Here is a 57,419-nt window from a genome sequence, read left to right as displayed (position 1 = left end):
AGACCTGGCCGGGCGTGCCGGTCGGACATGGCTTCATGTCTTCATCAAGAATGTGGAGGTCGCCGAGCAGCACCTTGCCGACGGTGCCGCGGTGGGCCAGCCATTCCTCGCTGTTGCAGGCGGTGAAGCCGAGGCCTTCGGTCGCGCCGTAATATTCATGGATGATCGGCCCCCACCATTTGATGATGTCGTCCTTGACCAGCGCCGGGCAGGGCGCGGCGGCATGGATCGCGATCTCCAGCGAGGACAAATCGTAGCGCTTTCGCGCGTCTTCCGGCAGCTTCAGCATCCGCGAGAACATCGTCGGCACCAGCTGGGTGTGGGTGATGCCCCATTGCTCGACGAGCTGGAGATAGCGCTCGGGATCGAACGTTTCCATGATGATCACGGTGCCGCCCATGCGGATCGTGAGATTGACGGCCGCTTGCGGTGCGGAGTGGTAGAGCGGCGCCGGCGACAGATAAACCATGCCCTCGCGGTACTGCCAGAGCTTGGTGAGGAAATCGAACAGCGGCAGATTGTGTTTCGGCGGCTCCTCCGGCAGCGGCCTCAAAATGCCCTTCGGCCGTCCCGTCGTGCCCGACGAATACAACATGGGCGTGCCGAGCCATTCATCCGCGATGGGCGTCTTCGGCAGATCGGCGGTCGCTTCGGCAAGACCGACGATGCGATCGCTCTCGCCGGGGCCGTCGGCGACGATGCAGAGCTTGATGTCCGGGCAGGCCTCGATCGCTTCGCGCGCGATCTCGAGCTTTGCAGTGGACGTGATCAGGATCTTGGACTGGCTGTTGGTCAGGAGATAGGCGAGCTCGCCAGCGGTGAGGAAGGAGTTGATGCAGGTATAGTACAGCCCCGACCGTTCGCCCGCGCCGCAGGCTTCGAGATAGCGCGAATTGTTCTCCATGAAGATCGAGTAGTGGTCGAGCCGCTTCAGGCCGAGCTTGCGGAATAGATGCGCCAGGCGGTTGCTGCGCGCATCGAGCTCGCGATAGGTGACGGTCTCGCCGGTCGCGGCCATGATGAAGGCGGGCTGCAGCGGACGCAGGCGGGCATGCTGACCTGGATACATCAGTCCTCCGGCTCAAAATTATGCGGCGAGAAGCAGGATTTCGCGCAACTGCGCGGGATCGTCGATCCTGCGCGGGTTGCGCGGGATCCAGTTCGTCCGCATCGCCTGTTCGGCGATGGCATCGAAATGCTCCGGCGAGACGCGGACGTCGGCAAGGCTGCGCGGCATGCCGAGCGAGCGGATGAAGGCGTCGAGCACATCGGCGGCGTTGTGGCCGGGGTAACCCATTGCGGCCGCGACGACCATCTGCTGCTCGGCATTGGCGCTCGCATTCCAGCGCATCACCGCCGGCAGCATGACGCAGGAGGTGTAGCCATGCGGCACGTCGAAGGCTGCACCCAGCACGTAGCCGATGCCATGGCTCGCCCCCATCGGCACTCCGGCTGCGAGCGCGCCCATCGACAGCCAGGTGCCGATCTGCGCATCCATCCGCGCGTCGAGATCCGCAGGGTCGGCCTTCACCCGCGGCAGCGCGTCGGCAAGCATGGCAAGGCCCTTGACCGATTGCGCGTCGGCATAGGGATGCGTCTCGCGCGAGCAGATCGCCTCGACACAATGGTCGACGGCGCGGATGCCGGTCGAGAGGAACAGCCATTCCGGTGTGTGCACGGTGATGGCGGGGTCTAGGATGGTCGCGCGAGGCACCGCCAGCGGATGCCGCAGCATTTGCTTCACATGTGTGTTGCGGTCGGTTACGCCTGCGATCGCGCTGAACTCGCCGCCGGCGATCGTGGTCGGCACGCTGACCTGGCGGACAATAGGCGCAGTCATCTCCGGGGCGACGCCCTTGTGGACGCGGATGCGCTCGATGCCGTCGACATCGTCGATGCCGTTGGCAAGGCAGAGCTGCACCGCCTTGGCGCCGTCGGTGATCGAGCCGCCGCCGACGGTGACGATCAAATCGGCGCCGGCCTCGCGCGCTGCATTGGTCGCCGCGATCACCGCCTCGCGCGGCGTGTGCGCCGGCATCGCGTCGAACAGGCCGGCGCACCGCGCACCGAGCGCTTGCTTGATCTTCTCGATTTCGTCGGTTTGCCGGTTCAGCGTCCCCGATACCATCAGGAAGGCGCGGCGCGTTCCCAGTCGGTCCATTTGCGCGACGATGGCTTCAGCCGCCGGATGGCCGAACACGACCTCCTCGATCGCGCCGTAAACGACACGTCCCTGGTGCACGCCTGTCCTCCCCGGACAATCCGTCTTGTTCTTGTGGGGGTAATCTAGCCGAGCCGGCGGCGCCCGTCATGTGCGAAGACGCCGGTCTTTCTTCCCCCTCTCCCCGCTTGCGGGGAGAGGGTTGGGGTGAGGGGGGCTCTCCGCGAGGGAGGTGATAGCTGGATTCGCGGAGAGTCCCCCTCACCCGGATCGCGTCCTGCGATGCGCTCCGGCCTCTCCCCGCACGCGGGGAGAGGCGAAGAACGGTCGGCGTCCAAACCTAACTCTCTCCCTGTCAATCCGTCATCCGGTTAGGGCATCCCGCCGAGCATTGCGCGTGCTTTGGTCTTGAAGAGTTCATCATCTCAACCCATCTTGTGGCGCCCGCGGGTAAACGCGTACCCTGCGTTTTCTGCGGCTTTGATGCGAGGACCTGGGATGAGTGGACCGGACGGAAGCGAGCAATTTGTCAGAACGCACGATTTCGGTCAGCCGAGCCACTATGGCATCGTCGGCCTTCTCGCCGCGGCATTCGCGCTCACCGGTTGCGGACAGCCGACCTCGCAAGCGGGCGCTCCCCCGCCGGCGCCAGTGACGGTCGCCCAGCCGGTCAAGCGCACCGTCACCGATTGGGACGAGTTCACCGGCCGCTTCGAGGCGGTCGAGGAGGTGCAGGTGCGCCCGCGCGTCGGCGGCTTCGTCAACTCCGTCGAGTTCCAGGACGGCGCGATCGTGCATCAGGGCGATCTGCTTTACGTCATCGACCCGCGTCCGTTCGAGGCGGTGGCCGAGCAGGCCGACGGCCAGCTTTCCGATGCGCGCGCCAAGGTGGAGCTTGCCAAGCGCGAACTCGACCGCGGCCTCAACCTGGTGCAGACCAGCGCCGTCTCCGAGCAGGTGGTCGACCAGCGCCGCCAGGCCTTGCAGGCCGCCCACGCCGCCGAAGTGCAGGCCGAGGGCGCGCTCAAGGCCGCAAGACTGAATATCGAATTCACCCACGTGACCGCGCCGCTTACCGGCCGCGTCAGCCGCCATCTCGTCAGCCCCGGCAATCTCGTGCAAGGCAGTGACACCGGCACCTCGACGCTGCTGACCTCGATCGTCGCGCTCGATCCGATCTACGTCTATTTCGACATGGATGAGACGACCTTCATCAAATACAGCAAGCTGTGGTTCGAGGGTAAGCGCCCCAGCTCGCGCGACACCGCGAACCCGGTGCAGGTGACGCTCGCCGGCGAAACCAAGCCGTCGCACGAGGGCGCCATCAACTTCCTCGACAACAGGCTCGACGTCTCCACCGGCACGCTGCGCAGCCGCGCCGTGGTCAAGAACACCGACCTCTCGATCCTGCCCGGCCAGTTCGGCCGCGTGCGCCTGATCGGCAGCGCGCCCTATGAGGCGCTGCTGATCCCCGATGTCGCAGTCGCGACCGACCAGTCCCGCAAGATCGTGTTCGTGGTGAAGCCTGACGACACTGTCGAGGCCCGTCCCGTCGTGCTCGGGCCGCTTGATGAGGGCCTCCGCGTGATCCGCGAAGGGCTGAAGCCGGAGGATCGCGTCATCGTCAACGGCATTCAGCGCGCCCGCGTCGGCGCCAAGGTCGCCCCGCAGACGGCACCCGCGCCGGCCGGTGGCAAGTCATGAATCTTGGCCGTCTCTCCATCAACCAGCCCATCCTGGCGATGGTGCTGTCCATCGTGCTGCTGATCGTCGGCGCGCTCGCCTACACCACGCTGCCGGTGTCCGAATATCCGCAAGTGGTGCCGCCGACCGTCGTCGTCACCACGCAATATCCCGGCGCCTCGGCGCAAACCGTGTCCGACACGGTCGCCGCTCCCATCGAGCAGCAGATCAACGGCGTCGAGGACATGCTGTATCTCTACAGCCAGGCGACCTCGAACGGCCAATTGACGATCACGGTCACCTTCAAGCTCGGCACCGACCTCGACAAGGCCCAGGTGCTGGTGCAGAACCGCGTCGCGATCGCGCAGCCGCAATTGCCGGATGAAGTCCAGCGCAACGGCGTCGTCACCCGCAAGAACTCGCCCGACATCCTGATGGTCGTGTTCATGCTGTCGCCCGACGACACCTTCGACCAGCTCTACATCTCCAACTACGCGCTGCTCCAGGTCCGCGACCAGCTGCTGCGCATCGACGGCGTCGGCGACATCCAGATCTTCGGCGCCCGCGATTATTCGATGCGGCTCTGGCTCGATCCTGACCGCATCGCCAATCTCGGCCTGACCTCGACCGAGGTACTGGCCGCGATCCGTGCCCAGAACGTGCAGATCGCGGGCGGCCAGATCGCCGAGCCGCCGATCGCCGATCGTGCCTTCCAGCCGAACCTGGTTTTCACCGGGCGCCTGAAGGATCAGAGGCAGTTCGAGGACATCCTGATCAAGGCTGGCTCCGACGGCCGCACGGTGCGGCTGCGCGACGTCGCCCGGATCGAGCTCGGTGCCCTCGCGTACTCGACCAACAGCTTCCTGCTGCGAAAATCGGCGGTCGCGATGCTGGTGACCCAGCGGCCCGGCTCGAATGCGCTGGCGACGGCAAAGAACATCTCCGACACCATGACGAAGCTGAAGGAGAGCTTTCCGAAGGGGCTGGACTACAACATCGGCTACAACCCGACCGAGTTCATCGCGCAGTCGGTCCACGAGCTGATCAAGACCATCTACGAGGCCATGCTGCTCGTGGTCATCGTGGTGTTGGTGTTTTTGCAGGGCTGGCGGCCCGCGATCATTCCGATCATCGCAATCCCGGTCTCGCTGGTCGGCACCTTTGCGGTGATGGCGGCGCTCGGCTTCTCCATCAACAATCTCACGCTGTTCGGCCTCGTGCTCGCGGTCGGCATCGTGGTCGACGATGCCATCGTCGTGGTCGAGAATGTCGAACGGCATCTCGAGCACGGCCTGAGCCGGCGCGATGCCGCGCTCAAGACCATGGAAGAGGTCGGCGGCGCGCTGGTCTCGATCGCGCTGGTGCTGTGCGCGGTGTTCGTGCCGACGGCATTCATCGGAGGTATTTCCGGGCAGTTCTTCCAGCAATTCGCCGTCACCATTGCGGTCGCGACCGCGATCTCCTGCTTCTGCTCGCTGACGCTGTCACCGGCGCTGGCCTCGTTGATTCTCACGCCGCACGAGGAGAAGAGGCCGCCGGCCGCCTGGAACATCATTGCGCGCGGCTGGAACGCCTTCACCGGCGCCTTCAACCGCGTGTTCGACCGGCTGGCGCATGGCTATGCCGGCGTGGCCAATTTCGTCATCCGGCATTCGGTGGTGATGATCCTGATCTACGTCGTGCTGATCGGCAGCGCCGGCTGGCTGATCGCGACCACGCCGCAGGGCTTCATCCCGGCGCAAGATCGCGGCTACGTCATCATATCAGTGCAATTGCCCGGCGCGGCCTCGCTCGCGCGGACCACGGAAGTCGTGCGCGAGATCGAGCGGATCTCGCTGGATACACCGGGCATCATCCGCGTCGCCGCTTTCGCCGGCTTCTCCGGCGCCACGCGCACGCAGGCCGGCAACGCGGCGGCGCTGTTTCCGGTGTTCGACGAGCCCGAGGCGCGGATGAAGAAGGGATTGTCCGCGAACGCCATCACGGTCGAGCTGCGCAAGCGCCTGGCCGCGATCCAGGGCGCCTTTATCATCGTGATTCCGCCGCCGGCCGTGCCCGGCATCGGCACCGGCGGCGGTTTCACCATCCGCATCCAGGACCGCCAGGGTCGCGGGCCTGAGCTGCTCGCCGCGGCCACCGACGAGCTCGTCGCCGCGGCGCGCAAATCGCCCTTGCTGCTCGCTCCGACGGTGTTCTCGCCGTTCTCGGCCAACACGCCGCAGCTGTTCGTCGACATCGACCGCACCAAGGCGCAGAAGCTCGGGGTGCCGATCGCCAACATCAACGACACGATCCAGACCTATTTCGGATCGACCTATGTCAACGACTTCAACCTGTTCGGCCGTACCTATCACGTCACCGCGCAGGCCGATTTTCCGTTCCGCAAGGAGCCGAGCGATCTGTCGCGGCTGCGCACGCGCAACGCCTCCGGCGACATGGTCATGCTCGGCAGCGTGGTCGACTTCAAGGATGTTTCCGGCCCTGACCGCGTCGCGCGCTACAATCTCTATGCAGCATCCGAGCTCCAGGGCGAGCCGGCGCCGGGCGTAAGCTCGACCACGGCGCTCAACACCGTCAAGAAGCTCGCGGACGATACCTTGCCGAGCGGCTTCAGCTTCGAATGGACCGACCTCTCCTACCAGCAAATCACCGGCGGCAATGCGGGCCTGCTGGTGTTCCCGATCTGCGTGCTGTTCGTCTATCTCGTGCTCGCCGCGCAATATGGCAGCTGGACCTTGCCGTTCGCGGTGATCCTGATCGTGCCGATGTGCCTGCTCGCCGCCACCATCGGCGTGCGCATCATGGGCCAGGACGTCAACATCCTCACCCAGATCGGCTTTGTCGTGCTGGTGGGGCTGGCAGCGAAGAACGCGATCCTGATCGTCGAGTTCGCGCGCGACATCGAGAAGGAAGGCAAGCCACGGCTGGAGGCCGTGATCGACGCCTGCCGGTTGCGCCTGCGGCCGATCCTGATGACGTCCTTCGCCTTCATCCTCGGCGTGCTGCCGCTGGTGATCTCGTCCGGCTCCGGCTCGGAGATGCGACAGGCCGTCGGCGTCGCCGTGTTCTTCGGCATGATCGGCGTCACCCTGTTCGGCCTTCTATTCACACCGATCTTCTACGTGGTGGTGCGGAACCTGGCCGAAGGGCGGAACGAGGGGAAGAAGCCGGAGATGGCGGCTTGATGCGTCCACAGCATGGTCCTGGCGAAAGCCAGGACCATGCATCACCAAAAGGCCGCGCCCATACTAACGGCCTACGCCGAAATGGATGGGCATGCGCGGGGTTCTTCACTACTATCCGCGCGATTTCAAAACAGAAAGCTGCTGGGAGCCAACACATGAAATCAGCCCTTTTGGCCGCTGTCGCAACCTCGGCCCTGCTGCTGGCAGCGCCGGCTTTCGCGCAAGGAACGGGACAAGGCGTCAAGATCGGCATCCTCAACGACCAGTCTGGCGTCTATGCCGATTACGGCGGCAAATGGTCGGTCGAAGCCGCCAAGATGGCGATCGAGGATTTTGGCGGTGAGGTGCTGGGCCAGAAGGTCGAACTCGTTACCGCCGACCACCAGAACAAGCCGGATCTCGCCACTTCGATCGCGCGGCGCTGGTACGACGTCGAGAACGTCGACATGATCACGGAGCTGACGACCTCCTCGGTGGCGCTCGCGATCCATGAGCTGTCCAAGGAAAAGAAGAAGATCGACATCGTCGTCGGCGCCGCGACCTCGCGGCTGACAGGCGATGCCTGCCAGCCCTATGGCTTCCACTGGGCCTATGACACCCGCGCGCTCGGCGTCGGCACCGGCGGTGCGCTGACCAAGGCCGGCGGCGATACCTGGTTCTTCCTCACCGCCGACTACGCCTTCGGCTACGCGCTGGAGAAGGACACCAGCGAGATCGTCACCGCCAATGGCGGCAAGGTGGTCGGCTCGGTGCGCGTACCGCTCAACTCATCGGACTTCTCCTCCTTCCTGCTGCAGGCGCAGAGCTCGAAGGCGAAGATCGTCGGGCTCGCCAATGCCGGCCTCGACACCACCAACTCGATCAAGCAGGCCTCGGAGTTCGGCATCGTCTCCGGCGGCCAGAAGCTCGCAGGGCTCCTGATGACGCTCGCCGAGGTGAACGGCCTCGGCTTGCAGGCGGCGCAAGGCCTGGTGCTGACCGAGGGCTATTATTGGGACGTCAATGACCGCTCGCGCAATCTCGGCGAACGTTTTCTCAAGCGCACCGGGCGGATGCCGAACATGATTCAGGCCGGCACCTATTCGGCGACGCTGAGCTATCTCAAGGCGGTCAAGGCCGCCGGCACCAAGGATCCGGATGCGGTCGCCAAGAAGCTGAAGGAGCTGCCGGTCGACGATGATTTCGCACAGGGCGGCAAGGTGCTCGAGAACGGCCGCATGGTCCACGACATGTATCTGTTCGAGGTCAAGAAGCCGTCGGAATCGAAGAAGCCCTGGGACTATTACAAGCTGCTCGCCACCGTCCCCGGCGACAAGGCGTTCTTCGCGGCCAAGGACAGCGGTTGCCCGCTGACGAAATAGGCCTCTCCTGTCCCGGACGCGCTGCAGCGTGAAACGCTGCTGCGCAGAGCCGGGACCCACTCTTCTTCACAGGTCGCGGCCGGACTGGGTCCCGGTTCAGCGGCGCAGCGTTACACGCTGCACCGCGCCCGGGACGCGAGTATGCGTGATGCCGCGTCTCTCTACACCAGCCGTAACACCACCGCGCCCAACGCCCCCGCCCACAGCGCAATCGCCGCGATGCCCTGGATTGCAAAGCCCGGGCCGCGCTTTGCCGCCGCCTTCGAATAGCCGATGAAATAGACGATGCGGCCGATGATCCACACCGCGCCGATTCCGGCGGCGATGGCGTCACCGATATAGATCGCGAACAGCCACAGCGCCGGCAAGAAGATCGGCATCCATTCCAGCGTGTTCGCCTGGATACGGAAGGCGCGCTCGAAATCAGGATGGCCCGACGTCGCCGGCACCTTGACGCCAGTTGCGGCCCGCGACCGCGAGACGTTCAGGATGGTGAAGAAGTAAAATGCGATCGCCAGCAGCGTGATGAGTGCGGTGAGACGATACATCGCTGATTCCTTCAAATAGGTCGGGCTTCAATAGCCGGTCAGCTCGAGATAGCCAACGCCGTCATGCGTGCCGGCAAAGCTGACCGGCCCCTCCCAATAGGAGAAACCGGTTCCCATCCAGGCCCCGGGATTGAGCGGCTTGCAGGAAATCGAGAACGAATGCGAGGGGATCGCGATCTGCCACTCCACCGGCAGCTTGCGGCCTGCCACGTCCGCCGTCGCCTTCGGCGTCATCTGGATATCGTTGCCTGTAATCATCTGCGTGTCGCCGCTAGCGCTGATCCAGTTGCCGAACGGATAGTCCTTGCCGTCTTTCTGGCGCAGACGGTACAGCATCAGCTTGTCGCCGGAGGCGAGATGCAGCGACAGCCAGTCCCAGCCGGTCTGGTCGGCATCGAGTGGCTGGCTGCTCCATTCCCGGTCCATCCAGGCTTGCCCCGAGACCTCGACCGGCTTGTCGTCAATGGTGAGCGTGCCACGTGCGCGGTAGAACGGCTGGCTGTAATAGTAGGACGCTTGTCCGCGTTCTGACTTGCGGCTGAAGCCGCGATCACCTTGCAGCACCACCGGGCGATCCGCCTCCAGCGTGAGTGCGTAGCTGAAGTCGGTCGCCGAGGCCTTCAGCGCCAGCGGCGCCAAAGTGCGATCGTCGGTGCGCTCAAACCCCTTCATCTCCCAATCGTCGATCCACGCCGCGAACGGCTTTGCCGTGACGCCGGCCTGTCCAATGCCGCCGCGCGAAAACACCTCGTTGAAGCGGTGGGTGTCGGCGCGCGTCACCGCGGCATGCGCCATCCAGATCTGCTGGTTGGCCCAGCCTTCGCCTTGCGGCCCGGGCTGCGCCGCCTGGCGGAACAGCGTCCATTGCAGGCCGCAAGCCGCGCCGCTGGCATCGACGAGATTCGCCGTGAGATACCACCACTCGATGCGAAATTCCGGATGCGGTCCGTGATCTCCAGGGAAGTCGAACGTCTTCCCCGGCGTGACCTTCGCAAAGCCATCTGCGGTCTCGCCAAGCCCGGCATAGCCTTGCGCGCTCGCGCGGCGCGCGAGAGCGAGTGCAGCGATGCCGCCGGCGAAGGCGCGCCGCGAGATCTTGTCAGCGCTCATTGGCAAATACCTTGACGAGGTTTGCCGGCTGCATTCGCGCCAGCCGCACCATCGGCAGCAACGCCGCAAGCAGTGAGGCAACCAGCGCGACCGCGACCAGCTCAACCAGCTGCAGCGGAAATACATGGAACGGCAGCCGCCAGCCGAACGCCTTCACATTGACGATCGCGATCAGGCACCACGCCACCAGCAGCCCGAGCGGCACCGCCAGCAGCGACGTGAACAGCGCAACCGACAGCGTCTTGGTCAGCTCGATCGCCGCAAGGCGCGGCCGCGTGATGCCGATCGCCCAGAGCGGTGCCAGTTGCGGCAGGCGGGAATTCGCCAGGGTCAGGAGGCTGGTCAAAAGCGCAATGCCGGCGACGCCGAGCGTGAACGCGTTCAGCGCCGAGGTCACCGCAAAGGTGCGGTTGAAGATGCGGATCGATTCCGCCTTTACGGTCGCCTGGTCGGCGACGCTGCGGTCGTCGAGCGCAAATTGCTTCTGCAACGCTGCGATCAAGCCCGGAATCTTGTCGCGCGCGACGATCAGCCCGATCCGCGTCTGCGGCGTCTGCGGAAAGTGCCGGATCAGCGCCGCGACATTCACGGCGAGCTGTCCCTTGGGGTTGCCGTAATCGGCATAGATGCCGACGATGTCGAGCTCCCAGGCCCCGCCCGGTGCCGGCACTTCGATGACGTCACCGACGCGAACGTTGAGGCGGCGGCTCAGCTGCTCGCTGATGAAGGCGGCATTGCCCGGCACAAGCTGGGTCCAGGCGTGCGGCGCTGTCTCCAGCAGCGGCCATCGCTCGCGATAGAGCGCGTGATCGGGCAGGCCGAGCAACTCCACCGGCTGCCCTTGAACTTGCGTTTCGGCGCGTCCGCCCGACAGGATGGCTTGCACCTCGCTGCGCTCCTTCAGCCAGTTCCGGATCGCGACGCCTTGTGCATTGTCGGAGGCGCTGATGTAGACGTCGGCCGCCAGCCGTCCGTTGAGCCAGCCGACAAAAGTGCGGCTGAAGGTTTCCACCATGGTCGAAACGCCGACATTGACGGCAAGCGCAAGCAGCAGCGCCATCAGCGCCAGTGACAACCCCGAGAGCTGCTGCCGGCTGTCCGCCCAGAACCACAGCGCGAGCGGCCCGCGCGCGGTGCGCTGGCCGACGAGCAGGATGATCTCGAGGAACGCCGGCAGGATCAATGCTGCGCCCAGCATCAGTGCCGCCAGCACGCCAAAGCCCGCGATCAGCGATTGCCCGTATTGGAGCAGCAGCAGCGCGACCGCGAACACGGCACAGGCCGCGAGGCTTTGCAGGATCAGCCAGCGGCGCTGCCGCTGCTGCCAGGCATATGGCTGCGCGGTTGCCAGCACCGGCATTCGGATCGCCTTGATCAGGCTGGTGGCCGCCGCAACAAGTGCACCCGCAATGCTGATGCCGATGCCGGCAAGCCACCATTCAGGCTGGAGCGTGAGCTGTCCCGGGATCTGCGCGCCATAGAGCCCGCGCAGCGACGCCGCCACATCCGGCAGCAACGCCGCCGCGATGAAATAGCCGCAGACGAGCCCGATCAATCCTGCGACCAGCGCCAACGCCACCAGCTCGATCACCAGCACCGTATTGACCAGTCGCGCGGACGCACCGCAGGCCCGCAACGTCCGCAGCATCGGCAGCCGCTGCTCGAAGGCAAGGCCCACGGCCGAATTGACGATGAAGAGGCCGACGAAGAACGACAGCAGGCCGAATGCGGTGAGGTTGAGATGAAAACTGTCGGTGAGACGCTCCAGCTCCGTCTCCGCGTTCGGCTCGATCCGCTGCAACTGCTCGCCAACGATACTGGCCAGCGGCGCCGGCTTGCCCTTCGGCTTGCCGATCAAAAGGCGCGACACCTGATCCGGCTTGTTCAGCAGAAGCTGCGCCACGCCGATGTCGACGACGAGCACCTCAGGCACGAGCTGCGGCAGCACCCGCAGCGGCGGCAGCTTTGCGCCGCTGCTGATCGGCGGCGCCGCGCCTTCGCTCTCCTGCAAATCGGTCAGCGTCTCACGCGCCACCAATGTCTGGCCGGGAGGCGCAACAAAGCTGCTTAGATCCGAGGCACCGAGGCGCGGCGCGTTGCCGACATCGGCCGGCATCGTCACCGGCTCGATGCCCAGCAGCCGTACCGAGCGTCCGTTGACCTGGACGCGTCCCTCCAGCACCGGCGACACCGGCCAGCCGGCGCGCCTCAGCTTGACGAACAGCTCTTGCGGGAAGGTTGCCGCGTTCGGCGCCACCAGCATCGCCGTGCGCACACCACCAAACGTTGCCGCCGCACGGTCATAGGCGTTGCGGGCCTGCTGGTTGATCGCCTGCACGCCGCTCCACAGCGCGGTCGCCGCGATCAGCCCGATCAGCAGCGTCGCGAACTGCATCCTGTGTCGCCGCCAATGGCTCAGGAGCACCGCGAGCACCCACAGCGCGCGCCTCATGCGATCCGCCCCGCATGCAGAGTAAGATGCCGGTCGAGCGTGCCGGCCAGATACAGGCTGTGCGTCACCATCAGGAAGCCACAGCCGGTGCGCGCGACGAGGTCACGCGTCAGCGCCAGCACGTCCTCGGCGGTCGCCTCGTCGAGATTGCCGGTCGGCTCGTCCGCGAGCAGCAGTGATGGCTTTGTTGCCAGCGCCCGGCCGATCGCGACCCGTTGCTGCTGGCCGCCTGATAATTGCTCGGGATAACGCTTGAGCAGGTCGCCGAGCCCGAGCCGCTCAGTCAGCTCCTGGGACCAGGCCGCATCATGCCGGCCGGCAATCCGCGCCTGGAAGACCAGATTGTCCGCGACGGACAGGCTCGGGATCAGGTTGAACTGCTGGAACACCAGGCCGATCCGGTCGCGCCGAAGTTCCGCGCGCCCCGCGTCCGACAGCTTGGTGACCTCGGTCTCCCCCAGCCGGATCGATCCGCCGTCGGCGGCATCTAACCCCGCGATCAGGTGCAGCAGCGTGCTCTTGCCGCTGCCGGATTCACCGGTCAGCGCGACCCTTTCGCCGGCCCTGAGGTCGAGGTCGACGCCGCGCAGCACATGGACCGGCTCGCCGGCCGAGGAAAAGGTTTTCGAGAGGGTTCGGATATTTAGCAAGACTCAATCGCGCCACACGGAATTGACGGAAATGCTGCGTAGCACACTTACTGCGGAAAAGCCGGGGTTGCGTTGCCGTTCAAGCCGTTGTTAGCTCCCAGGACGGCCAAATCAAAACGTGCCGACAAAAAGACATACGGGGAGAATGATGAGCGCTCAGGGAACGCTGTCCGCAGCGGCTACGACGGCAGGGATATCCAAGGCAACGCCGAAGGGCGCATGGACCGTCACTTTTCTCCTCTTTCTCTTCATGGTGGTGAACTTCGCGGACAAGATCGTCGTCGGTCTCGCCGGCGTGCCGATCATGACCGACCTGAAGCTCGACGCCGAGCAATTCGGCCTGCTCGGGTCCTCGTTCTTCTTCCTGTTCTCGATCTCGGCCATCGTGGTCGGCTTCATCGTCAACAAGGTGCCGACGCGCTGGGTGCTGCTGACCTTGGCGGTGATCTGGGCGCTGGCGCAGTTCCCGATGGTCGGCACGGTCTCTTTCACCACGCTGCTGATCTGCCGCATCGTGCTCGGTGCGGGCGAAGGCCCGGCTTTCTCGGTCGCCGCGCACGCCATCTACAAATGGTTCCCGGACGAGAAGCGCACGCTGCCGACCGCGATCCTGTCGCAGGGCTCGGCCTTCGGTGTCATTCTCGCGGTGCCCGCGCTGAACTGGGTCATCGTCAATCACTCCTGGCACTACGCCTTCGGCGCGCTCGGCATCGTCGGCCTGATCTGGGTTTGTGCCTGGCTGACGTTCGGCAAGGAAGGCCCGCTCGAGGACACGCAGGTCCTCGCCGCCACTGAGCCCAAGATCCCCTATTTTCAGCTCCTGACCTCGCGCACCTTTGTCGGCTGCGTGGTCGCGACCTTCGGTGCCTATTGGGCGCTGTCGCTCGGCCTCACCTGGTTCACGCCCTTCATCGTCAAGGGGCTCGGCTTCTCGCAGAGCCAGGCCGGCTTCGTCTCGATCCTGCCCTGGGTGTTCGGCGCGACAATCGTCATCCTCACGGGCTGGATCTCGCAGGTGATGATGGCGCGCGGCTACACCACGCGCATTTCGCGCGGCGTGCTCGGCTCGGTGCCGCTGATCATCGGCGGCCTGATCCTGGCCACGATGCCGCATGTCGCGGGCGCAGGTCTCCAGATCGCGCTGCTCGTCGTCGGCTCCGGCCTGTGCGGCGCGATCTACGTGGTCTGCCCGCCGATGCTCGGCGAGTTCACCCCGGCCTCGCAGCGCGGCGCGGTCATCGCGATCTACGGCGCGCTCTACACGCTTTCGGGCATCATCGCGCCGAACGTGATGGGCACCGTGATCCAGCGCGCCGGCAACATGGTCGACGGCTACATGACCGGCTTCACCATCAATGCGGTGGTGATGGTAGGCTCCGGTGTCATCGGCCTGCTGCTGCTGTGGCCGAACACGGAAAAGGCCAGGCTGAGCCGCGGTGCGGCGCCGCAGGCCGCGCCGCTGAAGGGCGCGGTGTCGCCGACGTAAGGGCGGCGCGCGATTGCTCTCTTACCCTCCCTCTCCAGGGGAGGGTAAGCAAGAAGCTGTCGTGGCCTAATTCACCCCCTGCGCGCCTCGCACCAGCTTTCCCGGCCGGCGTCCCGTTGCCTCGCCGTGCCGCCGCGTCACCACGCCCGACACGATCGTCGCCTCATAGCCGTCGACATCCTGCAACAGCCGCCGCCCGCCCACGGGCAGATCGTAATGCACCTTCGGCGGATGCAGATGCAGCTTGTCGTAGTCGATCACGTTCACGTCGGCCTTGTAGCCGGGCGCGATCAGCCCGCGATCGGTGAGACCGACCGAGAGTGCGGTCTTGCGCGACTGCGCCGCGACCACGAACGGGATCGTCAGCTTCTCGCCGCGCGTGCGGTCACGGGTCCAGTGCGTCAGGAGATAGGTCGGGAAGCTCGCATCGCAGATGATGCCGCAATGGGCGCCGCCGTCGGACAGGCCCGGCACCGATTGCGGATCGATCAGCATCTCGCGGGTCGCATCGAGGTTGCCGTCGGCATAGTTGAGGAACGGCACGTAGAGCATGCCGCGGCCGTGGTCCGACAGCATCGCGTCGTAGGCGAGCTCCTCCGGCTGTCGGCCCTGCCTGCGTGCCTGCGGGCCCAGCGCGTTCTCCGGCGGCTGCTCGTAGTCGGGGGGATCGCCGAGCAGGAACATCTTGTCGTAGTTGGGACGGAAGAACAGCGGATCGTCGGTCGCGGTCGCGGTCTCGCTCAAAATCGCCTTGCGCACGTCGCTCTGATGCAGCCGCGCCAGGCGCTCTTTCAACGGCAGATGCGCGATCGCCTTGTAGCTCGGATGGGTCTGGAACGGATTGCGCGATAGCTCCAGCCCGAGCAGCAGGCCGACGGGACGTGCGGCGATCTGTGCTGTGATGGAAAGGCCGCGTTTCGTCGCCGCGTTGATTTCGTCCAGCGTCTGGCGCCAGCGGTCTGGCGCCTTGTCGTTCTGCGTGATCGAGAACGAGATCGGGCATTTTGTGCTGTCCGCCACCCGCAGCATCATCGGCAGATCTTCGTGGAGCGTGGAGAGATCCAGCACGAATTGCAGCACGCTGCGGCCTTCGCGATGCATCGCACCTGCTATCGCGGTGAGCTCGTCCTCGCCGGCCTTCAGTGTGGGCGTGAAATCGCCGGTCGAGGTGCGGTGGTTGAGCGTGCGCGAGGTCGAGAAGCCGAGCGCGCCTGATCGTACCGCCTCGCCCGCGAGCTTCGCCATCGCCGCATTGTCATCGGCCGTCGAGGGATCGCGGCGGGCGCCGCGCTCGCCCATGACATAGACCCGCAGCGCCGCATGCGGCAGCTGCGCGCCGACGTCGATGTCGAAATCGCGCCTGGAGAGCCAGTTCATGTAATCCGGAAAGCTCTCCCAGGCCCAGGGAATGCCGGCGCTCAGGACAGGCTCGGGAATGTCCTCGACGCCTTCCATCAGCTGGATCAGGCGGGTGTGGTCGGCGGGCTTGCACGGCGCAAAGCCGACGCCGCAATTGCCCATGATCGCGGTGGTAACGCCGTTCTGCGAGGACGGCGTGATGTCCTGGCTCCAGGTGACCTGGCCGTCATAATGGGTGTGAACGTCGACAAAGCCCGGCGTCACGAGTTTTCCGCGCGCGTCGATCTCTTCGTTGCCTTTCGCTGAGACCTTGCCAACCTCGCTGATCCTGCCGCCGGTGATGGCGACATCAGCCTCGAACAGCTCGCCGCCGCTTCCGTCCGCGACAGTGCCGCCGCGGATCACGAGATCAGGGGTGCCCATGGTGCTTCTTCCCGGTTTGTTGTTTTGCTTGGGCGCATTTTCAGATGCGCCGGCGCAGTGTCAACCGCGGCGAAGTGCGTTCAGGGTTGCATCGCGGCCCTAGCTTGCTGGCTTCCGCTCCGTGAACGGCGACAGCACCACGGTGGCCAGCATGAAGATCACGGAGGCGCCGAACACCCAGTGCGGCGCGCTCTGGTCCATGATCCAGCCGAACAGCAGCGGTGAGACGATGCCGCCGAGATTGAATCCGGTGGAGACGATGCCGAAGGCGCGCCCCGCAGCGCCGGCAGGTGCGGCGTTGCGAACCAGCATGTCGCGCGAGGGCGCGATCACGCCGGAGAGGAAGCCTGCGGTCGCCATCGTGGCGGTGAGCGCCCAGCCCGGCAATGTCACCAGCGCGATCAGCAGCACGATCATCGCGTTCGCGGCGAAGCAGGCCGCGGCGACATAGCCGTGGCGCTCGGTGTGGTCGGCGAGGAAGCCGCCCGCGAGCACGCCGGCGGCGCTACAGCCGAGGAAGGCGGTGAGTGCGACGTTGGCGACCGAATAGGACGTTCCGTAGCCGCTCATCAGCGCCACCACGCCGAAATTGTTGATGCCGGCGACCGACAGGCTGAGCAGCATGAACAGCGCGGTCAGCGTGATCAGCGCCGGCGTGATGACGGCCTGTTTTGGCGCATTCTCGTTGCCCGGCTTTTTCTTGTGTGCGCCGGCCTCGGGGATGCCCATGACCACCAGCAGCAGCGCCACCAGAATTGCGATCGTGCCCGAGGCGATCAGCGCACCGGTGCCGCCGGACACCGTGACCAGCGCGGCAACGATCGCCGGCGTCACCGCGCCGCCGAGATAGCCGGCAAAGGTGTGGATCGAGAAGGCGCGGCCCATCCGCGCCTCGTCCATGTGCTCGGCCAGGATGGCATAATCGGCGGGGTGATAGACGCTGTTGGCGAGCCCGAGCAGCACGGCGCAGGCGATCAGCGAGGCGTAGCTCAGATGCAGGCCGAGCAGGATCAGCGCGCAGCCGCCGAGCGTGAGCCCGACCAGCAGGATCTTCCGCGCGCCAAAATGGTCGACGAGATAGCCGGTCGGCGCCTGGGTCAGGCCCGATGTGACGGCAAGAGTGGTCAACGCGAAGCCGAGCTCGACATAGCCGACGCCGAGCTGGCTCTTCAGGAACGGGAACAGCATCGGCAGGACCAGCAGATGAAAATGGCTGACCCAATGCGCGATCGAGATTCCCGTCAGCGTGCGCAGCGCGCTGTCCGCCTTGCCTTGTTGCGGTGCGGCGAGAACGTCGACCATTGCGGTAGTTTCACTCCCTGAGGGCGGGCAAACTATCGGGGAGAGCGGTTATTTGTCCATGAACGCAGGCGCATGGCAGCTAGTGCGGGTGGGCCTCCATCCCCGCTGTCGTCCTCACAACGGCTCGTCATCCGCGCCGTAGCGGTCGCGCTTCGGCGTCGCCATGTCGCCGTCCTCGTAATCATCGTCGTCGGGATCGTGCGGCGGCGGAGGCTTTTTTGCCTTGTCGTCCACCTTTTGGGGCGGCGCGCTCGGCTTGGCGGTCTTGGCCATGGTTGTTCCCGGATGGTGATGCGTCACCCGACCCTATCCGGAAAATATGTGGGCAGCCTGACTTATCTCAAGGGCTGCAACGATGAACGTCAGCCGTGCACCACCGGCCCACCCGCCTTCTTCCAGGCATCGATGCCGCCGGCAATGTGCGCCGCGTTGGACAGGCCGGCCTCTTTCGCAGCCGCAACCGCCATCGCCGAGCGTTCGCCGAAGGCGCAGAAGAACACGATGCGGCGACCGGTGGCGGCGGCGACCTCGCGCAGCATGCCGCCGGGCTTGAGGCTCTCCTCGACCGACGGGTAGGGCGTGTGCAGCGCGCCCTCGAGCATGCCGTGCTTCATCCGTTCATTGCCCTCGCGCAGATCGACCAGCAGCATGTCGGGACGGCCGAGGATGCGGATCGCCTCGACCGCGCTGAGCGCGCGGCCCTCTTTCTCCAGCGCTTCCTGATGCAGGCCGACATGCATGTTGGCGGGCACCGCCACATCCATCATCTTCGGATTGGGCAGCTTCAGGTTCGCCATCAGCTCGATATATTCGTCGACCGAGTGCACCTGAAGCCGCGGATTGTAGCGCTTCTCCTCACCGATGGTGGAGACGGTGTCGCCCTTGTAATCATGCGCCGGGAACACCATCGTCTCGTCCGGCAGCTTCAGGAGGCGATTGAAGATCGAATCATACTGCGCGCGCGACGAGCCGTTCTGGAAATCGGTGCGGCCGGTGCCGCGGATCAGGAGCGTGTCGCCGGTGAAGACGCGGTCGCCCATCAGATAGGAATAGGAATCGTCGGTGTGGCCGGGCGTGTACATCACATCGAGCGACAGGCCCTCGATCGTCACCTTGTCGCCGTCGGCAACCCGCATAGCCACCACGTCGGCTTTGGTCTGGTCGCCCATCACGGTCATGCAATGGGTGCGGTCGCGCAACTCGCCGAGTCCGGTGACGTGGTCGGCGTGCAGGTGGGTGTCGACCGCTTTCACCAGCTTGAGGTCGAGCTCGCGCAGCAATTGGCAGTAGCGGTCGACCTTCTCCAATACAGGGTCGAGGATCAGCGCCTCGCCGCCGGGGCGGCTGGCGAGGACATAGCTATAGGTGCCCGAAACGCTGTCGAAGAGCTGGCGGAAGATCATGGCAAGACCCGGCGTGGAACTGATTTCGAGGATTCTACTACGGTCGGGACTATAAAGAGAAGCAATCCACTGCATGAACAAGAAAATTTAGAAGATTTTTATTGTGCGTGAGGGGCACGGCGTTCGACCACCCACTGCTGTCATCGCCCGCGAAGGCGGGCGATCCAGTATTCCAGAGGCGTCGAGGGGTACGGAGGGGCTGCGGCGTACTGGATTCCCCGCTTTCGCGGGGAATGACACCGAGTATGTCGGGGCGCCGTGCTGCGAAAAGGCTTCCAGCCGCCCCTATCCCGCAATGCCCGGATTGTCCTCGACGCCCTTCAGCGTGACGCCGGTCCCCAGCCGCTCCTGAAACATCCGGCCCGAGCGCAGATATTTGGCGACCACATCCCACACCGGTGCACCTTGCTGGCCGTTGACCGAGGCCCAGCCCGCGACCCTGTAGCGATGGCTGGCGCTGATCGCCTTGCCGCCGTTGAGCTTCAGCTCGGAGATGCGGCCGCCGATCGCACCCGTCGGCGTGCAGGTGTAGCTGAGCCCGCCGGCGCGTACCATGTCGCCGCCCTGCTGGTAATAGGGATCGGCGTTGAAGAGATTGTCGCAGATGTCCTCGAGCACGTCCTTGATCTGCTCGCCCGTCATTTCCTGCACATAGGTCTCGGGATAGCTGATCGCGGTTTCCGCGAGCACATCCTCCATGGTCAGCGCCTGGCCGGACAGCGCGGTGACACCCCAGCGGAAGCCCGGCGACAGCGCGATCTCGGCGTCGAGCTCGGAGCGGAGCGCGGTGCAGATCAGCTCGTCCACAGGTCCGGAGAAATTGCCACGGCGATAGAGCAGGCGGTCCGGTGTCGCGATCTTCTCCGACCAGTCGGTCACGTAGGGCGCGCGCAGCCGGCCGATCAGCTCGGCCATCGCAGGATCCGGCTTCAGCAGCTCCGAATAGACCGGCAGCAGATGATATTTGACGTCGCTCACCTTGCCCTTGTCGAGGGCGAGGTCGAGCACGCCCAGAAATTTTCCGTTGGAGCCGGCATTGGTGACAAGCGTCGTGCCGCCCGCGTTCTTCACGGCAATCGGCTGCGGCACGGCATCATGGGTGTGGCCGCCGAGGATGACGTCGATGCCGGTGACACGGCTGGCGAGCTTGAGGTCGACGTCCATGCCGTTGTGCGACAGCAGGACCACGGCATCGACCTTGTCGGTGCCGCGCAAGGAATCGACATGCTTCTGGAGCTCTTCCTCGCGGATGCCAAAGGTCCAGTCCGGCGTGAAGCGCTTGGGATGCGCAATCGGCACGTAGGGGAAGGCCTGGCCGACGATGGCAACGCGATGGCCGCCGAGCTCCTTGATGACGGAGGGCTTGAAGACGCGCCCGCTCGCTCTGTCGAAGGCGCGGGCGTCGTTGAACGCGGCTTCCTCGGTCAGGAAGACGTTCTGCGCCAGAAACTCGCCCTTGAAGCGCTCCAGATTGTCGCGCAGCGCCTGCTCGCCATAGGTGAATTCCCAATGCCCGGTCATCGCCTCGATGCCGAGCAGATTGGCGACCTCGACCATGTCGCGGCCCTGCATGACGTTGGCAAGCCCGGTGCCCTGCCAGAGATCGCCACCATCGACCAGCAGAGAATCTCTTTCGCCGACATCGCCGCGCAGGCGGTCGACCAGCGTCTTCAGATGAGCAAAGCCGCCGAGCTTGCCGAAGCGGCCTGCGGACTTCTCGAACTCGAAGCAGGTGAAGGCATAGGCATCGGCGCTGTCGGGCCGGATTCCGAATCGCTCCAGGAAGGCACGCCCGACCAGATGCGGCGGTCGCCCCATCATCTCGCCGATGCCGATATTGACGCCGGGCTCGCGGAAATAGACCGGGTTGAGCTGCGCATGCGTGTCGGTGATGTGCAGGATCCGCGCATTGCCGAACCGCTCGAGGTCGTAAATGCTCGCAGTCTCGGCGCCGCGCGCAAGCCGGGGCAGGCCGAGCGATGCGGCGACAACGCCTGCACTCTTCAGGAAATCACGGCGGCGGATCGCCATCCCAAAAATCTCCGCGCCTACGCTGGGCAGTTCGACAGTTCCACTGCGCGGCAGTCTAGCGGATTTCCATCGCCTTCCAGGCCTCTTTTTCAGACGTGGCCTGCACAATCGACGCCTTTGCCAGCGCCTCGGCCTCCTTCGAAGCCGCAACCGCGCGCTCGAAATCGCCGCCGTCGGCCGCCTTCTTGGCAGCCGCCAGCGCAGATATTGTCACGGTCCATTGGTTGCGCATGCCGGCGGCCTCCTTGGAGGCGGCTTCGGCGGCGGCATAGGCCGCCTTGTAATCCGCCTCATTGGCCGCGCGCGCAGCTGGCGCGAGGCTCAGGGCAAGCAGCATGGCGAGGGGAAGTGACCACTTCATGGCCGCGCTCATGGTCGCGCTCCTGGGCCCGAGATCGGCAGGCCGTTGGCGACATAAGAGAGGAAATATTCGACGTCGCGATATTCGTCCGCCTGCGGCTCCAGCGGGACCGCGCGGGTCTGGCTGTTGCAGGTGACGAAGCGGCGGCTGGTGGTGCCCATGCCGCTCCATTCCGAGCGGTAGATCGGCATCGCGTTCAGGATACCGAGCGCCGGCGCCAGGATCTCGGCGCGGATGCGCTCGCCCGGGCTCTGCACATGGCAGCTGGCGCAGGAGAAATTCATCTGGCCGCGCCGCGTGTAGAAATAGCGCTTGCCGTTCTCGAACGCGGCGAGTGCGCGCGGATCGTCAGGAATCCTGATGTCCATCAGCTTGCCGCGCGAGGTGAAGGCCATATAGGCGGTCAGCGAAGCCATCTCGTCCCTGACGTAGGAATAGGGCGCCTCGCCATTGGCCTCGCGGCAGCGGTTGAGCGCAAGCTCGAGCGTGACGACCTTGCCTTCCTTCTCGTCGAAATAGGGATAGTTCTGGCGAACGCCGATGCCGCCATTCGGGAAGCAGTCGGCGTAGGTCTTGCCGTTCTTGAACGGGGTGGCGAACATCTCCTTGCCGGCATCGAGCGCGAACTCGTAAGGCGGGAATTCCTCCTTCTCCTGCCACTGCCGCTTCATGTCCTCGTTCATGGAATAAGGGCCGTTGACGAAATCCTCGTGCTTCACGCCAGGGAATTTCTGAAAGAAGAAATTCTGGAACGCTTTTGCGTCGGCGACCGGGTCAACCTTGTCGGCTGCGACCACGCCCGGCGAGGTGAGCGCGAACGCGACCAGCGCGGCACTCAACGAGCCAAGCAGGAGGGCGGAGCGGGCCTTCATCACGCGATCTTCGCGGTGATCGTATCCGACCCGCCCTTGTTGTCGGTCCAGGAGATCTTGAGGTCGTCGCCCTTCTTGGCGCCCTTGAAGCTGAACTTGACATAGGGGTCCTTGGAGACCGCGGTGCCCCAATCGGCGACGAACACGTCCTTGCCGTTACATTCGAATTTCAGCTGCTGGATGAAATGTGCCGGGATCACCTCGCCCTTGGAATCCTTGACCAGGCCGGTGTCCATGGGGTGCTGGATCAGCGTCTGCACCTCGGTGATGTCGCCGTTGGCGGTAGCGCGTACGCGAATGCTGGATGCCATGTCGATTCTCCTAGCCGCCGCAGCCGCCGACGGTGACTTTCACTTCCTTGGTCGCGCTGTAGAGCTTGCCGTCGGCTTCCACGATCGCGGTCACGTTGGTGGTCTTGGCCATCTTCAGCCGGTTGGCGATAGCAGGCAGCGTGCCGTCAGGAATCCTGTAGCTTGCTGCGAGCGCGTTCGGATTCTCGGCCACGAAGAACGAGATCGAGGTCACCTTGTCGAGCGTCGTCGTCACCGAGATCGGCACCACGCCGCCGTTCTCGGCGATCTCCGGCGCATCCAGCTTGATCTTGTCGGATGGCTCGGCGGTCCTGCCGTAGAGCGCCTTGATCGCGTCCGCTTCGTTCTTCAGCTTGAACGCCTCTTCCGGATATTTGTCGTTCGCAGCCGCGAGCGCGGACGTGGGGCCGAACGGCAGATCGCCGAGGCCGAGCAGCGCGACACTGGCTGCGCCCTGAAGGATCAGGCGCCGCGTCGGATGAGGGTCGGTGGTCGTGGTCATCAGAGGTCTCCTGGACAATCTCTTGGACAGTCTCTCGGCGTGCCTGAAGTCACAGGGTTTGCAGGAAATCAACGATCGCGCTGATCTCCTGGTCGGTCAAAATGCGGTTGCGGCCGAACGGCGGCATCATGGTCTGCGGATTACGCCTGGTCTCGTCGAACAGGATCGCGACCAGCTCGTTGCGATCAGGGTATTTTGATTTGATGTCCTTCAGCTCCGGACCGATCGTACCCGGCAGGTCGCCGCCCTTGATGACGTGGCAGGTCAGGCAATTGCCCTTGCCGCGGTCGAAGGCGAGCTTCTGGCCCTCGGTCACGGCGGATTGTGCCCGTGCCGGGCTCATGGCCATGCCGGTGAGGGCGGCCAGCGCGAGGAGCAGGGCGGGTTTGCGGAGAAGAGCGGTCAAGGCAACGTTCCGAGGCGTTATATCGATGGTCGTGTTCGCGGAAATATAGTGTTCCAAAGCACAAAGGGCATGCCCTGACAATCGACACTATGCAGGGCGCAAAATGGCGTTAATATCTTCCGCATTGCAACTGAAGAGATAGATCGTTCATCGGCCGGGATTAACCGGCATGTGTTCGGGGCGTTTGGTCCTTGCTTGCGTTTTGGTCTGCTCTCTCATTTCCCGGGGACGTCAATTGGCTGACTATGTCGTTGAATTTGGCAGGGACGGCGGGCGCGTCGAGCCCGATGGCCGTCTCGATGCGCCGGCCTTTCATCGCAACCACGAGCCGCTCTGGGCGGCCCTGGAGAAGCATCTTGCCGGCGTGACCGGTAACGTGGTCGAGGTCGGCAGCGGAACCGGCCAGCACGTGGTCCATTTCGCGCGGCATACGCCCGGCCTGATCTGGTGGCCGAGCGACCTCAACCAGCGGCACGTCAAGAGCATCGAGGCCTGGCGCGTCCATTCGGGCCTGCAAAACATCCGCTCGCCGTTGCGGATCGATCTCACCGATCCCGACTGGTGCCCGGAGATGAAAAGCGGTCAGGCGCCGACCAGTCTTGCGGCCGTGTTCTGCGCCAACGTCATCCATATCGCGCCGTGGACCGTGGCCGAAGGCCTGTTCGCCGGCGCCGGCCGTTATTTGCGCGCCGACGGCAAGCTGTTCCTCTATGGCCCGTTCAAGCGCGACGGCAAGCACACCGCGCTCAGCAACGCCGTGTTCGACACCTCGCTGCGCGAAGGCAATCCCGACTGGGGCGTGCGTGATATCGGGGATGTCGAAACACTCGCGCGCGCCGTGGGCCTGGGCCTCGTCGATACGATCGAGATGCCCGCGAACAATCTGACGCTGGTGTTTTCGCGCTAAGCCACAACGGCGGTGCGCTCCCTCCCCCGCCTGCGGGGGAGGGTTGGGGAGAGGGTGTCGCCGCATCGGGACAACCTCCCAGAGGAGAGAACCCTCACCCGCCGCACTCTTCGAGTGCGTCGGCTTCTCCCGCAAGCGGGAGAGGCAAGCCTCGCTCTTGGCTCGCACTGAGCCAATCACACGACAGCGCGGCTCAAGCGCCCGTCAGGCCTCGCTGTCCCGCCAGCCGATCCTGTCCTTCAGGAAACGAAACCCGAGCACCTCGAAGCCGGCGCGCTCCTTGTTGTCCTTGCCGTAGCCGTGACCGCCGGCTTCCGGCTCGTAGAACCAGGCCTCATAGCCCATCGCCTGAAGCTTCGCCGCCATCTTGCGCGCGTGGCCGGGATGGACACGGTCGTCGCGCCGGGTGGTGGCGATCAGGATCGGCGGATAAGCCTGTCCGGCTTTCACGTTGTGATAGGCGGAGTAGGTCTTCAGCCACTCCCACTCTTCCGGCTTGTCAGGGTCGCCATATTCCGCGATCCAGCTCGCGCCCGCGAGCAGTTTTGTGTAGCGGCGCATGTCGATCAGCGGGATGGTGCAGAACAGCGCGCCGAAGCGCTCGGGATAGCGCACCAGCATGTTGGTGATCAGGATGCCGCCGTTCGAGCCGCCCTGCGCAGCGATGCGTTTCGGCTGCGTGACGCCGCGGCGGACGAGATCGGCGGCCACGGCCGCGAAATCGTCGTGCGACAGCTTCTTGCCGGCAAGCCGGCCGGCATCGTGCCAGCGCGTGCCGAACTCGCCGCCGCCGCGCAGATTCGCTTGCACCGTCGTGCCGCCGCGCTCCAGCCACAGCTTGCCGAGTGATGGATTGTAGTACGGCTTCACCGCGACGGCGAAGCCGCCATAGGCGCTCATATAAACCGGCGCATCGCCGGTCTCTTTGGCCGGGCCCGTCTGGACATAGGGAATGCGCTCGCCGTCAACAGAGATCGCCTCGTGCTGCGTCACCACGAGACCGTCGGCGGTGAACGTCTTCGGCGCCTGCTTCAGCACGGTCGGGCTTGCGACGCCGCGTTCGATCAGCAGCAGCGACGCCGGCGTGAGCGGGTCCTGCACATTGGCGAGCAGATCACCGTTGCTCTCCGACGGATGGCGATCGAGCGGCCAGACGTCGACGACACCGATGTCGGGAAGACCGGGAAGCGTCTCGCGGCTCCAGCCAGTGGCAGATGGCGTGCGGATCTCGAATTGCGGTTTGAGCTCGTCGAGGATCGACAGCACCAGCTTGCCCGCAACCCAGAACAGGCCTTGCAGCGCGCGCCGCGGCGCCGGCTCGAACAGCACGGCAAAATCGCGGCGGCCGGCGAGGAACGCCGAGAGCGACATGCCGAGCACGGTGTCGGTAGCATAGGTCCGGCCTTCGACCTGCCAGTCCCTGCGCAGCTTGATCGCGAACCAGTCGCCATGCGCCTCCATCCAGATGCCGGTCGGCAGATCGAGCTTCGTCGTCGTGCCGGCGGCGTCGCGCAGCCAGGTCGCATGATTGAAGAAGTCGATTTGATCGACGATCCAGACCCGCGGTGCAGGCCCGGTGTCGTCGGCCATGCCTGACATCGCCATGTGATCGGCGGTGGTCTCGATGATCACCTGCGCATGCTCGACAGGCTCGCCTCGCCGCCACAGGCGAACTGTCCGCGAATATCCCGAACTCGTCGCCATGCCTTCGCCGTGCGCGCTCGACAGCAGCAGCGTATCGGCATCGAGCCAGTCCGCGCCGCCCTTGGCCTCCGGCAGCGTAAATCCGTCCGCCACGAAACTCTTCGTGGCGAGGTCGAATTCCCGCAAGGTGACGGCATCGCTGCCGCCGCGCGACAGGCTCAGAATCGCCCGCGAGCTGCCGGGCATCGTGGCGATCCCGCTGAGCAGCCAGTCCTCGCCTTCGCTTGCTGCGAGCTGATCGATATCCAACATGGTCTCCCAGCCCGGATCTGGTTTGCGAAATTCCGCCAGCGTGGTCCGCCGCCACAGGCCGCGCGGATGGGTGGCATCCTTCCAGAGATTGTGCAGGTCGGTGCCGCGCCGGCTGACATAGGGGATGTTGTCGGGACGATCGTAGATCGTGGCGAGGATGTCGCGGTCGCGCTCGAAAGCTTTTCCACCAAACGCGCTCAGCGTCAGTTGATTCTGCCGCGCGACGAAATCGAGCGCCTGCTTGCCTTCGATCTCCTCCAGCCAGAGCCAGGGATCGTCGTCGGGAGCGCTGAGCGTGGGCCTGTTATCGACGGACATGAACGAAACTCCCAGGGATCGCGGCGGATAGGATTTGATCGAGCGCAAGCCGTCAAGGGCGCACGCCGCTATCATCCGTCCGATTGCGTCAGAGGCATGGCCCGCGCCCGTTTGCGCCGGTTGCCGGCCCTCCCGTGCCCCTCCATAGTGCCGGGAATCACAAGGCCCTCGAAAGTCCCTTGGGGCGGAAATGCCGATGCTAGACGTGACTTCAGCCGATCAAATTGACGCCGATGCCCGCGTGCGTGCCAATGTGGTGCGCCTTGCCGCGGCGCAGGCGCTGACCGGCGCCAATTCGGCGGTGATCTTTGCGACCGGCGCGATCGTCGGCGCCACGCTCGCGCCGGACATGTCGTTCGCGACGGTGCCGATCTCGATGTATGTGGTGGGCCTTGCCGCCGGCACGCTGCCGACGGGCGCGATCTCGCGCCGCTTCGGCCGCCGCGCCGCCTTCGTCATCGGCACCGGTCTGGGTGCGCTGACCGGTCTGCTCGGCTCATTCGCCATTTTGCACGCATCGTTCGCGCTGTTCTGCGTCGCGACCTTTCTCGGCGGCCTCTACGGCGCGGTGGCGCAATCCTATCGCTTCGCCGCGGCTGATGGTGCCAGCGCGGCCTACCGGCCCAAGGCGGTGTCCTGGGTGATGGCGGGCGGCGTGTTCGCCGGCGTGCTCGGTCCGCAGCTCGTGCAATGGACCATGGATGTCTGGTCGCCTTATCTGTTCGCCTTCAGCTTCCTGGTGCAGGCCGCGGTCGCGCTGGTCGCGATGGGCATCGTCGCCGGCGTCGATATGCCCAGGCCCGCCCCGGCTGATCTGCATGGCGGACGGCCGCTGCTCACCATCGTCAGCCAGCCGCGCTTCATTGCGGCGGCGCTGTGCGGCGTCATCGCCTATCCCATGATGAATCTGGTGATGACCTCGGCGCCGCTCGCCATGAAGCTCTGCGGCCTCAGCCTGTCCGATTCCAATTTCGGCATTCAATGGCACATCGTCGCCATGTACGGCCCGAGCTTCTTCACCGGCGCGCTGATTGCGCGCTTCGGTGCGCCGAAGATCGTCGCCGCCGGCCTGCTGCTGGAAGCCGGCGCCGCCACGATTGGCCTCTCCGGCATCACCGCGATGCACTTCTGGGCGACGCTGATCGTGCTCGGTATCGGCTGGAATTTCTCCTTCATCGGCGCCTCCGCGCTGGTGCTGGAGACGCACCGCCCGCAGGAGCGCAACAAGGTGCAGGCCTTCAACGATTTCCTCGTGTTCGGCATGATGGCGATCGGCTCGTTCTCGTCAGGGCAATTGCTCGCCAATTACGGCTGGTCCGCGGTGAACATGGTGGTGTTCCCGCCGGTGGTGCTGGGTCTTGCCGTGCTCTCGCTGGTCTCCTGGGCCCGCCGCCGCAGGGCACGGCTGGAAACGGCGATGGGCGAGTTCCCGGATGCCGTGTAGTTTGGCAGGAGACTGTCAGCAGCATTGATACTTCGATCGCCGTCGAAGTGCTTTTCTGAGGTGAGATCATAGATGCTGCGTCATGGCCGGGCTCGTCCCGGCCATCCACGTCTTGGACGCGAATCGAAGAACGTGGATGCCCGGGACAAGCCCGGGCATGACGGAGTAAGCGGCATGCTTGATAATCCTCAACAACTTCGCATCGACGAATCCTCCCTGCGTTACGAGGGCTGGCGCATCGTCGCGGTCTGCTTCCTGCTCGCGACCTTCGGCTGGGGGCTCGGCTTCTACGGCCAGAGCGTCTATGTCGCCGAGCTCCAGCGCGCGCGGGGCTGGCCGACCTCGCTGATCTCCTCGGGAACGACGTTCTTCTATCTGTTCGGTGCGCTGCTGGTCGTGTTCGTCGGCGAAGCCGTCAGAAAATACGGCCCGCGCATCTGCCTGATCGCGGGCACGCTGGCGATGGCGGGTGCTGCGGTTGCGATCGGCGCGGTGCGCGAGCCCTGGCAGCTTTATCTTGCGGATGCCGTGCTCGCCTTCGGCTGGGCCGGCACCAGCCTCGCCATGATCACCAACACGATCAGCCTGTGGTTCGACCACAAGCGCGGCATGGCAATCAGCCTCGCGCTGAACGGCGCCAGTTTTGGCGGCATCGTCGGCGTGCCGCTGCTGGTCATGATGATCAGTCATATCGGCTTTGGAAACGCGATGTTCGCGACGTCAGGTGCCATGCTGGTGCTGCTCGTGCCGGTGATCCTCCTTCTCGTCGGCCGTCCGCCCGATCTCCATGGTGGGCACGCGACGGCAAAGGCAAAGCCGCAATCATCGACGCAGATCCGCGCCTGGGCGCTGCGCGATGTCGGCTTTCTCACGGTGACGACCGCGTTTGCGCTGGTGCTGTTCGCCCAAGTCGGCTTCATCGTGCACCTGATCTCGTTTCTCGATCCCGTGATCGGCCGCGAGCGCGCGGCGGTGGCCGTCGCGGTGCTGACGGCGATGGCCGTGGTCGGCCGGGTGCTGTTCTCGATGGTGATCGACCGCCTCAACCAGCGCCTCGCCTCGGCGCTGTCGTTCCTGAGTCAGGCGGCAGCGCTCTGCGTCGTCATTAACCTGCACAATGACTACGTGCTGATTGCGGCCTGCGCAGTGTTCGGCTTCTCCGTCGGCAACCTCATCACGCTGCCGTCGCTGATCGTGCAGCAGGAGTTCGATTCCGCCTCGTTCGGCGTGCTGATCAGCCTGAACACGGCGATCAACCAGGTGACCTATGCGTTCGGTCCCGGCGTTGTCGGCTTGCTGCGCGATTGGTCCGGCGGCTACGCGTTGCCGTTCTATCTCTGCATCGCGCTGGAGGTGGTGGCGGCGGCGCTGATCATGGTGCGGGGAAAGCCGCGCGCGAAGGTGGCCTAGAGTCGCGAAGGTGCCTCCGCAAACTCCGTCATTGCGAGCGCAGCGAAGCAATCCAGAAGCTCTCCGCAGAGGCAGTCTGGATTGCTTCGTCGCTTCGCTCCTCGCAATGACGAGGAGAGAGCGGTGCTTATCCCTCCCGCTGCTTTAGCAACCCCTCGACATCCAACCGCTTCGTAAACATCGACAACTTGCCATCTGGCCCGAACGGCCATTGCTCCCGCGGCTTGTCCCAATACAGCTCCACGCCGTTCTCGTCGGGATCGCGCAGATACAGCGCCTCGCTGACGCCGTGGTCGCTCGCGCCATCAAGCGCAATGCCGGCCGACAGCACCCGATGCAGCGCATCCGCCAGCGCGGGGCGCGTCGGATAGAGGATCGCGGTGTGGAATAGCCCGGTCGTGCCCGGCGGCGGCGGCGAGCCGCCCTTGCTCTCCCAGGTGTTGAGCCCGATGTGGTGGTGATAGCCGCCGGCCGAGATGAAGGCCGCGCCCGAGCCCATGCGCTGCATCAGCTCGAAGCCGAGCACGCCGCAATAAAAGCCGAGCGCGCGATCGAGGTCGGCGACCTTGAGGTGGACGTGGCCGATCCTGGTGCCGGCGGCGACGGCAGGGCTTTGCGACATGTGGTTGCTCCGTTGACCAACTCCACTTAAGTCGAGACTCGGGACAGCGCCACTGGCCTATCCCGAAACCCAGCGTTTCCGGATGCGCAATTGCGCTATCCGGATACGAAACTAAGCCAGCTCCGGCATCTCGCCTTCCGGCAGCTCGAACTCAAAGGTGTTCAGCGTCATCGACACCATGGTGTAATAGCCGCACAGCCCGATCACCTCGACCACGCCGCGCTCGCTGAGCACGCGCACCGCCTCATCGTAGAGCCCCTTCTCAACGCCGTGGCCCTCGTGCAGCGATTTTGCGACGTCGTAGATCATCTTGCCCTTGGGGTCGTCGAAGACAGGCGTGCGGCGGTCGCGGATGGCGTCGATGATTTTGGGATCCATGCCGCCCGCAAGCGCGAGGCGCTTGTGCGCATACCATTCATAATGCGCGGTCCAGTGCCGCGCCGTCACCAGGATCGCGATCTCCGAAAGCTTTGCCGGGAAGATCGTGTCGTAGCGCAGCACTTCGCCGAGCCGTGTGGCGTGACGGGCCATGTCGGGGCTGTTGAGCCAGGCCATCATCGGCGCCGGCGGCTTGCCGCGCTTGCCGGCAATCGACTCGTCATAGGTCTGCCGCTGGCTCTCGTTCATTTCGCCAGGCGAAAGAAGTTTCAGGCGCATTCTCTTTTCCTCTTTGTTTTCAAGCATCGCCGTCGCTCCGACTATAGCCGAATGCAGCGGCACGGAAGTGGTTGAATTCCACGAGGCGATGGCTCAGAGTCGCTGCCAACAAGCCGATTTTGATTGATGGAAACGACCAATGACTGACTCTAAAACCAGTGAGACTGAGACCGCCGATCTCGAACAATTTCGCGCCGAGACGCGCGCCTGGCTGGAAGCCAATTGCCCGCCGGAAATGCGCAAGCCCGCGACCTCGGACGCCGACGTGTTCTGGGGCGGACGCAATACGAAATTCGCCTCCGAGCCGCAGCGCATCTGGTTCGAGCGCATGCGCGACAAGGGCTGGACCGTGCCGGATTGGCCGAAGGAATACGGCGGCGGCGGCCTCAGCGCCGCCGAGCACAAGGTGCTGCGCGCCGAAATGGCGAAGATGGGTGCACGTCCGCCGCTCTCGAGCTTCGGCATCTGGATGCTTGGGCCCGCGCTGCGGAAATACGGCAACGATGCCCAGAAGAAAGAGCATCTGCCGAAGATCGCGGCTGGCCTGATCCGCTGGTGCCAGGGCTATTCCGAGCCCAACGCCGGCTCCGATCTCGCTTCGCTCCAGACTCGCGCCGAAAGCGACGGCGACGATTTCGTCATCACGGGGTCGAAGATCTGGACCTCCTACGCCAATTACGCCGACTGGATCTTCTGCCTGGTGCGCACCGATCCCACGGCGAAGAAGCACGACGGCATCAGCTTCATCCTGTTCGACATGACCTCGAAGGGTGTGACGACCAAGCCGATCCTCTTGATCTCAGGCTACTCGCCGTTCTGCGAAACCTTCTTCGACGGCGTCCGCGTGCCGAAGTCGCATGTGGTCGGCACCGTCAACCGCGGCTGGGATGTCGCAAAATATCTGCTTCAGCACGAGCGCGCGATGATCTCAGGCATGGGCGAGCGCGGCGTCGGCCGTCCGCTTGGCCAGATCGCAGCCGACTCGGTCGGCACCGATGCGCAAGGCAAGCTTGATGATGCGATGCTGCGCGGCCGGATCGCCAGCTTCGACGTCGACGAAGCCGCGCTCGCAGCTTGCGCCGAGCGTGCGGTCGATCTCGCCAAGGCCGGTCAGGCGCACCCGGCGTTCTCGTCGGCGATGAAATATTACGGCACCGAGCTCAACAAGCGCCGCTACGAGATCCTGATGTCGGCCGGCGGCGTCGATGCGCTGGAATGGGAGAGCGAACGCTCCAGGCAAGGCGCCCGTCCGCGCGCCTGGCTGCGCACCAAGGCGAACTCGATCGAGGGCGGCACGACGGAGGTGATGCTCGGCATCGTCGCCAAGCGCATCCTCGATCTGCCGGGGGCTTGATCGTCGTTCCGGGGCGATGCGCAGCATCGAGCCCGGAACCTCGAGATTCCGGGTTCGATGCTGCGCATCGCCCCGGAATGACAGCAAACAATATGCATCTCACGCGATACCAGAGACCTTGCACCATGGCCCTCGTCCTCACCGAAGAACAATCCATGCTCCGCGACAGCGCGCGCGGGCTGATCAGCGACAAGGCGCCGGTGTCGCACCTGCGATCTTTGCGCGATTCCAAGGATCCCACCGGCTTCTCCAAGGAGTTTTGGCATTCCTTCGCCGAGATGGGCTTTGCCGGCCTCTTGGTGCCGGAAGAGTTTGGCGGCAGCGGTCTCGGCTTCGTGGAAGCCGGCATCATCATGGAGGAGATCGGCCGCACCCTGATGCCGTCGCCGTTTCTCGCCACCAGCGTGGTCGCGGCCTCGGCGCTGAACCGCGGCGGCAATGCCGCGCAGAAATCCGAATACCTGCCGAAGATTTCCAACGGCTCGCTGCTCGCGACGCTCGCGATCGACGAGGGCGCCAAGCATCGCCCGCTCCAGACCAGCTTGCAGGCCGTGCGCGCCGGCAACGGTTTCAAGCTCTCCGGCGCCAAGGCGCTGGTGGTCGACGGCCACGTCGCCGATCTCTTCATCGTCGCCGCGCGCACTGCAGGTAGCGCCGGCGAGCGCGACGGCTTGACGCTGTTTCTGGTCAACCCCAAGGCCAAGGGCGTTGCGATCGAGCGCACCATCATGGTCGACGCGCACAATGCTGCGCGGATCGAGCTGGCTAATGTCGAGGTCACCGCCGACAGTGTGCTCGGCGAGGTCGACCAGGGCGCAGCCCTGCTCGGCGGTGTGCTCGACATCGGCCGCGGCGCGGTCGCCTCTGAGATGGTCGGCCTCAGCGAAGAGGTGTTCAACCGCACCGTCGAGTACCTCAAGAACAGAAAGCAGTTCGGCAAGCTGATCGGCGAATTCCAGGCGCTGCAGCACCGCGCGGCCGAGCTCTATGTCGACATCGAGATCACCCGTGCCGCCACCATGAAGGCGCTGCAGGCGCTGGATACGGACGTCGCCAAGGCCGCCTCAGCCGTCGCAGTCGCCAAGGCCCGCGCCGGCACCACCGCCACGCGCGCGGTGCAGGAAGGCGTGCAGATGCATGGCGGCATGGGCATGACCGACCAGTTCGACATCGGCTTCTTCATGAAGCGCGCGCGGGTCTGTGAGGAGCTGTTCGGCGATGCGAACTACCACACCGAGCAGTTGGCGCGGGCGCGGGGGTATTGAGGTGCGATGTGAGGCGCGAGGAGCGGCCTCACAATCAGTGTCGTCGCCCGGCTTGACCGGGCGACCCAGTACGCCGCGGCCTCTCGATTAATCACAACCGTCTCTGGAATACTGGATCGCCCGGTCAAGCCGGGCGATGACAGTTGAGAGTGAGGAGGGCGCCAGCCCAATCCCGTCATTGCGAGCGTAGCGAAGCAATCCAGACTGTCCCCGCTGAGGGATTCTGGATTGCTTCGTCGCTGTGCTCCTCGCAATGACGGAGGATAAAGCGGTTACCTTATCGGCGGCGCATACTGCACGCCACCGGCATTCCACAGCTGGTTCATGCCGCGCGGGATCTTCAGCTTCGACTTCTCGCCGATATTGCGCTCGTACATCTCGCCGTAATTGCCGACGTTGCGGATGATGCGGACGACCCAGTCCTTGGTGAGGCCGAGCTGCTCGCCGTAATTGCCCTCGGTGCCGACCAGGCGCATCACTTCCGGCTTCTTCGACTTCAGGGCCTCGTCAATGTTCTCCGAGGAGACGCCGAGCTCTTCGGCGTTGATCATGGCGTAGAGTGTCCACTTCACGATCATCATCCAGTCGTCGTCGCGCTGGCGCACCACGGGGGCGAGCGGCTCCTTGGAGATCATGTCCGGCAGGATCATGTGGTCGCCGGGCTTGCCGAGGTTCAGCCGCAGCGCGTAGAGCTGGGAGACGTCGGCGGAGAGCGTGTCGCACCTGCCGGTGTCGTAGGCCTTCACGACGTCGTCCAGCTTGTCGAACTTCACCTCTTCATACTTCATGTTGTTGGCTTTGAAGTAGTCGGCGACGTTGAGCAGCGTCGTGGTGCCGGACTGCACGCAGACCTTGCTGCCGTCGAGGTCGAGCGAGGTCTCCTTGTTGCGGGCGCGCGGCAGCATGAAGCCGGCGCCGTCGTAATAGGCGACCGCGGGGAAATAGAGGTCGTAGTCGAGCTCACGCGCCATGCTCCAGGTCGAGTTGCGCGAGAGGATGTCCACCTTCCGGCTCTGCAATTCCTTGAAGCGTTCGCTGGCGTCGAGCGGAACGAACTTCGCCTTGCTCGGATCGTTGAAGATGGCCGAGGCCACCGCGCGGCAGAAATCGACGTCGAAGCCGGTCCAGTTGCCCTTGTCGTCGGGGATCGAGAAGCCCGGCAGACCCTTGTTGACGCCGCACAGCACTTCGCCGCGGCGAACGGTGCGCTTCAGCGTGCGGGTATCGTAGAACTCGTAGATCACCGCCAGGACGCCGACCAGCACGGCAACCGCGAGCCCGATCAGCAGGCCGCCTCGAAATGTGCGCATCATGTTGCTCTCTCGAAAAATCGGGAAAAGGAATTTGGAGGAGGGCGACGAGCATGATCCGGAGGGATCATGCTCGGATCAAAAGCCTCAGAGCTCGGGCTTCTGCCGGATCACGACCTTGGTGCCGACAGGGACGCGATCGTAGAGATCGGCGACGTCGCGGTTGACCAGCCGGAAGCAGCCCGAGGACACCTTGGTGCCGATCGTGTCGGGCCGATTGGTGCCGTGGATGCGGTAGACCGTGGTGCCCAAATACATGGCGCGGGCGCCGAGCGGGTTGCCGGGGCCGCCGGCCATGAAGCGCGGCAGATAGGGCTGGCGCTGGATCATTTCCGGCGGCGGCGTCCAGTCCGGCCATTCCTTCTTGTTGGTGATGTTCACCAGCCCCTGCCACTGGAAGCCGTCGCGGCCGACGCCGATGCCGTAGCGGATCGCGCGGCCGCCGGGCTGGACCAGATAGAGATGCCGTTCGGCGGTCGAGATGATGAGCGTGCCGGGCGCTTCGGTGGTGCGGAAGTAGACGACCTGCTTCTGCCATTCCGGATCGAGCTCATAGGAGTCGTCAGCGACCAGGCCTGGCTCGTCGCCGCGGTCGGGCTGCTGGGCGTAAGCATGGGGGGCGGACAGGATCAGGCCGATTGCAGCCACAAACATCCCGGTCAGGCGACGAAAATCCGTCATTTCAAGCTCTCCCCACGGCCAAGGCCGAAATCATCTGGAACCATCAAATCTCAGGGCCATCTTCATGGCAAGTTGATGGCACGCCCGGCTGGTATGTCACGAGAATGCTTTGGTTTTTTGACGGGCCCCTCGCAATGCCACAAACAGGGGATGGCGCGAAAAGCCCAGATTGCGGCGACCAGGCTCGATGCGCTCCCTCCCCCGCTTGCGGGGGAGGGCTGGGGAGAGGGTTTCTCCTCCAGGGAGATCCCCCCAGAAGAGAGAACCCTCACCCGCCGCTGCGCGGCGACCTCTCCCGCGAGCGGGAGAGGTTCAGACCGCGCTCGTGGAAACATCGACTTCGACAATTGGCACTGGACGCCAGCTAAATCCGGTTATTCTCCGCCGCGATCCCAAGCCGCCGCACGATTTCGGTCCCCACAGCGCGGGCCTCGATCCTCGAACCGACGCGGGGGCTGCGAAACCGTCGCCCCGAGCGTAATCGGATGGTGACGATGCAGTGCTCGTCCTCCGAGCGGCCGCGGCGGTCGACGGTGATCGTCTTCACCTCATGTCCCTCGATATGGTCCGCGCGCGGCGTGCCGTCGCCCCACAGCCGTTCGACGCGGATGTCGCCCTGCCGGATGATCCAGAACGCGCCGGTCACGAGGTTGGCGTATCGATACACGGCGAATGCCGCGATCGCGCCGAGCGGCAGCAGCAGGATGTCCACATGGGTGGGCGGCCATCCGCGCCAGAGCTTGTAGGCGTAGGGCACGGCGGACAAGGCGATTGCGATCAGCGCGACGATCCTGATGTCCCGCTGCGAAAACGCCTCGAGTGGCTCGCCGAGATGCATCTCGGCATTGCTGGCATCGAGCGGATTGATCGGCTCCTCGACATTGGGAACGCCGAATTGCGCGGCGATCCGGGCCACGGTGTCACGAACATGCGTGACATCCGAGATCGGCGGCGACGTCAGGCGCTCCCCCGAGACAAGCGTGAAGACGAGTTGGAAACGCGCTTTCACCCTTTTGCTGCCGGGAACCTCTAACCCCGTGATCTCGTCCTTCGTGACGATCCGCGTCTGGAGTTTTCCGAACGGACGCTGATGCCCGATCAGAATCTCGCGCGGGGTGATGATCCACACCACCGCCGGCGCCATCATGATGCCGACGACGAACCCTGCTCCCACCAGCAGCGCAACCACCGAGATGATGATTTCCAGCGTGTCGTGCGTGAACAGGCCCGGCGTGAAGCACAGCGCGACGGCCGCCGCGAAGCCGGACATGACCAGCCGCTGCGCGATCGAGGCGCCTTCACGAAGGCGGATGTCGGTGCTGGTGGGCGCGTCGTCCATAGCGGGCGGCTGATTCCGATGCCGCGAAACTCCATGGACGGGTCCGAGGAGTCAAGCAACAAGGACGTTAGGCGAAGCCCGCCGCGCGATGTCAGAGCCGCACTAGCTGCTGGCGTTGAGCAGCTTTGCCACCGTGCGGTCGATCTCGTCGTAGCGGCCTTCGCCGGCGTGCTGGAACACGATCTTGCCGGTCTGGTCGATGATGTACTGCGCCGGCCAATACTGGTTGCTGTAGGCGTTCCAGGTCCTGGAATCATTGTCCTGCGCCACCGGATAGGTGATGCCGTGACGCTTCAAAGCGGCCTGCACGTTGGAGGCCGAGCGCTCGAACGGGAATTCCGGCGTGTGCACGCCGACCACGACGAGACCCCGGTCCTTGTACTTGGCATAGAGGTCGGTGACATGCGGCAGCGTGTTGACGCAGTTGACGCAGCCATAGGTCCAGAAATCGACCAGCACGACCTTGCCGCGGAGGTCGGCGAGGCTCAGCGGCTTCGAGTTGAACCAGGTGCTGATGCCGGTGAAATCAGGCGCAGTCTGCTGGCTCGCGGCGGCGGTGACGACAGGCGTGGCTCGCGCGGCCTCGTCGCAGATGCCGGGGATGACGGCGCCTGTCACAGCGATGCCGATGAGCGCGGCAGAGACGGCGAGCAGTTTGAAAGTCATGGAAGCGTCCTCCGGTGAAGTTCTGGGATGATCACAGGCCGATCTGGCCGGTGGGATAAAATCCGGTGAGCCACGCCACGATCAGCGTGTCGTACTGGAAATAGGCGGCGACGGCGAAAGCGATCACGACGACACCAAAGCCCTGCTGCAGCCGCGGCGAGATGCGGGCGAGGCTGCGCACCCGCGTGGTCGCGGCCTGTCCGCCATAGGCGATCGCCAGCATCGGGATCGCAGCCCCGATGGCGTAGGCGATCAGCAGCGTGCCGGCCCAGCTGGCGTTCTTCTGGCTTGCGACCAGCGTCAGGATCGAGCCGAGCACGGGCCCGGCGCAGGGCGTCCAGACCAGGCCGAGCGTGGTGCCGAGCACGAGCCCGCCGAGCGCGCCCTCGCGCTGCGTGGCGCCAAGATTGCCGAGATCGAGCCAGCCATTGAGCCGGATCGACAGCCATTCGAACGGCGCCGGCCACAGCATCAACAGGCCGAAGCCGAGCAGCAGGATGGAGGCCGCCTCGCGCAGCACGTTCGGATCGAAATCGAACAGCCGCGTCAGCGCGCCGAGCAGCAGCGCGACGGCCGAGAACGAGATGACGAAGCCGAGCGCGATCATCGCGGGCCGCAAATGTCCCGCGCGCCCGATCGAGGCACCGAGCAGGATCGGCAGCATCGGCAGCGTGCAGGGCGCGGCGATGGTGAGGATGCCGGCGAGGAGAGCGAAGATCAGATCGAGCATGGGGCACTCGCGGGAGAGGTCACGAGGGCAGTTCGCGCGTGGTGGGGCGGTCGTTACGCGGCGTCACGTGTTTGTGACGGAGCCGACTTGTCCGAGCTCGTCATGCCCGGGCTTGTCCCGGGCATCCACGTTCTTCGTGCTGCGGCTCAAGGCGTGGATGGCCGGGTCGAGCCCGGCCATGACGATGGAGGGGCGTCGAGGCTCCCAACGCCCGCATCACCCCCCAAATACAAAACGACCCGGACGGGGGCATCGTCCGGGTCGCTGGAGGTCTTGGGAGGTTTAACGAAACCGTATGTGAGCTTTATAGGGAGGAAGTTTTTCCGGCTGATGTTGTGCTTTGTTTCAATTGTTTCGTCGCCGGTAACACTTCCGTGTCCGGGACAGGGCCTAAGCCAAGGTCCTATCCCATTGAAATATCTGAACTTCAGGCGGCGAAGCGATCGACGCCGGCGCCCTTAAGCAAATCGGCCAGCTGCTTGCGGGCATAGAACATCCGCGTCTTCACCGTGCTCTGGGGGATGCCGATGATCTGACCGACCTCCTCCACCGACTTCTCATGGTAGTAGACGAGGTTGATGATCTCGCGATGCGCGGGTGACAGTTTTTGCACGCAGGCGCGCAGGATGGCGCTGGTGTCGCTGCGATCGAGCGAGGTCTCCGGCGTGTCGCAATCGTCAGGGATCTGGCGCACGTCTTCCTGGTCGATGTCCTCGAACCGGCGCTGGCGCATCGCAGTCAGCGCCTTGAAGCGGGCGATCGAGAGCAGCCAGGTCGAGACCTGCGAGCGGCCCTGGAACTGGCCGGCGGTCCGCCACACGTCGAGGAACACCTGGCTGACCAGGTCTTCCGCCGTGGTGGCGTCGCGAACGATGCGCAGGATGAAGCGATAGACCCGCACGTTATGACGGCAATAGAGAATGTGCATGGACGTCCGGTTGCCGTCGGCAATGCTTTCAAGAAGCATATCGTCCGAGGTCGCTTGAGCGGCGACGATGCTCTGGCTGGCCTGGGCGTTGATGGCGATGACGTTCGGCATAGACTTGGCTCCCCGTAGCGCCGCAACCGAGCGGCGTTTCCTTGGACCAAAGTGTTAATGAGCCAACGTTTCGGGACGTCTGCACGAAAAGGGGAAAATGGTTTCGTGCGCCGCCAAATTGTTTCGTGCGCGAGGCTGCGACGAAACATTCGGGGCAAAAAGTCGTGCAATTTCAATGTACGGAAAATACGGGGTGGGGGATTTGGCGGCGCCTAAAGCCGCCGGGAACGTATTTCCGGCTCTTGCGTTCGGTCGCGCCACACCCACCGCTGTCATTTCAGATGGGCGCTCGCGCCCCGGATTGCGCTGCGCTCCATCCGGGCTACGGCACCGCGCCCGCCGCGCGCGCTACGCCTTCTCGCCAGCCGGGGAGAACAGATAGCCGCCGCCGCGGATGGTGCGGATCACGGCGGGTTTTGCCGGGTCGGGCTCGATCTTGCGGCGGATGCGCATGATGCGCAGATCAACCGCGCGGTCGAAGGCTTCGGCGTCGCGCGCATTGGCGAGTTCGAGCAGGCGCTCGCGCGACAGCACGCGCTTCGGGTTGGCCGCGAACACTTTCAGCAATCCGAACTCGGACGCCGTCAGCGGATGCTCGTTGCCCTCGTCGTCGCGCAGCGCCTGGGCTTCGAGGTCGAGCCATTTGGTGCCGAAGCGGACCAGCTGATCCTTGTCCGATTTCGCAGCCGAGGTTTCCGCCGCCACGGCCTTCACCGGCGCGCTCCGGCGCAGCACCGAGCGGATGCGCGCCATCAGCTCGCGCAGCTCGCAGGGTTTTGCGACGTAATCGTCGGCGCCGAGCTCGAGGCCGACGACGCGGTCGATCGGGCTCGCCGTTGCGGTGAGCATGATGACGGGCACGTTGATGCGGCTCTTGAGGTCGCGGATGATCGAGAGGCCGTCTTCCTCGGGCATGTTGAGGTCGAGCACGACCAGGTCGGGCATGCCGCCGTCGATCGCGGCGCGCAAGCTCTTGCCGCCGTCGCACAGCGTCACGGTGAAGCCGTGCATCTTGAGGTAATCGCCGACCATCTCCCGGGCCGGGGCCTCGTCGTCGACGATCATGATGTGCTGGCTTTGGGTCATGGTCTCTACATCACGGCAGTTCGGTCGCGGGGAGGGTGATGGTGAAGGTCGAGCCCTTGCCGGGGCCGTCGCTGTCGGCTGTCACCTCGCCGCCATGCATGTCGATAATACGCTTGACGATGGACAGCCCAAGCCCCGTCGAGCTCTCGCCGGCGGTCGGTTTTGCGGACAGCCGCTGGAACCGGCCGAACAGCCGGCCGAGATCCTCCGGCGACAAGCCGGCGCCCTCGTCGCTGACGCGGACGATGGTGTCGCTGCCCTCATGGGTGACGGCGACGCTGATCTTGCCGCCGATCGGCGAGTATTTGATGGCGTTGCTGATCAGATTGTCGATCGCCTCGCGGATGCGGTCGGTGTCGCACATGGTGACGATGTTGGACGGCGCGGCGAGGCTGATCGTCTGCTGCTTGTTGACGGCGAGCGGCTGGTTGGCGTCGGCGACCTCCTTGACCAGTGCTGCGACGTCGACCGGCTCGCGGCGGATGGTGATGTCGAAGGCATCGGCCATCGCGTCCGAGATCAAATGATCGACCATCGTGGTCAGGCGCTTGGTGGCGTCGCGGATGTGGTCGACCTGGGCGACCACGCCGCTCGACGATGCCCCGGTCGAGATCAGCTCCTTCAGCATCTCGGTGCGGCCGAGGATGACGCCGAGCGGATTCTTCAGATCGTGGGCGACGGTGCCCAGAATCTCGTTCTTGAAGCCGTTGGCGCGCTGCAGCCGCAGCCATTGCGCCGACAGGCGCCGGTTGGCCTGCATCAGCGCGCGGGTGCGCTGGGCGACGCGGTCTTCGAGCTGGGTGTTGGCGTCCTGGAGCTGCTGATAGAGGATGACATTGTCGAACGCGATCGAGAGCCTGGAGGAGAAGATCTCGACCAGCGAGCGGTCGGTCTCGGACAATTCGCGCTCGGCCTGGAGCAGCACGACGACCTCGCGGCCAGAGCCGGTGCGCAAATAGATCACGCTGCGGTGGTCGGCGAATTCGTTCTTGCGACCCTGGAAGGCGGCTTCCACCATCACGCGCAAATCAGGGTCGAGTGCCTTGGATGATGTCGTGCCGATGAAGCGGCTGTAGCAGCCGCTGCCGGCGAGCACCGAGAGCTCGGGGTCGATGCCGCCATTGTCGCGCAAAACCAGTATACCGGCGCAATCGACATTGAGCAGCGAGGCGAGCTGGGTCAGCACGCCCTCGGCGAGCCGCTGCATCGACTTGAAGTCGTACAGCGTGGAGGCCGCATCGATGATGATCTCGAGCCCGCGCCTCGTCTGCACCATGCGTTCGAGCTGCTGATAGGAGCGCAGCGCCGCGGTCAGCGAGGTGAACAGCTTGTCGGCGGTCAGCTCGGTCTTGGCCTTGTAGTCGTTGATGTCGTACTGCACGATCACGCGCCGCTCCGGCGCCTGGCCCGGCTGCCCCGTGCGCAGGATGATGCGCACGGTCTCGTTCTTGAGCTCGTTGCGGATGAACTCGACCAGCTCGAGGCCGGCGACGTCGGTCTCCATGATGACGTCGAGCAGCACCGCGGCGATGTCGCTGTGCGCGGCCATCAGCTTGCGACCTTCGGCCGCGGAATGGGCGGAGAGGATCTCCAGGCCCTGGCCGTTGAGGGAATAGTCCGAGAGCGCAAAACGGGTGCCGTCATGCACGGCCGGATCGTCGTCGATGACGGCGATCTTCCATTTCCGGGTGTCCGTATCCTCCGACGCGGTACCGGTATCGTCGATCAGGTGGAGGACATCGTCCTGTTCGGCCATTGAGAAGTCCCGTCAGTCTCTGTGCTTTGCGCGCCGCCCTTGGCGACCCGGGGCATGATAATGCGAAAAGTGGTGCCTTGTCCCAGCTTGGATTCCAGCATCATCCGCCCGCCCAGCTGCTGGGTGACAAGGTTATAGACGATATGCAAGCCCAGTCCCGTGCCACCTTCGTTGCGCCGGGTGGTAAAGAATGGGTCAAAGGCCTGGCGCTGCACGTCGGGGGTCATGCCGGCCCCGTCGTCGGTGAAAATGATCTCGATGTCGTCGGCCCCGCGCGGCCGCGCCGAGATCGTGATGGTGCCGGCGCGCCCGTCGGCGAAGGCGTGGTTGGCGGCGTTGAGGAACAAATTGGTCAGGATCTGGCCGTAGGAGCCGGGATAGCCGTCGAGCAGCAGCCCCTCGGGCACGTCGACCTGGAGCGTGGTCGGCGAGCGCTTCAGCACCGGGCGCAGGCTGGCGATGATCTGGTCGGTGGCTTCGCTGAGTGAGAACTGCCGCCGCTCGGCATGGGAGCGGTCCACCGCGACCTGCTTGAACGACTGGATCAGCTCGCCGGCGCGCGTCAGATTCGCGACGAGCTGCTGCGAGGCGTCGCGCGAGGACTGCACGAACTCCTCCAGCTGCGAGCGGCGCAGGCCGCCGTCGCCCTTGAGCTGGGCCTCGAAAATGTCGGTGCGCCGGGCAAAACTTGAAGCAACGGTGAGGCTGATGCCGATCGGGTTGTTGACCTCGTGGGCGACGCCGGCGACGAGGCCGCCGAGCGCGGCGAGCCGTTCGGCGTCGATCAGATTCTGCTGCGCGGTGTTGAGCTCGAGCAGCGCGCTCTCGGCCTTTTCCTTGGAGGCGCGCAGCTCGTCCTCGGTCTGGCGTTTCGCGATGGCGTTCTCGCGGAACACTTCCACCGCGCGCGCCATGGCGCCGACCTCGTCGCGCGCGCGTGTGCCCTGCACCTCGCGGTCGAGGTCGCCGAGCGTGATCGCGCGCATCGCCGCCATGATCTGCTGCAGCGGCAGGCGGATCGACAGCGCGATCAGCACGCCCGCGGTGAGGATGATGCCGAGGAAGATCACCGCGATCGACAGCACGCGCCGCGAAATATCCGCCAGCGTGCGGTCGAAGGTCTCCTGCGCCTTCTGCTCGCGCTGGCGCATCTTGGTGGAGAGGTCGTCGATCGCGCCGATCGCCTCGGCCTGGCTGGCGTCGATGGTGTTGCGGAGCAGCTCGGTGCGGCTCGTCAGCTGCTCGGAGAGTTTGGCAAACCCCTCGCGCAACGCCATGGTGCGGGCCGCCAACCGTTGCAGCGCCATGCGCTGGAGATCGTTGTCGGCGAGGTCGATCATGACCGGAATGGTCTTCTCGATCGTCTCGGTGTTGCGGCGTGCGTCGTCGGCGGCGCCCGGCGACAGCGACAGATAATAGGAATTGGCCGCGACCAGCATCGCGGTGAAGGCCTCGCGCGATTTGCCGAGCGAGGGCCAGATCAGCGCGTCGCGATGGCCGGTGGCGCCTTCGATGATGGAGTAGAGGCCCGCCATGTCCCTGGCCGGGCCCTGCACCTGGTCCTCATAGGTGCTGGCGATGGTCGCCTGCACGCTGCGCAGCTCGCCGAAGCCGTTGAGGAAGCGGTCGGTGGTGCGCTCGAGCTCCTCGACCGAGCCCGACAGCATCGGGTCCTTGGCGGCGCGGTCGGTCAAGGTGCCCAGCACCGCCTCGCGCAGCAGCAGGATCTCGGCGAACAGGTCCGGGCTCGGCTGGTTGATGTAGCGGTGGATCAGATTGTGCAGGCGCCCGGTCTCGCTTTCGAGCAGCGCCAGGATGCGGTCGGATTCGCGCACCTGGCGCACGTCGTCCCAGGCCGAGCCCAGCACCTGCGAGCCGTTCCAGATCAGAGCGACCAGCACTACGACCACGGCGGAGTTCAGCGCCGCGATCGACAGGATGCGCCAGCGGATCGGCACCGCGCGCAGCACGCCGACGAGGCGTGCGCGCAGCCGTCCGATCGGGCCGGGCGGCCGGTCTGCATGCTCGCTGTGTCCAAGTGCAGCCAAGAGGGCTCACTCCACCTTGCGAATGCGTTCGATCAGCGCGGCCGCGGCGGGATCGCTTCCGGCCTTGGCATAGATCGCGGCCATCGCGTCCTCGAACGGCTTGCGGTCGATATCCCTGACGATGGTGACGCCGGCCGCCTGCGCCTTGAGCTGCGACTGCTCCTCGAGGTCGCGCCACTTCTCGCGCATGAAGCGGCTGGAGCGCTGCGCGGCCTCGCGGAAAATCTGCTGGTCGTCGGCCGACAGGCTGCGCCAGGCCTTGAGCGAGATCACCAGCACTTCGGGGCTCATCGTGTGCTCGGTGAGCGCGAGGTAGCCGGCATATTTGTAATGGTCCGTCGTCACGAAGGATGGCCAGTTGTTTTCGGCACCGTCGATCAGATGATTGGCAAGCCCGGCGAGCACCTGCCCATAGGGCATCTCGACCGGTTCGGCGCCGAGCGCGCGGATCATCTGGCTCATCAACTCCGACTGCTGTACCCGGATCCGCAGACCCCTGAGGTCGGCGACGCTTCTGACGGGGCGGGCACCGTTGTAGATCGACCGCGCGCCGGAATCGTAGAAGGCGAGCCCGACGAAGCCATAGGGCTCGAAGCTGCCGAGGATCTCGCTGCCAACAGGTCCGTCCAGCACCTTCTGCATGTGCTCGATGGACCGGAACAGGAACGGCATCGCCAGCACGTTCATCGCCGGGACGAAATTGCCGATCAGCGCCACATTGGTCCGGTTGAGGTCGATCGCGCCGGCCCGGGTCTGCTCGATGGTCTCCTTTTCCTCGCCGAGTTGGCGGGAGTGGAACACCTTGATCTCGTGGCGGCCGCCGGTGCGCTCGGCGATCAGCGCGCCCATGTAGCGCAGCGCCTGGACGGTCGGATAATCCTCGGTCTGGGTGTCGGCGGCGCGAAACTCGCGCGCAACGGCGCTCGTCGCGCAGATGGCGAGCAGAAGCGCGACGAAAATCACCCCGGTCCGTGAGAGTTCGGCACGGTTCAACACTGGCACACTCAACCCCTCGGAGATGGAGTCTATGGCGGGGCCAAAAGGTTCAATGCAATCTAGCAGATGGTTAAGGGAAGGCCATCCCGCACCACCCCCACGGGGGGATTGTGCGGCGCGGGCAGGCCTCATTCCGGTTGAAACCGCCAAGGCCGCGCCGTAAGCAGGCTATGGTCGCCTTTTGCCACGCGACACGGGAAGAGCCATCGTGATGTCAGCATTGCGCCTTTTGCAGATCGTCGCCGCCGCGGCTCTCACGTTCTCCTCGCAGGCGCGCGCCGCCACCGACATCGCGCTGTGGCACGCCATGTCCGGCGAGCTCGGCCGGCAATTGGAGAAGCTCACCTCCGACTTCAACGCCTCGCAATCCGATTACCGGATCGTGCCTGCTTACAAGGGCAATTACACCGAGACGGTGACGGCAGCGATCTTCGCCTTCCGCTCGCGCAGCCAGCCCGCGATCGTCCAGGTCAACGAGGTCGCCACCGCGACCATGACCGCGGCCAAGGGCGCGATCTATCCGGTGTTCAGCCTGATGCGGGATCAGGGCGAGCCGTTCTCGCTCAACGATTACCTCCCCGCCGTCTCCGGCTACTACACCGATGCCGCCGGCAATCTGTTGTCGTTCCCGTTCAATTCGTCGACGCCGATCCTCTACTACAACAAGACCATGTTCCGTGACGCGGGCCTCGATCCGGACAAGCCGCCAAAAACCTGGCCCGAGCTTGGCGCCGCTGCAAAGCGCCTGCGCGACCGCGGCGCTGTGTGCGGCTTCACCACGTCATGGCCGTCCTGGATTCATGTCGAGAATCTCTCCGCGTACCACAATTTGCCGCTGGCGACGCGGACCAACGGTTTTGCCGGGCTCGATGCCGAGCTCAGCATCAACAATCCGCTTCTCGTCAAGCACGTCGCCCAACTCGCCGAATGGCAAAAGACAAAACTGTTCGACTATGGCGGCCGCGGCCAGTCGGCCGAGCCGCGCTTCCAGAACGGCGAATGCGGCATCTTCATCGGCTCCTCGGCGACGCGCGCCGACATCAAGGCCAATTCGAAATTCGACATCGGCTACGGCATGATGCCGTATTGGCCCGACGTCGCGGGCGCGCCGCAGAATTCGATCATCGGCGGCGCCACGCTGTGGGTGCTGCGCGATCGCCCGCGCGACGAGTACAAGGGCGTGGCGCGCTTCTTCGCCTATCTGTCGCAGCCCGGCGTGCAGGCCGCCTGGCACCAGAACACCGGCTATCTGCCTGTGACCCGCGCCGCCTTCGAGCTGACGCGCGCGCAAGGCTTCTACGAGCGCAATCCGGGCTTCGCGATCTCGTTCGAGGAGATCACGCTGCATCCGCCGACCGAGAATTCGAAGGGCATCCGGCTCGGCTCCTTCGTGCTGATCCGCGGCGTGATCGAGGACGAGCTCGAGCAGGCCTTTGCCGGCCAGAAGAGCGCGCAATCAGCGCTCGATTCCGCGGTCGAGCGCGGCAACAAGCTGCTGCGCCAGTTCGAGCGCGCCAGCCCGGAGCGATAGGCGCCGCCGCGACAAGCGTGACGTTCGCCGCACCAGCGAACATCATCGGACATCTTGCAATCTGACGGAGTGTGCAAGCTCGCGGCGCAATTGGCCGCAGGTCCACGCTCTCGAATCCGTAGCGCCCGTGTGAGCCACTTCACATGGGCTGTACGCCGGCAGATATAATCTTCAGGTTGTTTCTTATGTCATTTTTTCGGAAAAGTTGTAATGGAGATCACCCATGCCTTGCACATGTTGCATCATCCCGAATGACGTTCTGACCAAACTCTCCCAGGACAAGAAGCTGTCCGCTGTGGTTCGCAAGCAACTGGTCGATACCGTCCAGGTCAGTCATGAACTGCGCGAAATGCGGACGCAGGCGGCGAAACTGACCAACGTCGTGGCGGCGCGCGCCAGCGGCCTGGTGACGCTTGCCGCCGCGCCGTCCGTCACGGTCTACGACTGCAAGCACACGCAGACGCTGCCGGGGACGCCGATCCCGAAGCCGAAGACGTCCTCGGACGGCTCCGTCAAGCGCACCTTCAACCAGACCACCAAGGTGGCCAAGTTCTACCAGCAGGTCTTCAACCGCAATTCGATCGACGATCACGGCATGACCATGATGTCGTCGGTCCATTTCGGCGACAAGTACAACAACGCGATGTGGAACGGCTCGCAGATGATCTATGGCGACGGCGACGGCAGCATCTTCGTCGACTTCACCAAGGGCAACGACGTCATCGGCCACGAGCTGACCCATGGCGTGACCCAGCACAGCCTCCAGCTCGCCTATAGCGGCGATGCCGGTGGCCTCAACGAGAGCATCTCCGACTGCTTCGGCTCGATGTTCCGGCAGTGGGAAGCCAAGCAGGACGTCAAGAAGGCGGATTGGCTGATCGGCAAGGACATCATGGGTTCCGCCGCCAAGAAGAGGGGCTTCACCTGCCTGCGCGACATGGCCAATCCCGCAGCCAAGCACTGCCTGGCGCCGCAACCGACCAAATATTCGCAAATCACCCCCGGCATGGATCCGCATTACTCCAGCGGGCCGCCGAACCTCGCCTTCTGCACGGCGTGCACCACGCTTGGCGGATACAGTTGGGCCAAGATCGGGCAGGTGTGGTATCATTCGCTCACCGGCTTCGGGCCGACGCCGAACATGACGATGACGGCGTTTGCGGCGCGGACCCGGCAGGGTGCTCATACGTTGTATCCTGGTGATGCCGCCGTCCTCGCCGCCGTAGATGCCGGCTGGAAGAAGGTCGGGCTCTAGGTCGGATACTGCGCGCGACGTAAAGCGCGTCATGAAAGGAAGGAAGCGTGGATCGCTTGAAGATCGAGCGCGTCGGAGGGTTCGCCGGATTCGGCGGCCCTCACCTCAAAAGTCGCGGTGAAGTGGCGGTGTCGGATCTGTCGGACGCCGATCAGAAGACTGTGGAATCGTTGTTTGCCGATCCGACCAAGGTCCCTGCCGCGCATCCCGGCCAGGCCGATGCGTTCAGTTACCGGATCACGCGCGGCGCCAAGACCATCGAAGTCCCCGAGCATGCGGTCCCCTCGACCATCAAGAACAGCGTCAAGGATGTCCTGGATTAACACCGTGCAGGACCGGGCGCTTTGACGGAGGAGACGCTGCCGCCGGATTTCGCCGGCGCCTGGGGATCGTCCGCGTCGACGAGCCTCGAGGCCTACCGCGCCTTGCGCGCCGACAGGGCGCGATGGCTGCCGATTGCGCTCGACATCGCGCGCGGCCACGGCCTCGACATCAGCTCGCCGCATGTGTTTATCACAGGCACCAATCTCGTGGTCGGCCTCGGTGAGCGCCTGATCCTGAAGATCTTTCCGCCGCTGCTCGGCGCGCAATTCGTCTCCGAGCGCGGCTCGCTGACCCAGCTCGCGGGTCGCCTCTCGCTGCCGATCCCCGAGATCGTCGCAGAAGGGATGCGCGACGGCTGGCCCTATCTCGTCATCACGCGGCTATCAGGCTCGCTCGGCTCGGAGGTCTGGCCGTCTTTGCCGGAACACCAGAAGGAGCGTGTGCTGCGCCAGATCGGCGAGACCATCGCCTCCGTGCAGCGCGCGCCGCTTGGTCCTCTCGCAAGCATCGAGCCGCGCTGGGATGAATTCATGCACCGGCAGATGCAGGGTTGCCGTAGCAGGCACGAGCGTCTCGGCCTTGCGCCGAAATTCCTCGATGGCCTCGACGATCTCCTGCGCGAGGCGGCCGCCGGCCTCATTCCGATGGACGCGCCACCGGTGATCCTGACCGGCGAATACATCCCGGAAAATTTTCTGCTCGCCTGCGATGACGGCGAATGGTCGCTCAAAGGCCTGTTCGATTTCGGCGATGTGCGGGCGGGCTGGCGCGACTACGATCTGCTCGGCCCCAGCGCCTTCATGGCGGCGGGCCGGCCGGGGAGGGTGCGCAGCCTGCTCGAAGGCTTTGGCTATGCGACGCTGGACGACACGCTCAGGCGGCGCCTGATGGCCCTGATGCTGCTGCACCAGGCCAGCGACCTCAACAGTCACATCTGCATCGAGGGCTGGCAGGAGAAGGCCGACGATCTCGTCGCGCTTCAGGAGCTGATCTGGCCGGGCTGAGGTAGCCCCCTGAGCCTGCTCAAATCGGCAGCGCTCAATTTTTCAGCCTAATTCTCAAGCAAAATTCTATCTTTGTATGCAATTATAATGGTTGCTCAATTAATGCTCAATTCCTCAGATTGCGCTTATCTCGTTGTCTAACAACGAGTTAGCTAACTCCTAAGGCTTCATTAAGCTTTGGCACGAACCTTGCGAATCCAGTTCCAACCAGAAACTTTTGTGTTGGAGCGATTTCATGAAGCGCCGCGATTTCCTCAAGTCCGTTTCCGGATTGGCCGCAGGCGCGGCGCTTCCGGCCATGCCGTCCGTGATCTCCTCGGCCCAGGCCGACGCCCGCTCGGAGACGCTGCTGATCGTCTCGGAAGGCGGCCCCAACAATCTCGACATCCACGGCGTTGGCACCAACGTGCCCGGCTATGAGGTGTCCTGGAATTGCTACGACCGCCTGATCAGCCACGAGATGAAGAGCGGCCCCGGCGGGGTGCCCTATTACGACCGCGACAAGTTCAAGGGCGAGCTCGCCGACGACATCAAGATCGACGACATGTCGGTCACCTTCAAGCTGAAGAAGAACGCCAAATTCCACGATGGCACGCCTGTGACCGCCAAGGATGTGAAGTGGTCGCTCGATCGCTCCGTCACCGTCGGCGGCTTTCCGACCTTCCAGATGAGCGCGGGCTCGCTGACCAAGCCCGAGCAGTTCGTCGTGGTCGACGACGGCACCGTGCGCGTGGATTTCGCCAAGAAGGATCGTCTGACGGTCCCCGATCTCGCGGTGATCGTCCCCTGCGTCATCAATTCCGAACTGGTGAAGAAGAACGCCAGCGAGAAGGATCCCTGGGGTCTGGAATACACCAAGCAGCAGACCGCGGGCTCCGGCGCCTACAAGGTGACGAAGTGGACCGCCGGCACCGAAGTCATCATGGAGCGCAACGAGGATTGGGTCGGCGGTCCCTTGCCGAAGATCAAGCGCGTGATCTGGCGCATGGTGCCGCAGGCCGGCAACCGCCGCGCGCTGCTGGAGCGCGGCGACGCCGACATCTCCTATGAGCTGCCGTTCAAGGATTTCCAGGAGATGAAGGCGAGCGGCAAGCTCAACGTGGTGTCGCTGCCGTTCTCCAACGGTATCCAGTATATCGGCATGAACGTCACCAAGCCGCCGTTCGACAATGTGAAGGTGCGGCAGGCCATCGCCTATGCGCTGCCATACCAGAAGATCATGGACGCGGTGCTGTTCGGCCTCGGCAATCCCATGTTCGGCGCGGCCAAGGACAAGCCGACCGAAGTGGCCTGGCCGCAGCAGCACAAATACAACACCGACATGGAGAAGGCGAAGGCGCTGCTCGCCGAGGCCGGCTACGCCAACGGCTTCGAGACCACGATCTCGTTCGACCTCAACTTCGCCGGTGTCAACGAGCCGCTCTGCGTGCTGGTGCAGGAGAGCCTCGCGCAGCTCGGCATCAAGACCACCATCAACAAGGTGCCCGGCGCGAACTGGCGCACCGAGTTGAACAAGAAGGAGATGCCGCTCTTCACCAACGTGTTCTCGGGCTGGCTCGATTACCCCGAGTACTTCTTCTACTGGTGCTATCACGGCAACAATTCCGTCTTCAACACCATGAGCTACAAGTCGGCGGAGATGGACAAGCTGATCGACGGCGCCCGCAATGCGGCCGCGACCGGCGACATGGCAACCTACGACACCGACGTGAAGGGCTTTGTCGATCTCGCCTATGCCGACGTCCCGCGCATCCCGCTGTACCAGCCCTTCGTCAACGTCGCGATGCAGAAGAACATCAGCGGTTACCAATACTGGTTCCACCGCCGCCTCGATTATCGCGCGATGGCGAAGGGGTGAGGCGTGATGGCGCGCGACGCGGCCGCGACTCCAGGTTTTTGCCGATCGAGTGAGGCGAGCGCAGCTCTCTCATTCCCTCTCCCCTTGTGGGAGAGGGTGGCTCGCCGCGCAGCGGCGAGACGGGTGAGGGGTAGCCACGAACTCCGACCTCGCTTGGGGCTACCCCTCACCCCAACCCTCTCCCACCGCAAGTCGGGCCTGCCCGACTTGCGCAAATTAACGATGCGCAACCGGGGTAAACCCCGGTTGCGAGGGAGAGGGGGCGCAGTAGAGTGCGCGGCACCACCTCGGATACATTCAACGCGCGCGAGGAGCTCCCCATGCTGACCATGATCGGCAAGCGCCTGATGTTTGCGATTCCCTCGCTGATCGGCGTCGTCATCGTCACCTTCCTGTTGACGCGCGCGCTGCCGGGTGATCCCGCGGCGTACTTCGCCGGCCCCGCCGCAACCAAGGAAGCCGTCGAGCAGATCCGCAAGAAGCTGGGCCTCGACCGGCCGCTGATCGAGCAATTCTTCCGCTACACCAACGATCTCGCCCATGGCGATTTCGGCAACTCGCTCACCACGGGACAGCCGGTCGCAGCCGAGATCCGCAATCGTCTGCCGGCCTCGGCCGAGCTGACGCTGCTCGGCCTGATCGTCTCGATCGTCATCGCCATTCCACTCGGCGTGCTGGCGGCGACGCGGCCGGGATCATGGGTCGATCATCTATGTCGCGTCACGACGACAGCCGGCGTGTCGCTTCCCGTGTTCTTCACCGGCCTCGTGCTGGTCTACGTCTTCTATTTCAGGCTCGGCTGGTCGCCCGCGCCGCTCGGCCGGCTCGATGTGTTTTACAGCGCGCCGCCGACGGTGACCGGTTTCTATCTGATCGACACCCTGATCGCGCGCGACTTCGAGGCGTTCCGTTCGGCGCTGAGCCAGCTCATCCTGCCGGCAACGACGCTTGCGATCTTCTCGCTGGCGCCGATCGCGCGCATGACCCGCGCCTCGATGCTGGCGGTGCTGTCGTCGGAGTTCGTCCGCACCGCACGCGCCAGCGGCCTGTCGCCGGCAACCGTCATCGTCACTTACGCGTTCCGCAACGCGATGCTCCCCGTGATCACCACGCTCAGCATGGTGTTCTCGTTCCTGCTGGGCGCCAACGTGCTGGTCGAGAAGGTGTTCGCCTGGCCCGGCATCGGCTCCTACGCGGTGGAAGCGCTGATCTCGTCGGACTTCGCGCCGGTGCAGGGTTTCGTGCTGACGATGGCGGTGATGTACGTGCTGCTCAATCTCGTGATCGACATTCTCTATGGCGTGATCGATCCACGCGTCAGGTTGGAGGGCTAAACAATGAGCTCCGTTGCGCCTGCAGTTGAACCGGTTGGTCCCGCCCGCACCTCGGGATTGACCGCGATCCTCGAACAGACCCGCTATGTGCTGGCCGAGAACAAGGTCACGGGCTTTTCCTTCGCCCTGTTGATCGTCATTCTCCTTGCCGCGATTTTCGGCCCCTATGTGGTGCCGTATGACCCGCTGGCGTCCGACACCGCCGCGTCGTTGAAGCCGCCTTCGGCCGCGCACTGGTTCGGCACCGACCAATTGGGCCGCGACATCTTCAGCCGCGTCGTCGTGGCGACGCGTCTCGATACGTTCATCGCGGTCGCTTCCGTCGTGCTGGTGTTCTTGATGGGCGGCCTCGCCGGCATCGCGGCCGGCTATTTCGGCGGCTGGACCGACCGCATCGTCGGCCGCATCGCCGACACCATCATGGCCTTCCCGCTGTTCGTGCTGGCCATGGGCATCGTCGCAGCCCTCGGCAACACCGTGCAGAACATCATTCTGGCGACCGCCATCGTCAACTTCCCGCTCTACGCCCGCGTCGCGCGCGCCGAGGCCAATGTCCGCCGCAATGCCGGCTTCGTGCAGGCGGCGCGACTGTCGGGCAACGGCGAATTCCGCATCCTGCTGGTGCATATTCTGCCGAACATCATGCCGATCATGATCGTGCAGATGTCGCTGACCATGGGCTACGCCATCCTCAACGCCGCAGGCCTCTCCTTCATCGGCCTCGGCGTCCGTCCGCCGACCGCCGAATGGGGCATCATGGTCGCCGAAGGCGCGGGCTTCATGGTCTCAGGGGAATGGTGGATCGCGCTATTCCCGGGCCTTGCTCTGATGATCGCCGTGTTCTGCTTCAACCTCCTCGGCGACGGCCTCCGCGACATCGTCGACCCTCAACGGAGGACGTGATGGCAAATTTCCGTCAAAAATTCTCCAATGATTTCAATGTCATTCTACTGTGCATGGGGTTGTTTTCGCACTTTTTGAGTGACGGGAGGCCCGCATGACCGCCCAGCCCCTGCTCGACGTCCAGGATCTCACCGTCGAATTCACCACCCGCCGCGGCATCGTCAAAGCCGTCCAGCACGTCAACATCTCCGTCGCCAAGGGCGAGACGCTCGCCATCGTCGGCGAATCCGGCTCCGGCAAGTCGGTGACCTCCTACGCGGTGATGCGCATCCTCGACCGCGCGGGCAAGATCGCCGAGGGCTCGGTGATGTTCTCCGGCATCGACGTCAAGGCCGCGACCGAAGACCAGATGCGCGACCTGCGCGGCCGCGAAGTCTCGATGATTTTTCAGAACCCGCGCGCCGCGCTCAATCCGATCCGCAAAGTGGGCGACCAGATCGAGGACGTGCTGCGCACCCATGTCCAGCAGGCCATGGTTTCGGACCACGGTGAAAAGGCGATCGAGGCGCTGGAGCAGGTCAAGATCGCCCGCCCGCGCGAGCGCTACCACGCCTATCCGTTCGAGCTGTCAGGCGGCATGTGCCAGCGCGTCGTCATCGCGCTCGCGCTCGCCTGCAACCCGCAGCTGCTGATCGCGGACGAGCCGACCACCGGCCTCGACGTCACCACGCAGAAGGCGGTTATGGATTTGATCGTCGAGCTGACCAAGCGCAAGGCGATGTCGACCATCCTGATCACGCACGATCTCGGTTTGGCTGCCGCCTATTGCGACCGTGTCGTGGTGATGGAGAAGGGCCGGGTGGTCGAGACCGCCAAGGCCGCCGACATCTTCGCCAACCCGCAGCACCCGTATACGAAAAAGCTGATGCGCGCGACGCCGCGGCTTGGCGTGTCCTTGCGGGATCTGCTGCCGGAAGAGGAGGGCGCAGCACTCGCCGCCGCGAGCGCCTCGTCCGTGGAATCCACTCCGGTCGCCGTGGCAGGCGCGGAGAGCCAAAAGCCTCTCCTCCTCATCGAAAAGCTCGTCAAGGAATATCCCCGCCAGGGCGCGACCGCGACGCTCGGCAAGCTGTTCGGCCGCAAGCCTGCGCCGGAGCCGGACGTGTTCCGCGCCGTCGACGGCATCAGCTTCTCGATCGGCCATGGCGAGAGCGTCGGCCTGGTCGGGGAATCCGGCTGCGGCAAATCGACCACCTCGATGATGGTGATGCGGCTGCTCGACCAGACCTCGGGCCTGATCCAGTTCGACGGCGAGGACATTGGCGCCATGGCGCCTTCCTCTTTTGCCCGGCTGCCGCAGCGCAGCCGCATCCAGATGGTGTTTCAGGACCCGACCGACAGCCTCAACCCGCGCTTCACCGCCGTGCGCGCCATCGCCGACCCCATCATGCAGCTCGGCGACGTCAGGGGGCGTGATGCGCTCCGCGCCCGCTGCGAGGAACTGGCCACCATGGTCGGCCTGCCGCACAATCTGCTGGACCGGTTTCCGCACCAATTGTCCGGCGGCCAGAAGGCCCGCGTCGGCATCGCCCGCGCCATCGCCCTGCATCCAAAACTCGTCATCCTGGACGAGCCGACCGCAGCGCTGGACGTCTCGGTCCAGGCCGTGGTCCTCAACCTGCTCCAGGACCTCAAGGCCCGGCTAGGTATGAGTTATCTGTTCGTCTCGCATGATTTGAACGTAGTGCGCTTGTTGTGCGATCGTGTCATTGTGATGCGGACGGGTCGAATCGTCGAGGAAGGCTCTTCCGAGAGGGTTTTGAGCGATCCGCAGGACGACTACACCAAGGAGCTGCTGACGGCGATCCCGCATCCGCCGTTGCCGGTGCACTGATTGTTTGGGAGCGTGATGGCCGAGCCGCTGGACGATTATATCGACGCCGTATCGAAAGCGCTGGCATTGCCGATCGAGGAGGCCTGGAGGCCGGCGGTTCGCGCCAATCTTGAAGTGTCGCTGCGGCTTGGCCGCCTGGTCGACGAATTCGCGCTGCCGGACGAGACCGAGCCGGCGCCGATCTTCACCGCCTGACGCCGCCATGACCACCAAGCCAGAGATGAGTGCTGCCGACATCGCGAAAGCGGTGGCCGGCGGCCAGTTGTCCGCGCTCGCTGCCACTGAAGCTGCGCTCGCGCGCATCAAGCAGCACGACACGATCCTCAATTCCTTCACTGACGTCACCGCCGAGCGCGCCCGCGCCAAGGCGCGTGCAATCGATGCCGATATTGCCGCCGGCAAGACGGTCGGCCCGCTCGCGGGCGTGCCCTTCGCGGTGAAGAACCTGTTCGACGTTGCCGGGCTTCCGACGCGCGCCGGCTCGAAGATCAACCGCGACCTCGCACCCGCCAAGCGCGACGCCACGCTGATCGAGCGCATGGAGGCCGCCGGCGCAGTCCTCGTCGGCGCGCTCAACATGGGCGAATACGCCTACGACTTCACCGGCGAGAACGTCCATGACGGTCCCTCGCGCAATCCGCATGACACCACGCGAATGAGCGGCGGCTCCTCCGGCGGCTCCGGCAGCGCCGTCGGCGGCGCGCTGGTGCCGATCGCGCTGGGATCGGACACCAACGGCTCGATCCGCGTGCCGTCGTCGTTCTGCGGCATTTTTGGCCTGAAGCCGACCTATGGCCGGCTGTCGCGGGCGCGCTCATTTCCGTTCGTCGCGAGCTTCGATCATCTCGGCCCGTTCGCGCGCTCCGTCACCGATCTCGCACTCGCCTATGACGCGATGCAGGGGCCGGATGCGGATGATGCCGCCTGCACCACGCGTGGCCTGGAGCCGACGGTGCCGCTGCTCGCCAATCCGGTTTCGGATCTGCGCATCGCGGTCGCCGGCGGCTACTTCCAGAAGAACGTATTTCCGGAAGCTGTCGAAGCCGTCAGCCGCGTCGCAAAAGCGCTCGGCGCGACTAAGGTCGTCGAAGTGCCCGAAGCCGCGCGCGCCCGTGCGGCAGCCTACGTCATCAGCACCACCGAAGGCGCCTCGCTGCATCTCGATCGCCTGCGCAAGCGTCCGAACGACTTTGATCCCGCCGTGCGCGATCGGTTGATTGCGGGCGCCATGGTGCCGGCCTCGCTGGTCGATCGCGCGCAAAAATTCCGCCGCTGGTATCGCGCGCAGCTCGCCGAGGTTTTTAAATCGGTCGACGTGCTGATCGCACCGGCTACACCCTGCACCGCGCCAAAGCTCGGTCAGGTCAATTTCAATCTCGACGGCGTCGAATTGCCGGTGCGCGCCAATATCGGCATCCACACCCAGCCGATCTCCTTCGTCGGTTTGCCGGTCGTTGCCGTGCCGGTGCCGCTCGAGCCACTGCCGATCGGTGTGCAGATCATCGCCGCGCCCTGGCGCGAGGACATCGCGTTGCGCGTCGCGCACGCATTGGAGAAGATGGGCGTGGTCTCCGCGCCGTCACCGAGAGGAATTTAAAATGGAGATCGATCTCCCCGAGGTGATCGCGGAAGTGAAGGCCGCGTTCGATCGTTATGAGCAGGCGCTGATCACTAACGACGTCGCCGTGCTCGGCGAACTCTTCCGCAACGACCCGCGCACGCTGCGCTACGGCATCGGCGAAAACCTTTACGGCTATGAGGCGATCTCCGGTTTTCGCGCCGGCCGATCGCCGGTCGGGCTGAATCGCCGCACCGCAAAAACGGTGATCTCCAGCTACGGCCGCGACACGGCGGTCGCCTCCACCCTGTTCTATCGCGACACGGCTCCCGGCAAGGTCGGCCGGCAGATGCAGACCTGGGTTCGCTTCCCGGAGGGCTGGCGCGTCGTCGCTGCCCATGTCAGCATCATCGACGAGTCGAAAGAGACCTGACCGCATGACGCTTGACGATTTTCCGCCCGGAGCATTGCCGGCCGAGCCGGTGGTGCCGCGCGTCGACCGGGCCCAGCCCAGCGTGCACAAGGTGACGCGCGCCGAGGAGTTGCGCCTGCAGCTTGCCGACGAGATCGTGCGCGGAACCCTGGCCCCTGGTGCGCCTCTGGACGAGACCGATATCGCGCGGCGCTT

General features: G+C 64.8%; 50 protein-coding genes (2 of these 50 cut by a window edge). 21 read left to right on the top strand and 29 right to left on the bottom strand.

The features are described from left to right. Positions 1 to 1,069, bottom strand: partial view of an AMP-binding protein gene (locus tag AC1RR3_RS17310; protein ID WP_492824324.1) — the 5' portion only. The gene continues 482 nt to the left of window position 1, outside the view; 1,069 of the gene's 1,551 nt are visible here — the first part of the coding sequence; it begins with the start codon at positions 1,067 to 1,069; its stop codon lies off the left edge, out of view. 18 nt (positions 1,070 to 1,087) lie between these two features. Then, the gene (locus AC1RR3_RS17305) at positions 1,088 to 2,242 is read right to left on the bottom strand and encodes an iron-containing alcohol dehydrogenase (protein WP_492824323.1); all 1,155 of its coding nucleotides are present in this window, start codon (positions 2,240 to 2,242) and stop codon (positions 1,088 to 1,090) included. A 417-nt stretch (positions 2,243 to 2,659) separates the two neighbouring features. Between AC1RR3_RS17305 and AC1RR3_RS17300 the strand changes: the two genes are divergently transcribed. The 3 genes from AC1RR3_RS17300 (at position 2,660) to AC1RR3_RS17290 (ending at position 8,390) form a co-directional block, all read left to right on the top strand. Next, positions 2,660 to 3,865, top strand: coding sequence for an efflux RND transporter periplasmic adaptor subunit (locus tag AC1RR3_RS17300; protein ID WP_492824322.1), 1,206 nt, complete (start codon positions 2,660 to 2,662; stop codon positions 3,863 to 3,865). Further along, entirely contained in the window at positions 3,862 to 7,029 is a 3,168-nt protein-coding gene (locus AC1RR3_RS17295) for an efflux RND transporter permease subunit (RefSeq protein WP_492824321.1), read from the top strand. The genes AC1RR3_RS17300 and AC1RR3_RS17295 overlap by 4 nt, the downstream gene beginning before the upstream one ends. Before the next feature lie 155 nt (positions 7,030 to 7,184). Then, entirely contained in the window at positions 7,185 to 8,390 is a 1,206-nt protein-coding gene (locus tag AC1RR3_RS17290) for an ABC transporter substrate-binding protein (RefSeq protein ID WP_492824320.1), read from the top strand. Between the two features lie 161 nt (positions 8,391 to 8,551). Here the strand turns inward: AC1RR3_RS17290 and AC1RR3_RS17285 are convergent, their stop codons facing one another. From AC1RR3_RS17285 to AC1RR3_RS17270, 4 genes are read right to left on the bottom strand one after another with little or no spacing between them, the layout of a single operon-like run. Then, positions 8,552 to 8,938, bottom strand: coding sequence for an MAPEG family protein (locus AC1RR3_RS17285; protein ID WP_492824319.1), 387 nt, complete (start codon positions 8,936 to 8,938; stop codon positions 8,552 to 8,554). A gap of 27 nt (positions 8,939 to 8,965) precedes the next feature. Continuing rightward, positions 8,966 to 10,048 (bottom strand): lipocalin-like domain-containing protein, encoded by a 1,083-nt coding sequence (locus AC1RR3_RS17280; protein WP_492824318.1) that lies wholly within the window; start codon positions 10,046 to 10,048, stop codon positions 8,966 to 8,968. Continuing rightward, positions 10,038 to 12,500 (bottom strand): ABC transporter permease, encoded by a 2,463-nt coding sequence (locus tag AC1RR3_RS17275; RefSeq protein WP_492824317.1) that lies wholly within the window; start codon positions 12,498 to 12,500, stop codon positions 10,038 to 10,040. The genes AC1RR3_RS17280 and AC1RR3_RS17275 overlap by 11 nt, the downstream gene beginning before the upstream one ends. Continuing rightward, on the bottom strand, positions 12,497 to 13,150 hold the full coding sequence (locus AC1RR3_RS17270) for an ABC transporter ATP-binding protein (RefSeq protein ID WP_492824316.1): 654 nt from the start codon (positions 13,148 to 13,150) through the stop codon (positions 12,497 to 12,499). Before AC1RR3_RS17270 ends, AC1RR3_RS17275 begins: the two co-directional genes overlap by 4 nt. A gap of 148 nt (positions 13,151 to 13,298) precedes the next feature. On the opposite strand from AC1RR3_RS17270, the gene AC1RR3_RS17265 reads away from it, so the two are divergent. Further along, positions 13,299 to 14,636: an MFS transporter gene (locus AC1RR3_RS17265; RefSeq protein ID WP_492824315.1), complete on the top strand. Its 1,338-nt coding sequence runs from the start codon at positions 13,299 to 13,301 to the stop codon at positions 14,634 to 14,636. A 66-nt stretch (positions 14,637 to 14,702) separates the two neighbouring features. Here the strand turns inward: AC1RR3_RS17265 and AC1RR3_RS17260 are convergent, their stop codons facing one another. From AC1RR3_RS17260 to soxX, 10 genes are all read right to left on the bottom strand, one after another. Further along, positions 14,703 to 16,418 carry an N-acyl-D-amino-acid deacylase family protein gene (locus tag AC1RR3_RS17260; RefSeq protein WP_492824314.1) on the bottom strand — a complete coding sequence of 572 codons (1,716 nt, stop codon included), beginning with the start codon at positions 16,416 to 16,418 and terminating at the stop codon, positions 14,703 to 14,705. Between the two features lie 99 nt (positions 16,419 to 16,517). After that, the gene (locus AC1RR3_RS17255; RefSeq protein WP_492824313.1) at positions 16,518 to 17,720 is read right to left on the bottom strand and encodes an MFS transporter; all 1,203 of its coding nucleotides are present in this window, start codon (positions 17,718 to 17,720) and stop codon (positions 16,518 to 16,520) included. Positions 17,721 to 17,834: 114 nt separating this feature from the next. Then, on the bottom strand, positions 17,835 to 17,993 hold the full coding sequence (locus tag AC1RR3_RS17250) for a hypothetical protein (protein ID WP_492824312.1): 159 nt from the start codon (positions 17,991 to 17,993) through the stop codon (positions 17,835 to 17,837). An 89-nt stretch (positions 17,994 to 18,082) separates the two neighbouring features. Continuing rightward, complete coding sequence (locus AC1RR3_RS17245) at positions 18,083 to 19,123, bottom strand: MBL fold metallo-hydrolase (RefSeq protein ID WP_492824311.1); 1,041 nt, start codon at positions 19,121 to 19,123, stop codon at positions 18,083 to 18,085. A 285-nt stretch (positions 19,124 to 19,408) separates the two neighbouring features. After that, on the bottom strand, positions 19,409 to 21,154 hold the full coding sequence (soxB, locus tag AC1RR3_RS17240) for a thiosulfohydrolase SoxB (RefSeq protein WP_492824310.1): 1,746 nt from the start codon (positions 21,152 to 21,154) through the stop codon (positions 19,409 to 19,411). Between the two features lie 55 nt (positions 21,155 to 21,209). Next, a complete protein-coding gene (locus AC1RR3_RS17235; protein WP_492824732.1) occupies positions 21,210 to 21,515 on the bottom strand; it encodes a hypothetical protein in 306 nt (101 codons plus the stop codon). Positions 21,516 to 21,523: 8 nt separating this feature from the next. After that, positions 21,524 to 22,387, bottom strand: a complete 864-nt coding sequence (gene soxA, locus AC1RR3_RS17230; protein ID WP_492824309.1) for a sulfur oxidation c-type cytochrome SoxA — start codon at positions 22,385 to 22,387, stop codon at positions 21,524 to 21,526. Continuing rightward, the gene (gene soxZ, locus AC1RR3_RS17225; RefSeq protein ID WP_492824308.1) at positions 22,387 to 22,698 is read right to left on the bottom strand and encodes a thiosulfate oxidation carrier complex protein SoxZ; all 312 of its coding nucleotides are present in this window, start codon (positions 22,696 to 22,698) and stop codon (positions 22,387 to 22,389) included. Before soxZ ends, soxA begins: the two co-directional genes overlap by 1 nt. Before the next feature lie 10 nt (positions 22,699 to 22,708). Continuing rightward, positions 22,709 to 23,200, bottom strand: coding sequence for a thiosulfate oxidation carrier protein SoxY (gene soxY / locus AC1RR3_RS17220; protein ID WP_492824307.1), 492 nt, complete (start codon positions 23,198 to 23,200; stop codon positions 22,709 to 22,711). Positions 23,201 to 23,249: 49 nt separating this feature from the next. Continuing rightward, positions 23,250 to 23,606 (bottom strand): sulfur oxidation c-type cytochrome SoxX, encoded by a 357-nt coding sequence (soxX, locus tag AC1RR3_RS17215; RefSeq protein WP_492824306.1) that lies wholly within the window; start codon positions 23,604 to 23,606, stop codon positions 23,250 to 23,252. Between the two features lie 235 nt (positions 23,607 to 23,841). Between soxX and AC1RR3_RS17210 the strand changes: the two genes are divergently transcribed. Next, positions 23,842 to 24,513: a DUF938 domain-containing protein gene (locus AC1RR3_RS17210; RefSeq protein WP_492824305.1), complete on the top strand. Its 672-nt coding sequence runs from the start codon at positions 23,842 to 23,844 to the stop codon at positions 24,511 to 24,513. Between the two features lie 204 nt (positions 24,514 to 24,717). On the opposite strand, the gene AC1RR3_RS17205 is transcribed toward AC1RR3_RS17210, so the two are convergent. Further along, positions 24,718 to 26,787, bottom strand: coding sequence for a prolyl oligopeptidase family serine peptidase (locus AC1RR3_RS17205; protein WP_492824304.1), 2,070 nt, complete (start codon positions 26,785 to 26,787; stop codon positions 24,718 to 24,720). A gap of 196 nt (positions 26,788 to 26,983) precedes the next feature. Here AC1RR3_RS17205 and AC1RR3_RS17200 point away from each other — a divergent pair, with 196 nt between their 5' ends. Continuing rightward, on the top strand, positions 26,984 to 28,231 hold the full coding sequence (locus AC1RR3_RS17200; RefSeq protein WP_492824303.1) for an MFS transporter: 1,248 nt from the start codon (positions 26,984 to 26,986) through the stop codon (positions 28,229 to 28,231). A 174-nt stretch (positions 28,232 to 28,405) separates the two neighbouring features. Next, positions 28,406 to 29,641, top strand: coding sequence for an MFS transporter (locus AC1RR3_RS17195; RefSeq protein ID WP_492824302.1), 1,236 nt, complete (start codon positions 28,406 to 28,408; stop codon positions 29,639 to 29,641). Between the two features lie 127 nt (positions 29,642 to 29,768). Here the strand turns inward: AC1RR3_RS17195 and AC1RR3_RS17190 are convergent, their stop codons facing one another. Further along, positions 29,769 to 30,263 (bottom strand): VOC family protein, encoded by a 495-nt coding sequence (locus AC1RR3_RS17190; RefSeq protein ID WP_492824301.1) that lies wholly within the window; start codon positions 30,261 to 30,263, stop codon positions 29,769 to 29,771. Between the two features lie 111 nt (positions 30,264 to 30,374). Further along, positions 30,375 to 30,920 carry a carboxymuconolactone decarboxylase family protein gene (locus AC1RR3_RS17185; protein ID WP_492824300.1) on the bottom strand — a complete coding sequence of 182 codons (546 nt, stop codon included), beginning with the start codon at positions 30,918 to 30,920 and terminating at the stop codon, positions 30,375 to 30,377. A gap of 139 nt (positions 30,921 to 31,059) precedes the next feature. Here AC1RR3_RS17185 and AC1RR3_RS17180 point away from each other — a divergent pair, with 139 nt between their 5' ends. After that, complete coding sequence (locus tag AC1RR3_RS17180) at positions 31,060 to 32,274, top strand: acyl-CoA dehydrogenase family protein (RefSeq protein ID WP_492824299.1); 1,215 nt, start codon at positions 31,060 to 31,062, stop codon at positions 32,272 to 32,274. A gap of 125 nt (positions 32,275 to 32,399) precedes the next feature. After that, positions 32,400 to 33,539: an acyl-CoA dehydrogenase family protein gene (locus AC1RR3_RS17175; RefSeq protein WP_492824298.1), complete on the top strand. Its 1,140-nt coding sequence runs from the start codon at positions 32,400 to 32,402 to the stop codon at positions 33,537 to 33,539. A gap of 272 nt (positions 33,540 to 33,811) precedes the next feature. Here AC1RR3_RS17175 and AC1RR3_RS17170 read toward each other — a convergent pair whose 3' ends face one another. The 10 genes from AC1RR3_RS17170 to AC1RR3_RS17125 form a co-directional block, all read right to left on the bottom strand. After that, positions 33,812 to 34,849, bottom strand: a complete 1,038-nt coding sequence (locus tag AC1RR3_RS17170; protein ID WP_492824731.1) for an amino acid ABC transporter substrate-binding protein — start codon at positions 34,847 to 34,849, stop codon at positions 33,812 to 33,814. An 87-nt stretch (positions 34,850 to 34,936) separates the two neighbouring features. After that, on the bottom strand, positions 34,937 to 35,530 hold the full coding sequence (locus tag AC1RR3_RS17165) for a L,D-transpeptidase (RefSeq protein ID WP_492824297.1): 594 nt from the start codon (positions 35,528 to 35,530) through the stop codon (positions 34,937 to 34,939). Positions 35,531 to 35,894: 364 nt separating this feature from the next. Next, entirely contained in the window at positions 35,895 to 36,869 is a 975-nt protein-coding gene (locus AC1RR3_RS17160; protein ID WP_492824296.1) for a hypothetical protein, read from the bottom strand. 102 nt (positions 36,870 to 36,971) lie between these two features. Beyond that, on the bottom strand, positions 36,972 to 37,535 hold the full coding sequence (locus AC1RR3_RS17155; protein WP_492824295.1) for a thioredoxin family protein: 564 nt from the start codon (positions 37,533 to 37,535) through the stop codon (positions 36,972 to 36,974). Between the two features lie 31 nt (positions 37,536 to 37,566). Next, positions 37,567 to 38,265: a cytochrome c biogenesis CcdA family protein gene (locus AC1RR3_RS17150; RefSeq protein ID WP_492824294.1), complete on the bottom strand. Its 699-nt coding sequence runs from the start codon at positions 38,263 to 38,265 to the stop codon at positions 37,567 to 37,569. A gap of 427 nt (positions 38,266 to 38,692) precedes the next feature. Then, on the bottom strand, positions 38,693 to 39,304 hold the full coding sequence (locus AC1RR3_RS17145; RefSeq protein WP_492824293.1) for a sigma-70 family RNA polymerase sigma factor: 612 nt from the start codon (positions 39,302 to 39,304) through the stop codon (positions 38,693 to 38,695). A gap of 348 nt (positions 39,305 to 39,652) precedes the next feature. Then, entirely contained in the window at positions 39,653 to 40,390 is a 738-nt protein-coding gene (locus AC1RR3_RS17140; RefSeq protein ID WP_492824292.1) for a response regulator, read from the bottom strand. A gap of 10 nt (positions 40,391 to 40,400) precedes the next feature. Beyond that, a complete protein-coding gene (locus tag AC1RR3_RS17135) occupies positions 40,401 to 42,146 on the bottom strand; it encodes an ATP-binding response regulator (RefSeq protein ID WP_492824291.1) in 1,746 nt (581 codons plus the stop codon). Beyond that, positions 42,116 to 44,146 carry a sensor histidine kinase gene (locus tag AC1RR3_RS17130; RefSeq protein ID WP_492824730.1) on the bottom strand — a complete coding sequence of 677 codons (2,031 nt, stop codon included), beginning with the start codon at positions 44,144 to 44,146 and terminating at the stop codon, positions 42,116 to 42,118. The genes AC1RR3_RS17135 and AC1RR3_RS17130 overlap by 31 nt, the downstream gene beginning before the upstream one ends. Positions 44,147 to 44,200: 54 nt before the next feature. Next, complete coding sequence (locus AC1RR3_RS17125; protein ID WP_492824290.1) at positions 44,201 to 45,196, bottom strand: TRAP transporter substrate-binding protein; 996 nt, start codon at positions 45,194 to 45,196, stop codon at positions 44,201 to 44,203. Between the two features lie 205 nt (positions 45,197 to 45,401). Here AC1RR3_RS17125 and ugpB point away from each other — a divergent pair, with 205 nt between their 5' ends. From ugpB to AC1RR3_RS17065, 12 genes are all read left to right on the top strand, one after another. Then, positions 45,402 to 46,721: a sn-glycerol-3-phosphate ABC transporter substrate-binding protein UgpB gene (ugpB, locus tag AC1RR3_RS17120; RefSeq protein WP_492824729.1), complete on the top strand. Its 1,320-nt coding sequence runs from the start codon at positions 45,402 to 45,404 to the stop codon at positions 46,719 to 46,721. A 223-nt stretch (positions 46,722 to 46,944) separates the two neighbouring features. Next, entirely contained in the window at positions 46,945 to 47,976 is a 1,032-nt protein-coding gene (locus AC1RR3_RS17115) for a M4 family metallopeptidase (RefSeq protein ID WP_492824289.1), read from the top strand. Between the two features lie 56 nt (positions 47,977 to 48,032). Continuing rightward, on the top strand, positions 48,033 to 48,299 hold the full coding sequence (locus tag AC1RR3_RS17110) for a protealysin inhibitor emfourin (RefSeq protein WP_492824288.1): 267 nt from the start codon (positions 48,033 to 48,035) through the stop codon (positions 48,297 to 48,299). A gap of 36 nt (positions 48,300 to 48,335) precedes the next feature. Further along, complete coding sequence (locus AC1RR3_RS17105; protein ID WP_492824728.1) at positions 48,336 to 49,304, top strand: aminoglycoside phosphotransferase family protein; 969 nt, start codon at positions 48,336 to 48,338, stop codon at positions 49,302 to 49,304. Positions 49,305 to 49,539: 235 nt separating this feature from the next. Then, complete coding sequence (locus AC1RR3_RS17100) at positions 49,540 to 51,162, top strand: ABC transporter substrate-binding protein (protein ID WP_492824287.1); 1,623 nt, start codon at positions 49,540 to 49,542, stop codon at positions 51,160 to 51,162. Positions 51,163 to 51,482: 320 nt separating this feature from the next. Further along, a complete protein-coding gene (locus AC1RR3_RS17095; RefSeq protein ID WP_456619533.1) occupies positions 51,483 to 52,496 on the top strand; it encodes an ABC transporter permease in 1,014 nt (337 codons plus the stop codon). A gap of 3 nt (positions 52,497 to 52,499) precedes the next feature. Then, entirely contained in the window at positions 52,500 to 53,399 is a 900-nt protein-coding gene (locus AC1RR3_RS17090) for an ABC transporter permease (protein ID WP_492824286.1), read from the top strand. Between the two features lie 94 nt (positions 53,400 to 53,493). After that, a complete protein-coding gene (locus AC1RR3_RS17085; protein WP_492824285.1) occupies positions 53,494 to 55,233 on the top strand; it encodes a dipeptide ABC transporter ATP-binding protein in 1,740 nt (579 codons plus the stop codon). 15 nt (positions 55,234 to 55,248) lie between these two features. Then, the gene (locus AC1RR3_RS17080) at positions 55,249 to 55,428 is read left to right on the top strand and encodes a DUF4089 domain-containing protein (RefSeq protein ID WP_036001861.1); all 180 of its coding nucleotides are present in this window, start codon (positions 55,249 to 55,251) and stop codon (positions 55,426 to 55,428) included. A gap of 7 nt (positions 55,429 to 55,435) precedes the next feature. Further along, positions 55,436 to 56,830 (top strand): AtzE family amidohydrolase, encoded by a 1,395-nt coding sequence (locus tag AC1RR3_RS17075; RefSeq protein WP_492824284.1) that lies wholly within the window; start codon positions 55,436 to 55,438, stop codon positions 56,828 to 56,830. A 1-nt stretch (position 56,831) separates the two neighbouring features. Continuing rightward, complete coding sequence (gene hpxZ / locus AC1RR3_RS17070; RefSeq protein WP_492824283.1) at positions 56,832 to 57,224, top strand: oxalurate catabolism protein HpxZ; 393 nt, start codon at positions 56,832 to 56,834, stop codon at positions 57,222 to 57,224. A 4-nt stretch (positions 57,225 to 57,228) separates the two neighbouring features. After that, on the top strand, positions 57,229 to 57,419 hold the 5' portion of the coding sequence (locus tag AC1RR3_RS17065; protein WP_492824282.1) for a GntR family transcriptional regulator. The gene runs 532 nt beyond the window's last position; 191 of the gene's 723 nt are visible here — the first part of the coding sequence; its start codon is at positions 57,229 to 57,231; the stop codon falls past the right edge of the window.

It is taken from the genome of Bradyrhizobium sp. GW821-FHT13H05 (assembly GCF_058804065.1).
Note: the sequence above shows the minus strand (reverse complement) of the source record. Positions and strands in the feature narration are given on the sequence as shown.

Excerpts from the sequence above, each read along its gene's own strand:
- AC1RR3_RS17250 (WP_492824312.1), bottom strand. The coding sequence starts at position 17,993 with ATGGCCAAGACCGCCAAGCCGAGCGCGCCGCCCCAAAAGGTGGACGAC.
- AC1RR3_RS17170 (WP_492824731.1), bottom strand. The coding sequence starts at position 34,849 with ATGCGCACATTTCGAGGCGGCCTGCTGATCGGGCTCGCGGTTGCCGTG.
- AC1RR3_RS17290 (WP_492824320.1), top strand. The coding sequence starts at position 7,185 with ATGAAATCAGCCCTTTTGGCCGCTGTCGCAACCTCGGCCCTGCTGCTG.
- AC1RR3_RS17100 (WP_492824287.1), top strand. The coding sequence starts at position 49,540 with ATGAAGCGCCGCGATTTCCTCAAGTCCGTTTCCGGATTGGCCGCAGGC.
- soxZ (WP_492824308.1), bottom strand. The coding sequence starts at position 22,698 with ATGGCATCCAGCATTCGCGTACGCGCTACCGCCAACGGCGACATCACC.
- soxY (WP_492824307.1), bottom strand. The coding sequence starts at position 23,200 with ATGACCACGACCACCGACCCTCATCCGACGCGGCGCCTGATCCTTCAG.
- AC1RR3_RS17115 (WP_492824289.1), top strand. The coding sequence starts at position 46,945 with ATGCCTTGCACATGTTGCATCATCCCGAATGACGTTCTGACCAAACTC.
- soxA (WP_492824309.1), bottom strand. The coding sequence starts at position 22,387 with ATGAAGGCCCGCTCCGCCCTCCTGCTTGGCTCGTTGAGTGCCGCGCTG.
- AC1RR3_RS17180 (WP_492824299.1), top strand. The coding sequence starts at position 31,060 with ATGACTGACTCTAAAACCAGTGAGACTGAGACCGCCGATCTCGAACAA.
- AC1RR3_RS17140 (WP_492824292.1), bottom strand. The coding sequence starts at position 40,390 with ATGACCCAAAGCCAGCACATCATGATCGTCGACGACGAGGCCCCGGCC.
- AC1RR3_RS17075 (WP_492824284.1), top strand. The coding sequence starts at position 55,436 with ATGACCACCAAGCCAGAGATGAGTGCTGCCGACATCGCGAAAGCGGTG.
- AC1RR3_RS17280 (WP_492824318.1), bottom strand. The coding sequence starts at position 10,048 with ATGAGCGCTGACAAGATCTCGCGGCGCGCCTTCGCCGGCGGCATCGCT.
- AC1RR3_RS17200 (WP_492824303.1), top strand. The coding sequence starts at position 26,984 with ATGCTAGACGTGACTTCAGCCGATCAAATTGACGCCGATGCCCGCGTG.
- AC1RR3_RS17300 (WP_492824322.1), top strand. The coding sequence starts at position 2,660 with ATGAGTGGACCGGACGGAAGCGAGCAATTTGTCAGAACGCACGATTTC.
- soxB (WP_492824310.1), bottom strand. The coding sequence starts at position 21,154 with ATGGCGATCCGCCGCCGTGATTTCCTGAAGAGTGCAGGCGTTGTCGCC.
- AC1RR3_RS17090 (WP_492824286.1), top strand. The coding sequence starts at position 52,500 with ATGAGCTCCGTTGCGCCTGCAGTTGAACCGGTTGGTCCCGCCCGCACC.
- AC1RR3_RS17085 (WP_492824285.1), top strand. The coding sequence starts at position 53,494 with ATGACCGCCCAGCCCCTGCTCGACGTCCAGGATCTCACCGTCGAATTC.
- AC1RR3_RS17275 (WP_492824317.1), bottom strand. The coding sequence starts at position 12,500 with ATGAGGCGCGCGCTGTGGGTGCTCGCGGTGCTCCTGAGCCATTGGCGG.
- AC1RR3_RS17165 (WP_492824297.1), bottom strand. The coding sequence starts at position 35,530 with ATGACGGATTTTCGTCGCCTGACCGGGATGTTTGTGGCTGCAATCGGC.
- AC1RR3_RS17190 (WP_492824301.1), bottom strand. The coding sequence starts at position 30,263 with ATGTCGCAAAGCCCTGCCGTCGCCGCCGGCACCAGGATCGGCCACGTC.
- AC1RR3_RS17245 (WP_492824311.1), bottom strand. The coding sequence starts at position 19,123 with ATGATCTTCCGCCAGCTCTTCGACAGCGTTTCGGGCACCTATAGCTAT.
- hpxZ (WP_492824283.1), top strand. The coding sequence starts at position 56,832 with ATGGAGATCGATCTCCCCGAGGTGATCGCGGAAGTGAAGGCCGCGTTC.
- AC1RR3_RS17260 (WP_492824314.1), bottom strand. The coding sequence starts at position 16,418 with ATGGGCACCCCTGATCTCGTGATCCGCGGCGGCACTGTCGCGGACGGA.
- ugpB (WP_492824729.1), top strand. The coding sequence starts at position 45,402 with ATGTCAGCATTGCGCCTTTTGCAGATCGTCGCCGCCGCGGCTCTCACG.
- AC1RR3_RS17155 (WP_492824295.1), bottom strand. The coding sequence starts at position 37,535 with ATGACTTTCAAACTGCTCGCCGTCTCTGCCGCGCTCATCGGCATCGCT.
- AC1RR3_RS17235 (WP_492824732.1), bottom strand. The coding sequence starts at position 21,515 with ATGAAGTGGTCACTTCCCCTCGCCATGCTGCTTGCCCTGAGCCTCGCG.
- AC1RR3_RS17185 (WP_492824300.1), bottom strand. The coding sequence starts at position 30,920 with ATGCGCCTGAAACTTCTTTCGCCTGGCGAAATGAACGAGAGCCAGCGG.
- AC1RR3_RS17265 (WP_492824315.1), top strand. The coding sequence starts at position 13,299 with ATGAGCGCTCAGGGAACGCTGTCCGCAGCGGCTACGACGGCAGGGATA.
- AC1RR3_RS17145 (WP_492824293.1), bottom strand. The coding sequence starts at position 39,304 with ATGCCGAACGTCATCGCCATCAACGCCCAGGCCAGCCAGAGCATCGTC.
- AC1RR3_RS17205 (WP_492824304.1), bottom strand. The coding sequence starts at position 26,787 with ATGTCCGTCGATAACAGGCCCACGCTCAGCGCTCCCGACGACGATCCC.
- AC1RR3_RS17080 (WP_036001861.1), top strand. The coding sequence starts at position 55,249 with ATGGCCGAGCCGCTGGACGATTATATCGACGCCGTATCGAAAGCGCTG.
- AC1RR3_RS17175 (WP_492824298.1), top strand. The coding sequence starts at position 32,400 with ATGGCCCTCGTCCTCACCGAAGAACAATCCATGCTCCGCGACAGCGCG.
- AC1RR3_RS17150 (WP_492824294.1), bottom strand. The coding sequence starts at position 38,265 with ATGCTCGATCTGATCTTCGCTCTCCTCGCCGGCATCCTCACCATCGCC.
- AC1RR3_RS17195 (WP_492824302.1), top strand. The coding sequence starts at position 28,406 with ATGCTTGATAATCCTCAACAACTTCGCATCGACGAATCCTCCCTGCGT.
- AC1RR3_RS17295 (WP_492824321.1), top strand. The coding sequence starts at position 3,862 with ATGAATCTTGGCCGTCTCTCCATCAACCAGCCCATCCTGGCGATGGTG.
- AC1RR3_RS17135 (WP_492824291.1), bottom strand. The coding sequence starts at position 42,146 with ATGGCCGAACAGGACGATGTCCTCCACCTGATCGACGATACCGGTACC.
- AC1RR3_RS17255 (WP_492824313.1), bottom strand. The coding sequence starts at position 17,720 with ATGGTCGACGTTCTCGCCGCACCGCAACAAGGCAAGGCGGACAGCGCG.
- AC1RR3_RS17285 (WP_492824319.1), bottom strand. The coding sequence starts at position 8,938 with ATGTATCGTCTCACCGCACTCATCACGCTGCTGGCGATCGCATTTTAC.
- AC1RR3_RS17160 (WP_492824296.1), bottom strand. The coding sequence starts at position 36,869 with ATGGACGACGCGCCCACCAGCACCGACATCCGCCTTCGTGAAGGCGCC.
- AC1RR3_RS17095 (WP_456619533.1), top strand. The coding sequence starts at position 51,483 with ATGCTGACCATGATCGGCAAGCGCCTGATGTTTGCGATTCCCTCGCTG.